This window comes from Allosphingosinicella sp. (genome assembly GCF_036570505.1).
In the GTDB taxonomy this organism is placed as follows: domain Bacteria; phylum Pseudomonadota; class Alphaproteobacteria; order Sphingomonadales; family Sphingomonadaceae; genus Allosphingosinicella.
Window position 1 is genome coordinate 1 of sequence record NZ_DATCYB010000057.1, and the last position, 53,491, is coordinate 53,491.

Below are 53,491 nucleotides of genomic sequence, written 5' to 3' on the forward strand. Positions count from 1 at the left end.
AAGCGCATCGCCGAAGCGGAGGCGGAGGCGGAGCGGCTCGCCGACGCTCCCCTGTCCCTCGCCGCCCAACTCGACGGACTGGAAGCGGATTCGACCGCGGCCGCCGAAGCCGCCCGAGCCGCCGCCGCTCATGAACGCGCCGCCGAGGAGACGCTTCGCGAGACCGAAAAGCGGCTAGCCGACGTCGGCGAGGCGCTTTCGATCGCTCGCGAGGCCCGCGCCGGCGCGGTTGCACGCCACGAGAACCAGGAAATGCGCCGCATCGAGATGGGCCGCATCTCCGGCGAGCGCTTCGAATGCCCGCCACCCGTCCTGCCGCAAAAGCTCGGCTTCGAGGAAAGCGGCATCGAGGAAGCTCAGGCGGAATCGGCGCGTCTCGACCGCCTCACCGCCGACCGCGAGCGCATCGGGCCGGTCAACCTCGTCGCCGAGCGCGAGCTCGCCGAGCTGGAGGAAGGTCACACCTCCTCCCAGGCCGAGCGCGAGGAGCTGGGCCTCGCCATCCACCGCCTGCGCGGTTCGATCGGCAGCCTCAACCGCGAGGGCCGCGCCCGCCTCCTCGCCGCCTTCGAGGCGGTCGACCGCCACTTCCAGAGCCTGTTCAGCACCTTGTTCAACGGTGGCCAGGCCCATCTCGCCCTCATTGAATCCGACGACCCGCTGGAGGCGGGCCTCGAAATCATGGCCCAGCCGCCCGGCAAGCGCCTCTCCGCCCTCACCCTCCTCTCCGGCGGCGAACAGGCGCTGACGGCGATCGCCCTCATCTTCGCCCTTTTCCTCACCAACCCCGCCCCCATCTGCGTCCTGGACGAGGTCGACGCCCCCCTCGACGACGCGAACATCGAGCGCTTCTGCGACCTCCTCGACCGCATGACCGCCGAGACCGACACCCGCTACCTCATCGTCACCCACAACGCCGTGACGATGAGCCGCATGCACCGCCTGTTCGGCGTCACCATGATCGAAAAAGGCATCAGCCGCCTCGTCAGCGTCGATCTGGGCGGCGCCGAACGACTGCTCGCCGCCGAATAACGTCATCCCGGCGGAAGCCGGGACCCAAGAATTCGAGTGCCGGGCCACTCGCGCGGCTTTTTCACTGCCTTTAATGTTCTTGGGTTCCGGCTTTCGCCGGAATGACTAGAGTCACCCCATGACGACCCGCTTCGTCCCGCCCCACCCTCCGCGCGGCCCCGCACCCGTCCCCGTCTGGCGCGGTTTCTTCGGGGAGCGGGCGCGCAACGCCGTCTATGGCTGGTCGGCGCCGATGTTCGAGAACTGGCATATCCGCCGTAACATCCTCGGCATCGTCGTCCATGTCGTGACGCACCCCGACGCAGTGCAGCGGGTGCTCCAGACCAACGCCGCCAATTACGCCAAGCCCGACATCGTCAAGCGGGTCATCGCGCCGATGATTGGTAGAGGGCTGCTCAGCTCCGACGAGGATCTCTGGCGCGAGCAGCGGAGAATTGTCGCCGCGAGCTTCGCACCCCCGGCCGTCGATGCGCTCATCCCCGACTTCGCCCGCGCGGCCGCCTCGAGGACGGAAGGCTGGGAGGGCGCGAGCGTTCGGGACATGGCCGCGGAGTCCACCGCGACCACCATGGGCGTTATCGCCGACACGCTGTTCGGTGGTGATCCGCGCCTCAAGACCGAAGCGGCAATGGCGCACATCGCGGCGGCGCTGAAGGCGGCGGCGGAGGCGCGGCTATCGGCAGTGCTACGCCTGCCACCGATCGGCTGGAACCGGACCGTGCGGGCGGGTCAGCGCGGCCAGGTCTTTCTTCGTTCCACCCTGGCAGAGTTGGTGGGAGAACGACCAGGCCGAGCGGACGGCGACTTTCTCGACCGCCTCGTCCACGCTCTCAAGGATCGTTTTTCGGAGGAAGAAGCGGCCGCGCTGGCTCTCGACAACGCCGCCACCTTCTACCTCGCCGGCCACGAAACCACGGCCAACGCGCTTACCTGGACGGTCTACCTGCTCTCCGAGCAGCCGGAGTTGCAGAGTGAGGCGGCCGAGGAAGCGCACGAGGCTTTGACGTCGGGCAGCGACGATCCGGCGCTGCCCGACCGCTTGCCCCTGCTCCGCCGCATCCTCGAGGAATCGATGCGCCTCTATCCACCGGTGCCGCGCTTCGACCGCCAGGCGCTGGGCTCGGACACGCTCGCCGACGCCGCCATCGCGCCCGGCGACATCGTCTCCATATGGCCGTGGATCATCCACCGCCACAAGAAGCTGTGGGACGATGCCGATGCCTTCGACGCCGACCGCTTTTTGCCCGAACGCAAGATCGGCCTCCATCGCTTCCAATACGTCCCCTTCGGCGGCGGTCCCCGCGTCTGCGTCGGCGCCCGCTTCGCCAGCGCCGAGGCGCTCACCATTCTCGCCCATTGGCTCGCCGGCTGGCGCTTCGAGAGGGCGCGCGCCCGGCCCGTCCGCGTCGTGGGAACGGTCACGCTCCGCCCCGAAAACGGCCTCCCGCTTCGCCTCGTGAAACGCAGCTAGCGTGTCGTCATTCCGCGGCCTGCGCCGCCGGCCGACCCTGCGCACGGCGCTTCCGAGCGGCCTCGGCGCGCCGGCCGCGTGCTCTCAGCCACATCATCACGCCGGTGGCGGCGAGCAGCGCCGGCACGATGCCGCCGATGAAAATCACCACCTGCCAGACCGCGCCATGCCGGTTCCGTCGTGCCAGCGCCGCATCGTCCTTGCGAGAGTCTCCGGCCGCGGCGGCCCGGGCGGGGTCACCTTGGCCGATGCGTCGTTCACCTGAACCTCGGCCGCACCGCCCTCGCGGGCGAAGCCGATCTTCCACTCCGGTGCCTGATCGGTCGGCCAGACGATGCTGAGAAGACGGCCCGTCGCATGGCGCTCGGCCGCGGCCACCGCCGCGTTGACGCCGAGGGTGGTCCGCTCCAGCGGCTGCGCCCGTCTCGCCATGGCCCGGTCCGGGCCTCCCCTCGGCGCCTCGCCCGACAGGGGGCCGAAGAAACCGGGGAAGGAAATCCAGGCGCCGGTGAAGGACAGCATCGCCAGTGGAATGAGTATCCAGAAACCCGCCTGGTGATGCAGGTTGGCGCTCGTCGCATTCTGCCGTCGCCAGCGGATGCCGCGCCGGACGCTGCCGGTGACCGGCCACCACAGCCAAAGTCCGGTGAGGCTCGAAACGAACATGAAGACGCCCACCCAGCCGACGATCTGGCGGCCGACGCCGGACACCATCAGGCTGCCGTGAAGGACGTGGAGGACGCGAACCGCGCCTTCGTTGCTGGCGGCGCGGTCCAGCAGGCGTCCCTCGGCCGGATCGAGCCAGATATTCGTCCGAATGGGGCGAGATGCCCCCGGTTCCGGCGGCCGCGCCGCGCTGATAAGCACAGGTCCCTCGCCCTCGGCAAAGCGGATCGACATGACCCGTTCCCCTGGCCCCAGCACACGTTCCGCGGCGGCGGTATAGGCCGAGTGGGGCAGTACGGGCTCGCCGCTCACGGCGCGGGCGGGATTGAGCGTCTCCAGCCAGTCGTGCCAGACGAGCGCCGATCCCGTCAGCGAAATGGGCACGATCAGCACCGCCAGCAGCAGGCCGATCCACTTGTGGACCTGGAACCAGAGCGCCCTCAGCCGCAGTTTCCTCGATCGTTGCACGCCTTCTCCCCTCCTAGGTGTCCGCCCAGCGGCGCAGCAGATTGTGATAGAGGCCGGTCAGGCGCACGACCTCGCGATCGCCATGGCCGCGGTCCGCGGCGATGGCCTGGATCGACTGGTCGAGGTCGAAGAGCAGGGTGCGCGCGCCGTCGTCACGGACCATCGACTGTATCCAGAAAAAGCTCGCCACCCGCGTGCCACGCATCACCGGTTCGACGCGGTGCAGGCTGGAGGCCGGATAGAGGAGCAGGTGCCCGGCCGGCAGCTTGGCCGAATGGACGCCGAGATTGTCCTCGACGACCAGCTCACCGCCCTCGTAGGCATCCGGATCCTCCAGGAAGAGCGTCGCCGAGAGGTCACTGCGGACACGAAACTCGCTGCCCTGGTGGATGCGGACGGCATTGTCGATATGAGTCCCGAACGCCTCCCCACTTTCATAGCGGTTGAAAAGCGGCGGAAAGATCTTGAGCGGCAACGCCGCGGCGATGAACAGCGGCGAGCGCCCGAGCGCGTCCAGCACCAGCCGCCTCGCCTCCCGCGCCGCCGCGCTGTTTTCGGGCAGCTGCCGGTTGCTCTTGGCGAGCGCCGACTGGTGGCCGGAGGTCGCATTGCCGTCCACCCAATCGGCCGCGTCGATGATCGCGCGGATGCGCCCCACCCCTCCCTTGCCGAGCAGATCGGGGATGGCGAGCATCATCGCGTCGGCCTTCGCTTCAGAAGCTGTAGAACAGGCTCAGCACCGCCGAGCGGTCCTCGCCCGGCGTCGCCCAGCCGCCAGTGATGGCGCCGGTCGTCCGGCTGACATTGTTGCGGATGCCGGTGAAATAGCGCTCGTTGGTGATGTTCTGGACGTTGAGCTGCGCCGTCATGCCGTTCCCGAACGGGTAGGACAGGAAGGCGCGGTGGACGAGGTAGTCGTCGGCGAAATATTGCGTCCTCTGCAGCAAGCTGCGCTGATGGGTCGCGAAGCTCCCCTGATAGGTGAAGCCATAGCCGATCTCGAGGCCGAAGGGGAGCCGATAGCTGGTGAACAGGCTGCCCGAGTGCCTCGGCGTCTGCATGAGGCGATCGCCCGCCTGCGGATCGGGAAGGGCGGCGCTGTTTACGCAGCCTGCCTCGCCCGGATTGGCGGCGCAGAAATCGGAGACACTCTGGAGCACTTCGCTGTCGAGATATGTGTAGTTGGCGAAGATAGACCAGCGCGGCGTGATATAGCCGCTGATGCCCAGCGCCAGCCCATCGACGCGGGAGCGTCCGTCCAGCACCTGGAGAGAGTCGGGGAGTGTAGGATCGTTCGAGGCTACGGTGAAATTGCTGCGCTCGTTGCGGAACAGCGCGGCGGTGAGCTGTAGCCGGTCGAACAGGTCCGCCTTCACTCCAATCTCGTAGCTGCGGGCGGTCTCTGGTGCGGTAGCGCAGGGGTCGGCGGCTCCGGGCGCCGGCCTGATCCCGCAACCGAGGCGCACCGTCGCCGAGGAGGGCGTCTTGGCGTTGGCGAAGGCGGCATAAAGGCTGATATTGGGCCTCGGCTTGAGCACCGCCCCGGCGCGGTAGGAGAAGAGCGTCTCCTCGCTTCGCTGCGGCGCCAGCTCTTCGGGCGTGAGCGGGTCCGTCCCCGGCGGATAGACGGCGAGCGAAAGGGTGCGGAAGGTCGCTTCCGCCCGCTCCAGACGAACCCCGCCGTTAAGCTCCACGAACTCGCCGATCTCCAGCGTGTCGAACGCGTAGATCGCCTTGTTGCTGGAATCGCCCCGCTCGCGCTCCCTCACCGTATAGTTGATGGGACCGGTGTAGATGGCCGTCGGATCGGCAATGCTGTCGATCGGCAAGGGCGTGAAGGCCGAGCCATCGGCGTTACGTGCCAGCTCCGCCGTCTCGATTCCATAATCCTCCCACGTGAGGGAGCCGCCCACGACGAGGATGTTGCGCAATTCGCCCGCATGCCCGGATTCGATCCTGAGATCAGTTTGCGTATGCACAAGTTCGTTCACCTGGTCGCGGACTCGGCCGTGCGGGCCTGAGGGTCGGAAGAAGCCGGGCGCCAGATCGTCGGGGCATGGCAGGCCGATCGTGCCGGTTGCATTGGCGGCGACGGGCTGGCGGCCTGTGGTGGACAGGCAATAGGTGCCTTGCGGCGCGCTCGCCTGCGTCAGCGCATCGACCCGCTGCCAACGCGTGAGATTGCGGACGGAGACCGCGGAGCTGAAATCATGGTCGAGGGTCGCGGTCAGGCGATCGACGTCGATGTCCTGCCTGTCGAGGTTGCGATAGCCGAAATAGTCGCTGTCGTCGGCTTCCTCGAGCGGGCCGTCGTTAATCTGGCTCTTGTAATAGGGGACGCCGTAAATGGGCGTGTTCCTGTCCTCCTGATGCAGATAGGCGAGTGTCAGGCTGGTCGGGCCGTCGATGCCGAAGGTGATCGCCGGAGCGGCGCCCCACCGCTCATATTCCTCGAAATCGCGACCGGGCACGTCATTACGATGGGCGACGGCGTTGAGGCGCACGGCGATCAGGTCACTGAGGCGCTGGTTCGTGTCGATCGTACCTCGGAGATAATCGTCGGTGCCGATCGAGCCTTGCAGGATCGTGAGGTCCTCGCGCTGCGGCACCTTGGAGACGAGGTTGATCGTCCCGCCGACCGAGCCGGACCCGTTGAATACCGAATTGGCGCCGTTGTAGATTTCAATCTGCTGGAGGTTGAACGGGTCGGTGCGGCTATATTGGGCGCTGTCGCGCACGCCGTCCTGGGTGATGTCGTTGCTGGCCGAATAGCCGCGCAGGTTGATCGAGTCGCCATAGCCGCCGCCGCCTTCGCCGGCGCCGAAGGTGATGCCGGGGATGGTGGCGAGCGCGTCGCGCAAGGTGAGGAGATTCTGTTTCTTCAGCGTCTGATCGCTGATCACGGTGACGGTCTGCGGCGTGTCGAGCAACGGCTGCGTCGCCTTGGGCGATTCGAGCACCGGCTCGTGGAGCCGCTCACCCGTGACGATTATGTCCCGGCCCCGCTCGACGTTCGACTGGGCGTCTTCCGCCAAGGCGGGCGCCGAAGCAATAAAACCAACACAGCTGAGACCCAGAAAGGCCGGGCCGACGGCCCTCGCCCCGCTCGCAAGATTGAGCACGCGCAATTCCCCTTGTCTTCACCCGTATTGGGTGTCGGGAGCTATTGCGACTTATTCTCATTAAAGTCAACGTTTCTGCGAATGACTCGCAGTTACTTGAATTCAGGTCGTTTCCTGAAAAGTATCGCACTGGGCCGGGTCGCCCGTCCTGAGCCCGCGCTGCAGCCATTCCATCCGCTGGTCCGAGGTGCCGTGGGTGAAGCTCTCCGGAACTACGAAACCCTGCGAGGCGCGCTGGAGCGTGTCGTCGCCGATCGCCGATGCGGCCGTCATGCCTTCCTGGATGTCGCCCGGCTCGATCGCCGCCCGCTCGCTCGCCGCCCACACGCCCGCATAGCAATCGGCCTGCAGTTCGACCTGCACCTGAACCGCATTGCCCTCCACCACTGACAGCCGACTCTGCGCGGCGCGCGCCTCATCGAGGGTGCCGGTGAGGTTTTGGATGTGATGGCCCACTTCATGTGCCACTACATAGGCCTGCGCGAAATCGCCGGCCGCTCCGTAGCGCTGGGCGAGCTCGTCGAAGAAGCTGGTATCGAGATAGATGCGCTGGTCGGTCGGGCAATAGAAGGGGCCCATCGCCGCCTGCGCCGCGCCGCAGCCACTATTGCCGGACTGATCGTAGATATGAAGCACCGTCGGCTGGTACGTCTGCCCCGAGGCTGCGAACAGCCGGCCCCACTGGTCCTCGGTCGAGGCGAGAACCTGGCATGTGAAATGCGTCTCGGCGTCCGTCGCGCAAACCTCGGCCGCGCTCTTCGCTTCCGGCGCCTGCTGGTTCGGCCCGACCAGCGAACTTCCCCCGCCTCCGAACGGATTGAAGCCGAGCAGCATGGCGCCGATCACCAGCACGATGATCCCGCCGATGCCGAAACGGCTCGCGACCAGGTTCATGAGCAGGCCAATACCCCTGCCGCCGCCGATGCCGCTGCCGCGGCCGCCGCTTTCGACATTGCTGCTCGTCCTGCGGCCGCCAAAGCGCATATCAATTCTCCTGAATGCCGATGGCATAATGTTTCGCGGCCGCACCGGTTGCATCGCTCGTGGGAACCGATAAGCAGCCCACACATTGATGGTGCACCGCAATATGGCAGATGCAAATCCCCGAAGGCGCCGCGGCAACAGCCCGCTGCCGCTCCCCGACCAGGTCGCGCTCGTCCTCCAGGGCGGCGGCGCGCTGGGCGCCTATCAGGCTGGCGTCTATGAGGCGCTGGCGGAAACCGACATAGAGATAGACTGGATCGCCGGCATCTCGATCGGCGCGGTCAACGCCGCGATCATCGCCGGCAACGCGCCGGGGGAGCGGGTCGCGAAGCTTCGCTCGTTTTGGGAGAGGGTCACCGCCACCCTGCCCAGCCTGCCGATGATGGGCGGGGACGAATGGCGGGAATGGATGCACATCCTCTCCGCCGGCTTCGTCGCCGGCACGGGCGTGCCCGGCTTCTTCCGACCCCGGGCCATCCCGCCAATTCTGGCGCAGGCGGGGAGCGAGGGCGCGCTCAGCTTCTACGACAGTGCGCCGCTCGCCGGGACGCTCGACGCCCATGTCGACTGGGATCGCCTGAACGATGGCCCGATGCGGCTTTCCGTCGGCGCCGTGAATGTCGAAAGCGGCAACTTCCACTATTTCGACACCCGCGACGAGCGGCTCGACGCCCGCCACATCATGGCTTCCGGCGCGCTGCCGCCGGGCCTGCCGCCGATCGAGATAGACGGCTGCTGGTGGTGGGACGGCGGCATCGTCTCCAACACGCCGCTCTCCCACGTGCTCGACCGGCAGAGCGAGGACATGCTCGTCTTTCAGGTCGACCTCTTTCCCGCGAAGGGCGACATGCCGCACACCCTCATGGACGTTTATGCGCGCGAAAAGGACATTCGCTATTCCAGCCGCACCCGCCAGGTCACCGATCAGCTGATGCGCCTCCGCAAGGAACGCGAGACGATCCGCAAGGTGCTGAAGAAGCTGCCCGAGGCGCTGAAGGATGATCCCGACGTGGCCAAGCTGCGGGCGCTCGCCGCCGAGCGCGCCGTCAATGTCGTCCATCTGATCTACCGCGCCCATGGCTGGGAAGGCGGCGCCCGCGATTTCGAATTCTCCCGCGGCAGCATGGAGCATCATTGGGCCGAGGGGTGCGCCGCCATCGCCGAGACGATGAAGAAGGGCGCCCTCCTCACCCGCAACATCATCGACGGCAAGACCGCTGCCTTCGACCTCGCGAAATAGAAAGGACCCGCATGTTCCTCAAAGGCAAGACCGCCCTCGTCACCGGCTCGACTTCCGGCATCGGCCTCGCGGTGGCGACCGCCTTCGCCGCCGAGGGCGCCAACGTGATGCTGAACGGTTTCGGCGACGCCGCCGAGATCGAGAAGACCCGTCGGGGCATCGAGGACGCGCACAAGGTCCGCGTCGGCTATAATGGCGCCGACCTGACGAAGCCGGACCAGATCGAAAGCCTGATGAAGGAATGCGTCGACGAATTCGGCGCCGTCGACATCCTCGTCAACAATGCCGGCGTGCAGCATGTCGCGCCGGTCGACGAGTTCCCGGTCGAGAAATGGGACCTCATCATCGCCCTCAATTTGACCGCCGCCTTCCACACCACCCGCCTCGCCCTGCCGGACATGAAGAAGAAGGGCTGGGGTCGCGTCATCAACACGGCGTCGGCGCACAGCCTCGTCGCCAGCCCCAACAAATCCGCCTATGTCGCCGCCAAGCACGGCATCGCCGGCTTCACCAAGACGGTCGCGCTCGAGACGGCGACCAGCGGCATCACCGTCAACTGCATCAGCCCCGGCTATGTCTGGACGCCCTTGGCCGAAAACCAGATCCCCGACACGATGAAGGCGAGGAACCTGACGCGCGAGCATGTGATGAACGACGTCCTCCTCGCCGCCCAGCCGACCAAGAAGTTCGTCACCGTCGATCAGGTCGCCGCGTTGGCGGTGTTCCTCTGCAAGGACGAAGCCTCATCGATTACCGGCGCCAACCTCTCGATGGACGGTGGCTGGACGGCGCAATGACAAGGCGCGAGTGCTAGCTGCCGCCCTTTGAACATCTATCTGCGCGAAGGACACGGCGCTGATACAGACGCTTGTAAACCCGCCCGATGGGAGGAACGAAGCCCAGCGATCCAATCGCCATAACCAAAAGGCCGAATTCGCCCAGAAGTAGCATCAGCATGTAAAATGCGTACGAAGCTGGCGATTCATCGAATGAATAGACGGCGCTTCCGCGACCTTCAATTGTCCCCGTGCGCAGGCCCTCGACAAGGAAAACGGCGCACAGGATAGCGAAGAGCCAAGCGACGAAGACAAGGAAGGTTTTGAACATCCAGTCCGGGATAAAATAGTCCTTCTTTGATGAGCGCATCCTCATTCCGGGGAGGCTATTGGCGATCAGTTAACAGCGGACTACTGTCCCATTGCGGGCCGGTGTCGCCCATCGACGACCGCCTTCTTCCTCGCTAAGCTCCTCTCCCGAGTGGGGATTCGCTGGGTCGCGAGGTGGTGCATGAGGCTGGCTTATCTTCCCCTGTGCGCGGCGGCCGCGCTGGCGGGGTGTAGCTCGGGCAGCGGCGGACAAAGGGTCGCCCAGGCCCCCGCGCCGCCGGACTGGCGCTCCATCGCCACCGACAGCGACCGTCATCGCCTGCGCGAATGGCGGACCGCCTGGGTGCGGGGACTGGAGAAGGCGCGGGCTTCGGGCCACGGCGCAGCGCTCGCTCACGAAGGGGCTTTACTGCAGCCCGACGCCGCCATCAGCTGGGAAGATCCTCCGCCCGGCCTCTATCTCTGCCGCACATTGAAGGTCGGCGGCCAGTCGGAGGCGCTGCTCGATTACGTCGCCTATCCATGGTTCGATTGCCGCATCCGCAACGAGAACGGCCTGATGAGCTTCACCAAGCTTTCGGGCTCGCAGCGCCCGATAGGGCTTCTCCTCCCCTATGTCGGTCAACGGATGGTGTTCCTGGGCACGCTCCAGCTCGGCGACGAGAGCCGCGCCCTCCAATATGGCCGCGACAGGGAGCGCGACATGGCCGGCGTTATCGAACGGATCGGCGAGGAGAAATGGCGACTGGTCTTTCCATACCCGCATTTCGAGTCCACAATCGATATATTGGAGCTCGTTCCAAAGAGCGCCGCCAGCTAATCATAAGAGGGGATTTTCGTCACATGAGAAGCCATTTGCTGGCCGCCGCGTTGCTGTGCCTTATGACCACCACCACGCCCGCCCACGCCGATGCCTTGAGTGACGCCGTCCAAAAGGACATGCCGTCGCTTATCACCCTCTACAAGGATCTCCACGCGCATCCCGAGCTCTCGATGCACGAGACGCGCACTGCCGCGAAACTCGCTGCAGAGGCGAAGAAGCTGGGCTTCAAGGTCACCGAAGGCGTCGGCAAGACCGGGGTCGTCGCGGTGATGGAGAACGGACCAGGCCCGATCGTCATGCTTCGCGCCGACATGGACGCGCTCCCGGTCGAGGAGCAGACCGGCCTCCCTTATGCCAGCAAGCTGCGCGGCACGAGCCGCGCCGGGGTGGAGACCGGCATCATGCACGCCTGCGGCCATGACACGCACATGACCGCCTGGGTCGGCGCCGCCCGCCGTCTCGCCGCGACCAAGGACCAATGGTCCGGCACGCTCGTCATGATCCTGCAGCCGGGCGAGGAGACCAGCGAAGGCGCGAAGGCCATGCTGGAAGACGGCCTCTACACCCGCTTTCCGAAGCCCAGCCACGTCATCGCCTTCCACGACGCCGCGGCCCTTCCCGCCGGCATTGTCGGCTATTCCAACGGCTATGCCCTGGCGAATGTGGACAGTGTCGACATCACCGTGAAGGGCGTCGGCGGCCACGGCGCCTATCCGCACACGACCAAGGATCCGATCGTGCTCGCCAGCCGCATCGTCGGCGCGCTCCAGACCCTGGTCAGCCGCGAGAACGACCCGCAGAGCCCGGCCGTCGTCACCGTCGGCAGCTTCCATTCCGGCGCCAAGCACAACATCATCTCCGACGAGGCCAAGCTGCTGCTCACCGTGCGCAGCTATAGCGACGACACTCGTCGGCTGCTGCTCGACGGCATCGAGCGCATCGTGCGCGGCGAGGCGATCGCGGCCGGCATGCCGGAGGACCGGATGCCCGTGGTGACGATTCGAGAGAAAGAGTACACGCCCGCCGTCTTCAACACCGATGCGCTGACGACGAACACCGCCCAATTGTTCACCGAGCGCTTCGGCCCCGAGCGGGTGATCGCCACTCCGGCGGTGATGGGCGGTGAGGACTTCAGCCGGTACTACCTCGCCGACAAATCGATCCAGAGTCTGATCTTCTGGGTAGGCGGAGTGCCGGAGGAGAAGTGGAAGGCTGCCGGCGGCGATGCCTCCAAGCTGCCCTCGCTGCACAGCCCCTTCTGGGCGCCCGATCCCGAACCCACCATCTCGACGGCCACCGAAGCCATGGTGACGGCCGCGATGGGCGTGTTCGATAGGGCGTCCTGACACGCGACGCTTCTTCGTCGTCGGCCCCGCAGGCTTCGTCGCCTCCGCGCATCTCGGTCGCGCGGTGAGCGATGGTCATCGCTACGCCCATGTCGCTCCACGCCGACGAGACTAGGTCCCTCCGATCCAAGGGAGGACCACCCATGAACAAGCTGCTGATCGCCGCCGCCCTGGCGCTGGCGCCCGCCACGGCCAATGCCGCCGATGAACCCGGCCTCGATGCCGTCCGCGCCGCCGTTGAGCGATTCCGCGACGTCGAGGTCGCGCTGGCCGAAGGCTATGTGCGCGATCCGATGAACATGTGCATCGCCGCCGAACAGATGGGGTTGCCAGGCTCCGAGGGCGCCATGGGCATCCACTATTTCCGCCCAGACCTTCTCGGCATTTCAGGCCCGCCCAATCCGCGCGTGGATGGCACCGGTACGCACACCGATTTTCTCAAGCCGTCGATCCTCATCTACGAACCGCAGGCTGACGGTTCGCTGGAGCTGGTGGCGGTCGAGAATCTGGTTTTCGCCCGCGCCTGGGGAGCGGCGGGACACAAGGCGCCGCCCACGTTCCATGGCGTCTCCTTCGAGCATATGGTCGACGATCCGGCGACGGCGCTCGACGAAGCGCATATGTTCGAGCCGCATTACGACCGTCATGTCTGGCTGTTTCGCGACAATCCCAGCGGCGTCTTCGCGCCCTTCAACCCGAACGTCACCTGCGCCCATCACAAGCATGAGGAGCACGCGCACCGCTGACGACCGTCAGCCGCCCCAAAGCTCCTTCAGCCGCGCGTCGCGCCCGCATCGGGTGCGGTAGAAGCGGTATTTGAGGCTGTTCTTCTTGTAATAATCCTGGTGATAGGCCTCGGCCTCATAGAAGGATGCGGCCGGGAGGATGGGTGTTACGACGTCGTCGGACAGCGCCGCGTCCGCCTCCGCCTTCTCGGCCTCCGCGACCTGCCGCTGCCCGGCGCCATCGACGAAGATCGCGGTGCGATAGCTGTCGCCCCGGTCGCAGAACTGGCCGCCCGCATCAGTCGGATCGACCGTGCGGAAGAAATAGTCGGCAAGCTGCTCGTAGCTCACCCGTGCCGGATCGTAAGTGACCTTGACCGCCTCGTAATGGCCGGTCCCGCCGGACGAGACCTGCTCGTAGCTGGGGCTCTTGATCGTCCCGCCCGTATAGCCGGACACCGCCGAAATTACTCCCGCCACCTTCTCGAAATCCGCCTCGGTGCACCAGAAGCAACCGCCGGCGAACACCGCGCTCGCCGTCTCGCCGGACGGCGCAACGGCCGCGCCTTGCGTCGATCGGCTCTCCACCTTGGGCTGATAATCGGGCGCGCAGGCGGCGACGAGAAGGGCGCCGGCCACGGCGCCAACCGGAAACAGGAGCCTCGTGGGGGTCATGGAGTCCATCTGGTTCCCGAGCAGCACGATTCAAGGCTATCGCGCCGCGTCCGACAAGCGAGCCAGCTGCTCCTGGCTCAACTCCAACGTCATCGCGCCGAGCAGCTCGTCGAGCTGGTCGAGGTGATTGGCACTGGCGATGGGGGCGGTGATGCCGGGCTGCGCGGCGATCCAGGCAAGTGCGATCTGGGCCTGGGTGGCGCCGGTCTCGGCCGCGACGGCATCGAGCGCGGCGAGCACCTTTCGGCCTCGCTCGTTCAGATATTGCCCCATGCGCCCACCCCGCGGGCTCTTCCCGAAATCGGCCTCGGATTGATATTTGCCGGTGAGGAATCCGGAGGCGAGCCCGAAATAGGGCAGCACGCCTAGGCCTTCCTCGATGCACAGCTTTTGGAGATCGCCCTCGAAGCGATCGCGGACCATCAGATTATACTCCGGCTGCAACACCGTGTAGCGCGCCAGCCCTTCGGCCTCGGAGATCGCGAGCGCCTTCGCCAGTCGCTCCGCCGAATAATTGGACGCGCCGATCGTCCGCGCCTTGCCGTCCCGCACCAGCCTGTCGAAGGCGGCGAGGCTCTCCGCCATGGGTGTCCCCTCATCATCCTGATGAGCGTAGTAGAGGTCGATATAGTCGGTCCCGAGTCGCTTCAGCGACGCCTCTGCCGCGGCCGCGATACGCGAAGGCTCCAGCTTCTCGCCGCCCTCGCCGGCCAGCATCCCGACCTTGGTCGCGATCAGCACGTCGTCTCGACGCCCGCGCCGCTTCAGCCACTCGCCGAGCAACGTCTCGGACTCTCCGCCCTTATGCCCCGGCACCCAGGCCGAATAGACGTCGGCCGTGTCGACCATCGTCCCGCCTGCCTCGACGAACCGGTCCAGCACGGCGAAAGCTTCCTCGCCCCGCGTGGTATTGCCGAACACGTTGCCGCCCAGCACGAGGCGCGGCGTATCGAGCCCGCTCGTCCCCAGCTTCCGTTTCTCGGGCATGTCGCATCTCCTTCGCCACCGGCTTCATCCGTCATAGGTCGGCGGGCACGACCATTCCAGCGGCCCCGGCCGGCGGCGGCACGTGTTTCCGCTATGTACTTGGTAATACTCACTATGCGGGATTGCCATCGGGCGGGCGAGCGCCGATCCTGTTTATCCACAGACTCGCTAACTCGTTGAGGGGGAAGCAAATGTCACAGGAGGACCTGCGCTGGCGGCAGCCCCGGCTGCTGATCGTCCACGGGCCGCACGGCGTGGACGTCTCGGCAATCCTGGCGCGGAACGGGATCCGGCTGAATAGCGAAGATTTGCTCATCATCGCCGAACATGACGACGCGCCGGCGCCATGGCTGGAACAAGAAAGGGTCACCGTGCGGGCCGCCTGACCTCAGCCGCCTAACCTCCCGCCGCGATCGCCACACGGCTTCCCCAGCCGCGTTCGCCGGTTTCCCCGCGACCCAACCGCTCCCCGGCAACAGCGAAGTTGCTGAGATAGTCGCCGAACGATTCTCTGATGTCGCCGGCGTCGAGCCCGAAGCTCGCCAGCCGATAACTGTGCGACCGAAAGCGCCGGTCCCGTTCGGAACGCGTCATATAGGCCGCCATACCGGCCTCCGCGGGTACGATGTCGAGATCGAGAAAGCGGTAAATTCGTCGCATCACGGCATGCCAATCGCGGTCCATCTCGTCGAAATGGACGTCGATCATGCGACCCGCTGGGAGACCCTGCCGCGCCCCCGACATCCGGCTGATCTTGAGCTCCGTCTTGCGCAGCCATTCGCGGCCGATCCACCGCGGGTCGACATAGTCGCTCTGCAGGCACATCTGGTTCCAGGCGAGCGAGCAGCTGCTGCCGACCACTGCCGCCGGATCGCGGTGCGTGAAGATGATCCGCGCATCGGGAAAGACACGGAGCAGCGCCGGCAGATCGAGCATATGCTGCGGCGTCTTCAGCAACCAGGGCTTGGCGGGGTCCTCGCCCCTCAGCCATCCCGTCAGCCTCAACAGGTCCGCCATATGGGCATAGGCCGGCGTCGCATCCTGCTCTTCGCACCAGCGCGCATAGGCCGGCACTCGCCACTGCGCCTCATGCTTCATCCCCCAGGCCGAAGCGACGAGCAGCCCCAGTTCCTCCTCCGGCGCCATCGGGCCGGTCGGATGCACGATCGCGGTCGCCGGATTGGCGCGGTGGAGCAGGCCCAAGCTCAGCGCCGCCACCCAAGGCCGCCGGTCGTGGCCGTTCACCCGGGTCGGCCGGGGCACCGGACACATCGTCTCGAACATCCGCAAATGCGCGAACCGCTCGTCGGCGGCGAGCAGGCGGTGCAGCCGCGTCGTCCCCGACCGCATCGGCCCCACGACCACGACCGGCCGCGCGATCGACCGGCGCCTGATCGCCGGATTCTCGTCGAACCATTGCTGCGCCCAAAGCCGTTCCCTGAGCAGCTTCAGCACATAGGTGCGGGTGACGACTCGCCCCACCGGATTGAGCCGCGCCTCCTCGTTCAGTGAGCGGAGGAGCCGGCGTAGCGGCCGGCGAAACCACGGATCGCCGAAATCACCGAGGCCTGTCTGCCGGGCCGCCTGTCGCTCCAGCGTTTCATCGTCCAGATCGGGCGGAGACGAAAGATTCGCATGCCACACAGAGCCGAGCAGGCAGTTGGCAAGGCGAAGCGGCACGGGCCGAGGCAAGGCGGGGCAGGAAGAGGGCATTCCGGTTCAAGCCCGGCGGACGTTACTTGTTCCGGATCAGGTCCAAAATAGCGCGGACGCCGCGGAGACGGGTCCTAGGCGACCGCGGGTTCGAGGATACGGATCGTGCCCGCCGCCGCGTCTATCTCCGCGGGAATCCCGACGGGGATGCTGAACTGGTTCGCGACGTGGCCGATGAGCGCGCCCTGGAAGGCCGGGATGCCGAGCGGCTCCAGATGCTGCTTCAACACCTGCGTCAGGGTGAAGCCGCCATAAGAAGGGCCGGAGGCGCGGCAGTCGGTGCACTGGCCGAACACGACCCCGCTGACGCGGCGAAGCACACCCGCCAGCGCCAGCTGCGTCAGCATGCGGTCGATGCGGTATGGCGCCTCGTCGGTATCTTCCAGGAACAGGATCGCCCCGTCGAAGTCGGGCAGATAGGGCGTACCCACCAGCCCGGCGAGGACGGTCAGATTACCTCCCAGCAACCGCCCCTGGGCCTTGCCGGGCCGGATCGTCCACGTCCGCCAGCGTGTCTGCACCAGCCGGTCGTCGGTCGCCTGCGGGTTGCGATAGGTCGGCATCCCGCCCTCGAAAGCGAGGGTTCGAAATCCATTCCAGGACAATTCACCCCATGAGCTGGCCGCGTTCGGGCCGTGGATGGTGGTAAACCCGGCATGGGCCGAGAAGGCGAGATGCAGGGCCGTGATGTCGCTGAATCCTATCAGCAGCTTCGGATGGGCCGCGATCGCCTTGAAATCCAGGTAAGGCAGAATACGCGCGCACCCCCAGCCGCCGCGCACGGCGAACACGGCCCGCACGCCATCGTCCGCATACATTGCATTGACGTCGGCCGCGCGCGCCTCGTCCCGTCCGGCGAGATAGCCGTAGCGTTGCAGCAGGTGCGGCGCCGCCTTGGGCACGAGGCCCATCGCCCGCACCGTCTCTTCGACGAGCGCCAGGTCGAACTCGTCGTCCGTGAACCCCGCCGGCTCGATCAGCCCGACCGTATCCCCCCGCCGAAGCCGTGGCGGCTTGCGCGTGGGCGGCTGTGCCGACGCGACCATCGAAGGGAGCGCCAGCATCGCGGTTCCCGCGGCGAAGGCCTGAATTGCTGTTCGTCTATTGAGCATCGGCCGTGCATAGCAGCACATTGCGGGCGCCCAAACCGCCGGTTGCCGCGCCCTTCAGGAAATATTTGTCAATTTGAGCGACAGTCCGCGGCGTGTCGGAAACTCTTACACACGGGCCATCGGCGGGCGGGGCGGCGGAGCAGTGATCAGGCTGTTCAAACATTACGTGCCGCATACCGTGCTGCTCCTGGGCTTCATCGACTTCACGCTGCTGATGCTGGCGGCCGAGGGCGGATGGCTGCTGCGCGAATGGCAGATCGGCGGCGGCGTCGATCCCGAAGCGTCGCGGCTGCCCAACATGCTGGTCTTCGCCGCAACGCTCGAGCTCGCCATGATCGGAGTCGGCGTCTACGCCCTCGACGCGCTGCGATCGATGCGCTTCGCCGTGGCGCGGCTGGTCGTCGCCATATCCCTGGGCGCCCTCCTCCTCGCTCTCGTCTTCTTCCTCGCGCCCTCGATCACCTTCTGGCGGTCCAATCTCCTCTACGCGATGCTGATCGCGCTGCTACTGCTTACCGGCGCGCGCGTCCTCCTCGGCCGGACCCTCGACGGCGCGGCGTTCAAGCGGCGCATCCTCGTGCTGGGCGCCGGGCCTCGCGCGGCCAGGCTGGAGGCGCTCGCTGGCCGCGAGGGGGCGGGCTTCGCCATCGCCGGCTATATCGGGATGAATGATGGCCCCATCGCCGTCGCCGATGCTGTCAACCGTTCCGACATCGTGAACCTCCCGGCCCATGTCGTCCGGCTCGGTGCCAGCGAGGTCGTTCTGGCACTGGAGGAGCGCCGCAATGCCCTTCCCCTCGCCGACCTGCTCCGGATCAAGACCACCGGCGTCCACGTCAACGACCTCTCCTCCTTCCTCGAGCGGGAGACGGGTCGGGTCGACCTGGATAGTCTCAATCCCAGCTGGCTCATCTTCTCTGACGGTTTTTCGGCCGGGCGCCGCCTGTCGGGCCTGGGCAAGCGCCTGTTCGATATCGCGGTAAGCGCCGCCATCCTGCTGCTCACCCTTCCTATCGTTCTTCTGACCGCCTTGGCGGTGAAGCTGGAGAGCGAGGGGCCGGCCTTCTTTCGTCAGCGTCGGATCGGCCTCTACGGTCAGGGCTTCGAGATATTGAAGCTGCGATCGATGCGGCAGGACGCGGAGGTGGGAGGCGTCGCCGTCTGGGCGGAAGAGGATGATCCCCGTGTCACCCGCGTCGGCCAGGTCATCCGCAAGCTCCGCATCGACGAGCTGCCCCAGGCCTGGAGCGTGCTGAACGGCGAGATGAGCTTCGTCGGCCCCCGGCCGGAGCGGCCGCAATTCGTCTCCGACCTCGAGGCGCGCCTCCCTTATTACGCCGAGCGCCACATGGTGAAGCCCGGCATCACGGGTTGGGCGCAGATCAACTACCCCTATGGCGCCTCGATCGAAGACGCCCGCCAGAAGCTCGAATACGACCTCTATTACGCGAAAAACTACACACCCTTCCTCGACTTGCTGATCCTGCTTCAAACGATGCGGGTTATCCTCTGGCCGAAGGGGGCGCGCTGATGCTGCCCGTCATCGGCCTGTGGAGTCACGCGCTCGCCGCTTTGCTGTTCGGCGCATTGGCCGCCTGGCAGCTCCGGCACTGGAACGGCGACCATCGCAACCGGCCGCTGGTCGCCGCCTTCGCCGTGACCTCACTCTGGGCGATCTTCGCCGCTCTGCTGGGGCCCGGGCATCTGCTCGCCGGTCTCGCGGAAAGCGCGCGCAACTTCGCCTTCCTCGCCTTCATGTACGGCATCATCAGGAGCGCCGGGGACGACGAGCGGCAGCGGGCGGTAAAGCTCGTCTATTTCACCGTGGCGGGAGTGATCGGACTTCAGATCGTTGTGGCCGGCGTCCTGCCGCGCTTCGAGGGCGAGGCCGTCGTCCACCAGGCTTTGGTCTCGACCGCCCACGTCATCGGCCTCACCATCGCCGCGGGCTCGCTGGTGCTGGTCCACAATCTCTACGGCCAGGCCGCCCCGGATTCCCGGTGGGGCATCCGCTTGCCGATGATCGCGCTCGCGGGCCTCTGGGCCTACGACCTCCACCTCTATACCGTCGCCTATCTGACCCGCGGTCCGGTCGACGATCTGTTCGCGATGCGCGGCGCCATAGCCGCCATGCTCGTGCCGCTGTTTGCGCTGGCGAGCCGGCGCAACGCCCAGTGGAAGATGCAGATGTCGCGCGCGGCAACCTTCCAGTCGCTCTCCGTCCTGATGATCCTCGCCTATCTGATCCTGATGATGTCGGCGACCCAGGCGATCGAGGTGATAGGCGGCGAGTGGGTCAGAATCGGCCAGATCGGCCTCATCTTCGCGATGAGCGTCGTCGCCCTCGTGCTTCTCCCTTCCGGCAAGGCGCGGGCGTGGCTGAGGGTGATGCTCGCCAAGCATTTCTTCGAGCACCGCTACGACTATCGTGCCGAATGGCTCCGCTTCACCCGCACCGTCGGCCGGGGCGGCATCGACGCCGCGCCGCTGGGCGACCGGGTGGTCAAGGCGCTGGCCGACATCTCCGGCTCTCCGGGCGGCCTCCTTCTGGTCGTCGACGAGCAATATCGTCTGGCGCCGGCCGCTCGCTGGAACTGGCATGGAGACGTTGGCCAGGGCGACACGCGCGATCACGATTTCGTGCGCTTCCTGCAGGCGACCGCCCATGTCGTCGATTTCGAGGCGGCGCGGCGCGAAGCGCTTGCCGTCGGCGAGGAGCGGATCGCCTTGCCGGCCTGGATGAGCGACGCGGACGCCGCCTGGGCCGGTATCCCCCTTCTCCACAGCGATCGCCTCGTCGGGCTCGTCATCCTCGAGCACCCCCTGGTTCGCCGTCCCCTCGACTGGGAGGATTTCGACCTGTTCCGCGCCGCCGGCATTCAGGCCGCGAGCTATCTCGCCGAGGCGCGGAGCCAGGAGGCGCTCGCCGACGCCCAGCGCTTCGACGAGTTCAACCGCCGCTTCGCCTTCATCCTCCACGACATCAAGAATCTGGTGAGCCAGCTCTCCCTCGTCGCGCGCAACGCCGAGCGGCACGCCGACAATCCCGAATTCCGGGCCGACATGATCGCGACGCTGCAAAGCTCGGTGAAGAAGATGAACGACCTCCTCGCCCGCCTCACCCGCGGCAACGGCGGCGCACCCTCGCCCGTCCGCGACACCTGCCTGCACCCTATCCTGTCGGCGATCGCCGGCGCGAAGCAGCGCGCCCATCCCGTCCATCTTTTCGGCGATCCCGCCCTGTCGGCGAAGGCCGATCCCGCGCGGCTCGAACAAGCGCTCGCTCATCTCGTCCAGAATGCGATCGACGCCAGCGCACCGGGCGATCCGGTGCGGATCTGCTTCGAGTGCCGCGGCTCCGAGGTCGCGATCGAGATCATCGACAGCGGCATCGGCATGTCCGCCGAATTCGTCGCCGGCCGCCTCTTCCAGCCCTTCGCCTCCACTAAGGATGGCGGTTTCGGCATCGGCGCCTTCGAGGCGCGAACGCTGATCGCCGCGATGGGCGGGCGCATCGAGGTCGAAAGCCGCGAGAGCGAGGGCAGCCGCTTCACCATCTTTCTGCCAACCGGAGAGGCGGATGCCGCTCCTCACACTGAACGCCAATTTGAACGGAAACGCGCATGAGTGCCGAGACCAGGGCGAAACTGCTTATCGTCGAGGATGACGAGGGCCTGCAGCGCCAGCTCCGCTGGGCCTATGACGACTATGAGGTTCTGGTGGCGTCAGACCGGGGCGCCGCCGTCGACCTGCTGCGGTCCCAGGAGCCGCCCGTCGTCACGCTCGACCTCGGCCTCCCGCCCGATCCCGACGGCGTGAGCGAGGGGTTCGCGACGCTCGAGACCATTCTCTCGCTGAAGCCCGATACCAAGGTGATCGTCGCCTCGGGTCACGGCGCCCGCGAGAGCGCGCTCCGGGCCATCTCGTCCGGTGCCTATGACTTCTACCAGAAGCCGGTCGACATCGATCAACTCGGCCTCATCGTACGCCGCGCCTTCCAGCTCCACGGCATCGAGAGCGAGAACCGACGCCTTGAGAGCCAGGTCGGTGACGACCGCACGGTGCTCGGCACGATGATCACCGCCGCGCCCGAAATGCTGAAGGTCGCCCGCACGATCGAACGCGTCGCCAATGCCGCCGTGTCGGTAATGCTGCTGGGCGCCAGCGGCACCGGCAAGGAGCTTCTCGCCCGCGGCCTCCATCAATCGAGCAACCGGCGGGGCGGCGCCTTCGTCGCGATCAACTGTGCCGCCATCCCCGAAAGCCTGCTCGAAGCCGAACTGTTCGGCTATGAAAAGGGCGCCTTTACCGGCGCGATCAAGACCACGGAGGGCAAGATCGAGCTTGCTGAGGGCGGCACGCTTTTCCTCGACGAGGTCGGCGACATCCCGCTTCCGCTCCAGGTGAAGCTGCTGCGCTTCCTCCAGGAGCGGGTGATCGAGCGGATCGGCGGGCGGAAACCGATCGCGGTCGACACCCGGATCGTCTGCGCTACCCATCAGGATCTGCCCGAGATGATCAAGGCGGGCAGCTTCCGCGAAGATCTCTACTACCGCCTAGCCGAGATCGTCGTCACCATCCCGACGCTGGCCGAGCGCCATGGCGACGCCACCCTGCTTGCCAAGCATTTCCTCCACCGCTTCTCGCGCGAGATGAACCCGTCGGTGAAGGGTTTCGCGCCGAGCGCGCTCGCGGCGATCAACGACTGGCCCTGGCCGGGCAATGTCCGCGAGCTCGAGAACCGGATGAAGCGGGCGGTCATCATGGCCGACGGCAAGCTCGTCACCGCCGAGGACCTCGATCTCAGCATCGGCGAGGAGGGTGGCCTTCCCGTCAACCTCAAGACGGCCCGCGAGGAGGCCGACCGCAAGGCCATTCGCCAGGCCCTCGCCCGCACCGAGAACAACATCTCCGGCGCCGCCAAGCTGCTCGGGATCAGCCGCCCGACGCTTTACGACCTCTTCAAGCAATACGGACTCCAGCCATGACCAAGGCTCAGCACATCGTAACGGCGCTTCTGCTGGCAACCACGGCCTGCTCCAACGCGTCGGACATTTCCGGGGCTTATGAGCGCGGCATCGCGGCGCTCGAGGCGGGACAGCCCCGCACCGCCCGCGTCGAGTTCATGAATGCGATCAAGGCCGATCCCGACAATGGCGCCGCTCGGGTCATGCAGGCCAGAACCTATCTGGCCTTGGGCGACGGCATCGCCGCCGCCGCCGAGATCGAGCGCGCCCGGCAGCTGTCCATCCCGGCGAGCGAGACCAGCCACCTGATGGCGCATGCGCTGCTCCTTCAGGACGAGCCCGATCGGGCGCTGGCAGAGCTGGAGACCGTTTCGCCGGCCCACGCCGCCTATGCCGCGCGGATGCGCGGCCAGGCTTTCGCCAGGCTCGGCGACGAGGACGCGGCGGCGGCTGAGTTCGCCAACGCGATCGAGGCGGCGCCCAGGGACAAGGACGTCTGGACCGACGTCGCCCGCTTCCGCCGCGCCAACGGCGACCTCGCCGGCGCGATCGTGGCCGCCGACAAGGCCGTGAGCTTCGATGCCAAGGATGTCGCGGCGCTCACCCTTCGCGGCGAGCTCACGCGCAGCCAATACGGCCTTCGCGCCGCCCTGCCCTGGTTCGACCGCGCGCTCGAGATCGATCCCGACAATGTCACCGCGCATCTCGAACGGGCCGCGACGCTCGGCGATCTCGGCGAGATGCGGGCGATGCTTGCGGAGACGCGTAAGGTCCTGAAGCTGTCCGAGGGCAATCCGGTCGCCTACTATCTCCAGGCGATGCTTGCCGCGCGGGCCCACAAGTTCGAGCTCGCCCGCTCGCTCTACAAACGCACCGGCGGCGCGATGGACGACCAGCCCGCGGCGATGCTGCTCGCCAGCGCGATCGACTACCAGACCGGCAATGCCGAGCAGGCGGTAAACACGCTTCAGCAGCTGGTCGCACTTCAGCCCAACAACCGCAAGGCGCGGCGCCTGCTCGCCGCCACGCAGTGGAAGCTGGGCGACGCGCGCGGCACAGCCGAGACGCTGGCCACCATCGTCGATCGGCCCGATGCCGACAGCTATTCGCTGACCCTCGCCGGCCAGGCCCTGCAGAAGCTTGGCAAGAGCGACGAAGCCGCCATCCTTCTCGCCCGCGCGGCCCAGCCGCGGAACCGCTCGGCGACGGCGCTCTGGTCGAACCCGGTGAGCGACGAGGAGCTTGCCGCCGTCCGGCAGCAGGCGGCCGACAAGCCCGACCATGCTCCGGCACAGGTCGCCCTCATCGGCGCGCTCCTGTCCAGGGGCCTCGGCGAGGAAGCGCTGGAACGAGCGCTTCGGCTCCAAACCGGCAATCCCGGCGCGCCCGACGCCCATATCCTCGTCGGCGACGCGCGCGGCATGCGGGGCGACTTCGCCGGCGCGGCGCGGGAGTATCGCAAGGCGGCCAACATCGCCTTCACCGAGCCGGCGGCGATGCGCCTCATCGAGGCGCTGGAGCGCTCCGGCCAGCCCACGGCGGCGACCGACGTGCTGAACCTCTACCTGGAGCAGAACCCCCGCAGCGTGCCGGCGCAGCTGATGGCCGCCAGCCGGATGATGGAAGAAGGCCGGTGGGCCCGAGCGATCGGCCTCTATGAAGGCCTCCGCCGGCGCCTCGGCGACCGCGACGCCGTCATGCTCAACAACCTCGCCTGGGCCTATTCGGAGCGGGGCGATTACGAGAAAGCCCTGCCGATCGCCGAGAAGGCCTGGACCCTCGACAAGGACAATCCCGCCACCGCCGACACCTATGGCTGGCTCCTCTTCAAGAGCGGCCGCGACAAGGCGAAAGGCCTCTCCCTCCTGGAGCAGGCCTCCGGCGGCGCCCCGGCCGACGACCAGATCCGCGCCCATCTGGACGAGGCGCGGCGGGGCTGATCAGCTCGCCAGCGCCTCTACCTGCTCGGCCAGTTCCAGCCAGCGCTCCTCCGCGGCGGCGCGCTCGGCCCTCGCCTTGTCGATCGCGGCGGTGAGGGCGGCGAAGCGGTCGGGATCGCGGGTGTAGAGGTCGGGATCGGCGAGGATGTCCTCGTCGCGGGCTATTTCGGCTTCCAGTTGGTCGATCCGCTCGGGCAGCAATTCGTAGTCGCGCTGGTCCTTGTAGGTCAGCTTGGTCTGCCGGCGTGGTGGCGCGGGCGTCGCCTTGGAGGGTGCGGGCACCTTCACATTGTGGACATGCGGCCGGCGCTTCCTCTCCCAATCCTCATAGCCGCCGGCGACGATATCGACCTTGCCGGAGCCGTCGAGGCCGAGCGTGATGGTCACGGTACGGTCGAGGAAATCGCGGTCGTGGCTGACGATGAGGACGGTGCCGTCATAGTCGGCGATCACCTCCTGGAGGAGATCGAGCGTCTCCAGGTCGAGATCGTTGGTCGGCTCGTCGAGGACCAGCAGGTTCGACCGACGGGCGAATTCGCGTGCGAGCAGCAGGCGCGATCGCTCGCCGCCGGACAGCGTCCCGATCTTCGCGTCGATCAGCTCCGGTGCGAACAGGAACTCCTTCAAATAGCCCTGGACGTGCTTGCGGTGTCCCCGCACCTCGATCCAGTCGCCGCCGTCGGCGAGCACGTCGCGGACGCGCTTGTCGGGATCGAGCAGCCTTCGCTGCTGGTCGATCATGATGCCCTCCAGCGTCTTCGCCCGCCGGATCGTGCCTTCGTCGGGTTCGATCTCTCCGGTCAGCAGCTTGAGCAAGGTGGTCTTGCCCGCGCCGTTGGCTCCGACCACGCCGATGCGGTCGCCGCGCTGGATGCGCAAAGTGAAGTCCTTGACGATCGCACGCTCACCATAACGCTTGGTGACGCGATCGGCGTCGATCACCATCTTCGTCTTCACGTCGTCATTTTCGAGGCCGAGCTTGGCTGTCCCCGCCGGCCCCAGCATCGCCGCGCGCGTCGCGCGCATCTCGTGCAGCTTGGCGAGCCGGCCCTGGTTGCGCTTGCGCCGGGCTGTGACGCCGCGCTGGAGCCAGTGCAGCTCCAGCTTCAGCTTCGCGTCGAGCTTCTCGGCCGCGCGCGCTTCCTCGGCGTAAACCTGTTCGGTCCAGACATCGAAGCCGCCGAAGCCGATCTCCGCGCGGCGAAGCTCGCCCCGGTCGAGCCACAGGCTGGAGCGCGTGAGGCGCTTGAGGAACGTCCGGTCGTGGCTGATCGCGATGAAGGCGCCGGTATAGCGGCCGAGCCAGTCCTCCAGCCATTCGATCGCGGCGAGATCGAGATGGTTGGTCGGCTCGTCGAGCAGCAGCACCTGCGGGTCCCGCGCCAGCGCCCGCGCGATCGCCGCCCGTCGCCGCTCCCCGCCCGAGGCGGTGGCGGCCGGGCGGTCGAGGTCGATGCCGATCTGGTCGGCGATAGTGTCCACCTGATGCGCCGCCGGGGCGTCGGAGCCGGACAGCGCATAGTCGCGCAGCGTCTCGAACCGGGTGACATCCGGGTCCTGCTCCAGCAGCACGACCTTCACCCCCGGCTGGATCGTCCGCCGCCCCTCATCCGTCTCGATCATGTCCGCGAGGCATTTGAGCAGGGTCGTCTTCCCCGCCCCGTTCCGCCCGATTAGCGCCAGCCGATCGCGCGCACCGACGAACAGGTCCAGGCCCCGGAACAACCATCCGGCGCCCTGGACCAGGCCGAGATTTTCATAGGCAAGAACGGGTGCGGGCATCGGTGAGGAGATAGTCGCTTCAAGGCGCGGCGCAAAAGGCCGGAACGCGGAAGGTTAGGAAAGTGAGGGAATTTGAAAATTCCATTCGATCAATTGCGTCCTTTCAATCGATTTCATCAATGCGGCACAGTTCGGAGACTTATGCCCCGTGCCCATGGCATGACCCAGCCGTGTAGGAAAATGGTTTTGCGCTCGGCGCCGATACTCCATGCCGACGGAGTGAGCGAGACCGGCGTCTCCGAGTGTCCGATGTGGGGTCGAGGCGAGATATTCGACCAGCGCTCGCGCGCCGGTGCCGTTCAGGCTTGACTGGCGGCTTTCAAAGCCCGCTCCGCCGCCTTCTCGGCCGCCAGCTTCGCGCGCATTTTCTCGCCACGTTCGCTGCGAGCGGCCATCTCGGTCCAGGTCGCTTCCGATCGAAGCCAGCGATCCCGCACATTGTCGAGCGTCGCGGCACCGGCAACGGCGCGAGCTTCCGCGGCGCGTTCCAGATAGAATTCGCGTTGTGCCGACATGACTTGATCTCCGATCGCAAAAAAAGAGGCGGGTGCACATGGCACCCGCCCGTCGTTTTCCTCCGCCGAAGCGAAGGTTACAGCTTAGGCAGCCTGCAGATTCACGGCGCTGGACTTGCCGCGCTTGTCGTTCTCAAGCTCGTAGGACAGGCGCTGCTCCTTTTCGAGCGTGCGCATCCCGGCGGCTTCGACGGCGGTAATGTGGACGAAGGCATCGTTGCCCCCGGCTTCGTTGGTGATGAAGCCATAGCCCTTGGCGTTGTCGAAAAATTTCACGGTGCCGATTGGCATATTCAGTTCCTTCTTTGATGAAGAGACCGAAAAGCGGTCCCTTTTGCGCTAAGAGAAGCGATAGAAGGAAGAAGGAGCCGCAAAGCGCCGAAGTCCGTCAATTTGCGACTGTAGCAAGCCCCTATATAGGCGCTCGAACGCGGAATATTAGTGGCAATGCCGATCCCCTCGACGACGATTTCGCATATTCTAGGAAAAAGCGTCCGGAATCGAGGCCGTGTCGGCAAAGGAAAACGACAGTTCCAGCAAGCGCACCACGGCCACGGGACGAGCCTCACCCCTTCCCAGCGTACCGATCCGTCGCACGGATGAGCTGGTCAAGGATGCCGGGTTCGGAATAAGCGTGGCCGGCGCCTTCGACGAGGCGGAGGTCGGCTTCGGGCCAGGCCTGGTGGAGCTGCCAGGCGTAGCGCGCGGGGCAGGGCATGTCGTAGCGGCCGTGGACGATGGTGCCGGGGATGCCCTGAAGGCGGCCGGCGTCGCGAAGGAGCTGGTTCGGCTCCAACCAGCAGCCGTTCATGAAATAATGGGTTTCGATCCGCGCGAAGGCGAGGGCGAAATGGGGGTCGTCATGCTGCTCGGCGAGCTTGGCATCGGGGAGCAGGGTGATCGTCTCGCCCTCATAGAGGCTCCAGGCGCGGGCGGCCGCGATCTGAGTATCGGGATCGCCGCCGGTCAGGCGTCGGTGATAGGCTGCCAGCAAGTCGCCGCGCTCCGCTTCGGGAATGAGCGCGACGAACTTCTCCCATTTGTCGGGGAACATCTCCGACACGCCGAACTGGTAGAACCATTCGAGTTCCGGTCGGGTGCAGGTGTAGATGCCGCGCACCACGAGCTCGCTGACGCGCTCGGGATGAGTCTCGGCATAAGCGAGCGCGAGGGTCGAGCCCCATGAGCCGCCGAACACCAGCCATTTGTCGACGCCGATATGGGCCCGCAACCGCTCTATATCCGCGACCAGGTGCCAGGTCGTGTTCGCCTCCAGGCTCGCATAAGGGGTCGATTTGCCGCAACCACGCTGATCGAAGAGCAAGAGGTCGTATCGCTCCGGATCGAACTGGCGCCGATGCTCGGGCGCGATGCCGCCGCCCGGTCCGCCATGCAGGAACAGGGCCGGCTTCGCTCCCTTCGTTCCGCATCGCTCGAAATAGACCTGATGGCCGTCACCGACGTCGAGCATACCGGTCTCATAGGGGTCGATGGGAGGATAGAGAGTGCGCTGCATCGTTGTCCTTCCTTTCCGCCGCCCTGCCATGGCACGAACGGCTTGCCGTCGGAAAGACCCACGACGCAGGCAGAATAATCGGCTGTCAGGTCAACCGGCCGGCCCGGGCCGTCTCACATCTGATAGGCGCGGATGCGGCTGAGCAGGCCCTCGCGGTTCTTCACGGCGAGCTTGGCATATAGATTCCTGATGTGTGTGCGCACGGTTTCCGTGGAGACGCACAGCTGTTCGGCCGCTTGCGCCGCCGAAAGTCCGTCTGCCAGCTGAAGCAGGACCCTGATTTCCCCGCGGGTGAGCTGGAAGGCCGATCCCAGATCCGCGTAGCTGGGCCTGAACTCGCCGCCGCTGCGACGGAGGACGAGGCCGAACCTGCCTGTGGGCAGCGGTTGCACCGACACCAGAAGATGGCCGTCCTGATCCTCGGATCGAAGGCACAAGGTCGCGGCTTCATTTCCGCACCTCGCGAGCAGGGCTATCAATTCGACCTGGTGGGCGGGATTGCACGTCATGAGGAGATCGCCGCGCCTCAGGACGTCGCGTCGCCGTTGCAATTCGCGCTCGGCGCGAACGTTCAGCCATTTTATGGTCAAGGCGGGATCGACGATCAGCCGCGGGACGTCCTCGATATCGAACCAGTGAAGGACAAGCTCGTCCACACTCGCCTCGATAAATCCGGGTCTTGGCATATGCCGTTCAGCGGCCTCGACTTCGCGGCGCCTCAGGGCCTGCCCGTGGATCATCTCAGGCTCCAGAACGCGTGAGAAGGGCGATCCAGGCGTGCGGACTTCTTGCGACGTACTTCCCCCCGGATCGCCCTCGCCAATGTGGGCCGCCCTCCCCGCTGTTCCCCCTCCGCGAAGCGGGCGGCCGCCTCAACAAGGTCCTGTCAAACAGAGACATAGCAGGACCAGGGGGGCGGCTGGATGTCCCAGCGTCCCAAATCTGGGACGAGACGGTGAGAACCCGCCGCTAGCGGAGCGTCCCCATCCAGCCTTGCCAGCGGCGGTAGCCCTTGAGGGCGTCGTCGTCCGCTAGCCCCTGCACCATCCGGCGATAGGCGCCGGGCGGACAACCGAAGGCTTCGTGGAACTGGCGGCTCATATGGCTTTCGCTCGCGAAGCCGCAGGCATGGGCCAGCTCGGCCAGGGTCGCCTCCGTGCCATTGTCGATCGCGGACCGAACGGCTTGGAGTCGCCGCGTCCGGATCAGGCGCGCGACTCCGCCCCGGTCCTGCAGGAGCCGGTAGAGCCCGGATCGAGACAGGCCGGCCGCGGCCGCGATCGTCTCGGCAGACAGCCTCCTGTCCCCGAGGCTGGAGGCGATGCAGCGTTCAACCGCGTCGAGCCTGGCGGCGTGGAGCCGGCGTGCGGCGGACCCGCTGGCCGCATCCCCAAACAAGACGGCCGAGATCAGCTCGGCCAGCACGCGCGAATAGACCGGGCTGCCATCATCCGGAAGCATCGGCGCGCGATGGGCGAGCGACACCAGGAAATCGGTCAGCAGCAAGGTCGCCGGCGGAGAGACAAGCCGGCCGTGGAGCGGCCCCACCGGCCCGGTCGCCGGTTCCACCAGGTGCCGCCCGATGCTGACGGTGAGGAGGTGCGCTTCGCGGGGCATGGTTCGCGAGGGCTGCGTCGTATCCATGAACAGGATGTCGCCCGCGCGGGCGGTTTTTCCACCGTCCGGCTCGCTCCAGTCGAGCTCGCCTTCCAGCATCGCATGGGCGACCAGATGGGCGTATCCGTCTGTTGTCACACGAGCATCGCGCGAATGGACCAGCCCGGTCATGAAACGATCGAAAAGGATGAAGCCGTGGTGGCGCCAGGCGCGGACCCTGGCATGGAACGGCCCATCGCCCCGGGTGACGTCCGAGCCATGGGAATAGAGATGGGCATATTCCTCGAAAGCCTGGCCTTCCGGCCGGCCTTCGCTGGAATAGGCGAAATGATCCCGCATGCGCCTATCCCCCGGGGGCCAGCGGGGACGCGCCCGCCGCGGGCAAGGGCGAACGGCGCCCGACGATCGAGGCCAGCGCCGCCGCCGCGAACGCAGCTGCCGTCACCAGGGCGAGCGAGACAGCAAGCTCATGATGGCCCAGGCTGTCGCTGAGGATGCCCGTCAGCCATGGGCCGATGCCGTAGCCGGCCAGGGTCACGGCCCCGATGAAGAGAGTGTTGGCGACAAAGCGCTGCTCAGCGGGGATCACTGGCTGGAGCCCGATCAGCGCGGCGGCCGCGGCAAAGCCCCCGCCGGCGCTGAAACCCGCCAGCGCCAGCATCGCGACGACGAGATGCGACGCCCGCAGGAGGATCAGGGCCGACGCCAGGGCAACGGCCAGCCCCAGCAATATCAGCCCGTGCGGCCAGGCGGTCCTGTGGCGCAAGGCGGCGACGACCCGCCCGGCGCCCAGGTGTCCGAGCGGCGCCGCGAAAAGCACGATGAGGCCCACCGCCATGGCGCTGTCGGCAACGCTCAGCCCATAATCGCGGTGGAGAAGGGTCGGCGCCCAGGCGCCCTCGGCCTGCACCACGATGATGGCGGCGGCGGCGGTGAGGAAATAGCTGGCATGAAACAGGCGGGCACGGCTCATGCCGCGCAAGGTCGGGCCCAGTCCCGCCGCCGGCGACGCGGCATACGGAGCGCGCACGTCCGACTTCGCAAGCAGCGCCAATGCGAGCAGGAGATTGGGGGCGACCATGGCAAGACTGGCCAGCCTCCACGGCTCAAGGTCCGCGACGTTGAGCTGCGTCGCCATCAGCAGCAGCGCGCCCCCGAGCAGCAGGCCGCCGCTCCGCCCGGTGGCCGAGCCCGTCGTCAGGGCCGAGATGGCGACCGACGGCGGTGGATGGCTGGCAACCGACAAGATGGAAAGGGCGGCCGGCATGAAGGCGGCCTGCGTGAAGCCGAGCATCATCCGGGCCGCGAACAGACCGGCCTGGCTGGTGGCGAGCGCGAAGGCGGCGGCGGCGAGCGTCCAGCCGATCACGGACAAAGCCATCAGCAGGAAGGGCCGCTCGGCCTTCAGCCACAGGCTCGCGGCGACCATGCCGACGGCGTAGGGGATAATGACGGCCGTTCCGTGCAGCATGCCCAGCTGGGCATCGGTGAGGGCGAATTGCGCCTGGAGGTCCGACGCGAAGGCTGCGGTCAAAGCGCGGTCGGCATAGCCACCGAATTGCGCCGCGCTGACGATCAGCACCGGCGCCCAGCCAAGACACACACCCCTACCTTCTACGGCCTCTCCCCCCATGGAGACATGATCGGCAATTCAAAAGGTTAGTCAACCATTGACCAGGTGACGATGCGCCAGGGGTTACAGGCAGCCTTCGACATACTGGATGCTCGGGCCGCCGGCGTGGATCGTGGCGACGGTGCCGCTTTGATCGATCTCGTAGCGAATGCCTCGCGCTTCGGGCGAGCGGATATAGGGCTCGTCTCCGGCGCCGGTCGTCCACACCGTCAGATATTCGGCGGGCGCCGCTTCATATTCGTGGGGGCTCGCCGCCACGTCCTCGCCATAGGCCGCCTTTATCGCGGCGGCGGTGTCGCCCGGGCCGAAACCGCGATCGGTCTTCACCTCGGTCGGGTTCGAGAGTGAGACACGTGTAAGCCGCCCGTCCTCCACCATGACCCGCAAGCCCTCCGGCGCGCGCGCCGGGTGGAATATGTCGCATGACTCCGGCTCGGGCCCGCCGACCGCATCGGGATCGGAATCGGGTCCAGCCGCGGCCATAATCTCGACCAGCATCATGCCGACGTGCAGCGGCCCCCAGCCCTCGGCGGTGAGCGGCGCGATTTCAGCCGCGGTCTGCGAATCTGGCGAGACCCCTTTGTCAGCCGTTGTTTCGGCAGGTGCCCTGGCAGGTCGCGCTTCATTTGTCGCGGAACCTGAAGCCGCGTCCTGCTCAGGCGCACAGGACGCAAGAGCCACGGCCCCGGCCAGAAGCCAGCTCCGCAGCGGACATCGCCATTCCACGTTCATTCGAAACTGCCATCGCTTCTCGCAGCCAACGGCCGAACATGGTCGAGCAACGCCTTGAACACGCGGCCGGGCTCCTCGATCATCGGCAGGTGCGCCGAATGCTCGAACCAGATCGTGGTTTTCTTGGGCGCCTCCAGCCGCCGCATCCAGTCGGCGGCGATCGGCGAGGGCGTCGTATAATCGTGCCGGCCGAGGAGCATGACGACCGGAACCTCCAGGCGCTTGAGGTCCATGAACGAGAGGTCCGCCATACGCGGCCACAGCGTCGTGACGGTGTAGAGGCTGCCGTCGTTCCACGCCTTGCGGTCGGCCGCCGTATATTCCGGCGAGAGGCGCGGCGCTCGGAGATAGAAGTTGGCGTCCGCCCGATAGGCCGCGAGAGCGCCGTAGCGGATCGAATATTTGCGCCAGCCGTCCGCCTTTTCGATCGTGAAAGGACCGCTGTCGGGATAAGGGCGTAGCGCCTCGATAGCGCGGATGGCCTCGGCGTCGCCCTTCTCGCGGGCGCGCTTCAGCGTCCAGGCCATGCCGACGCGCTCATTCTCGCGGATGTCTATGATCTGGCCCATACCGATATAGGCGTGAAGCAGGTCCGGACGCTTGGCCGCGACCGAAAGCCCGACCATCGAACCCCAGCTATGGCCCAGGAGGAACACCTTGCGCTTGCCATATTTGGCTCGGAGCAGCTCGATAAGCTCGATGGCGTCGTCGCGATAGCCCTCCAGCGTGAGCGTCGGCGCCAACGCCTTCGGATCATTCAGCGGAAAGGACTTGCCGGCGCCGCGCTGATCCCACTGGACGACGGTAAAGAAATCCTCCCATGGGCGCTGGAACGCCCAGGCCATCGGCATTTCGACCGAGCCCGGTCCGCCGTGAACGAAGAGGAGGATCGGATTGGCGCGATCCGACCCACGCACGCTCACCGCCTGCCGCGTCCCGCCCAGCTCCGCGACGAAGCTTTCCTGGATTCCGTTCGGCGTGACGATGCGGTGGATATCGGCGACAATCGCGCGCCCGGCGGCGTAGCTTTCGTCGCCGGCGGGGGACTCCGCCAGGGCCGGCGTCGCCAGCGCCAGAAACAGAATCGCTATCGCCGAACGGATCATCAAGGGCCTCTTTTTGATTGTTTGGAAGGGCACCCCTAGAGGTTTCGACCGCCAGGACAACAGCGGGGCGGAACGAGCTCCGGCTCGGACGAGTCAGCCCATGGCGCCGAATACAACGGCCAGCAGAGCCATCAGCAAGGCAATCACACCCAAAGCGATCAGGAGCAGCACGACCAGGAGGAACACCGAGCCCGTGTCGTTATCAAATCGCCAGGCCAGCCAGAGAATGGAAGCGACCGCAATAAAGGCCACGCCCCTGCCCCCAACAGGCTCGCCGCGATTGCCGCGACCGGCAGGATGATCGATCTCGCAAGACCCGGCGTCGTAAGCCGCAGCGTCCTTACTCCGTCATGGCGCCGGGGATGAGGCGTTGGTTCCCTTCTGCACCTCCACCATCGCCGCCACGTCGGCGAGCAGCTCGTGGGCGTCGTAGACGATGCCGTCCTTGATGGTCCAGCGGACGCCGCCGACGCGCTCGACCTTGCCGTTCTCGTCCAGCCGCTCGAAGCCAGTGCCGTAGAGCGTCTTGAAATTGTGGAGGGGGTTTTCGGGGACGATCACGAGGTCCGCCAGCATGCCTTCCTTGACCATGCCGATGGGGGCCTCGATGCCTTTGGGGCGGTAGAGTTCATAGGCGCCGTTCTTGGTCGCCGCGACGATCGCCTCCAGCGGGGTGAAGCCCGCTTCCTGCAGCATCTCCAGCTCCTGGATGTAGGGGAAGCCCCAGCTTTGGTAGATGTAGCCGGGATCGGAGCCGACGGTGACGATGCCGCCCATATTCTTATAGTCGTTCATGAGCCGCATGTAGGGGCCGTAGAAGCGACGCCAGGCAATCTCCTTTTCCGTCGTCCAGTCGTACCAATAGCTGCCGTGGTTGACGCGGCTCGGCTGGAAGAACTGGTAGAGCGACGGCAGGGTATATTTCTCGTGCCAGTCGGCGTTGCGCGCCCGCATCAGGTCGCGTCCGGCGGAGTAGATGTTCAAGGTGGGGTTGAAGACGACGCCGTTTTCGAGCTGCGCCTCCAGATAGGCCTGCCATTCCGGGCTGCCGGGTTCGACGACCTGGTCGGCGAGGTTGGCGATCTCGTAGAACCGGTCCTGCTCGTTGAACATGTTGTAGTCGGACGGATATTTGGGCAGGCGGCCATCCTTCAGCAGGCTTTCGAAATGGCCGTAGAAATGGGTGACGGTATCGAGGCCCATGTCGCCGGCGATGCGGGCGTTGACCTCGGCGACGCCGCCCTGGCCCAGGTGGGCGATGGTGCCAAGCCCCTGCTTTTCCGCCTCGTCGATCGCGGCCGCCATAACGGCGCGGGAATTGGAGTTGAAGAATTTGACGCCGTCATAGCCCTGGCTGGCGGCCCGACGCACCCAGGCGCGGACCTTCTCCGGCGTGTCGACGGCGCCACCGTTCCATTCGGAGCCGGGCACCAGATAGGCGAAGATACGCGGCGCGACGATGCTGTTTTCCGCGCTCCGTCTCTTGTCGGCCAGCGCGACGGGACCGTCCTGGATCGGCACGCCGCGCACGGTCGTCACGCCATGGGCCAGCCAGAGCTTGTAGCCGTAGCTCGGCTGCGGCGCCTTGTCGGGGTCGCCATTATGGGCATGGGTGTCGATGAAGCCCGGCAACACATACATGCCGGTGGCGTCGATCTCGTGGTCGAAGTCGCGCGGCTCGCGGTCCGATTCGATCGGAAGGCCCGGCGTTCCCGCCCCGCGGATCTCGGCGATGCGGTTGCCCTCGACGACGATGTCGTCCGGTCCCATAGGCGGCGCGCCGCTGCCGTCGATCAGGGTCGCGCCGCGGATGACGAGCGTGCCGAACGGCCCCATGCCCTCGTCGGCGCCGCGCGCCGGCACCGGCTGCATTTGGGCCTCCGGCTCGGCGGCGGCCGCGGGAAGAGGCGTCAGCAACAAAGCCGCCAGAGCGGCGGCCGCGACCTTCAATTCACGCATCACATTCCCCCTCGGCGTCCCGCCAAAGCTTAAGTTTTGCCTTCTGTCACATTCATGGCCTATTCAACGCGCCTTGGCTATTCCGCTTCAAGAACAAGCAATAAGTGTAGAGAAAGATGGTCAAGCGTATCCCCCTCCTCCTCCTTGCAGCCGCCGCGATCGGCCTGACGTCGCTCGCGCCGGCCGTCGACGCGCGTCCGCGCCACGATCGGGAGCAGGACGCCGCCTACAAGGCGCGCCAGCAGGGCAGGATCATGTCGCTACGCAGCATCGAATCACGCGTCATGCCGCGCATGCGGGGAGCCGAATATCTGGGCCCTGAACTCGATGCCGGCTCGGGCACCTATCGCCTGAAATTCATGCGCAGCGGGCGCGTCATCTGGGTCGATGTCGACGCGAGGACCGGCCAGGTGATCGGCCGCTCGGGCAATTAAGCCTTCTGTTTGGAAGGCGGCACCAGCCCGCTTCCGCGAAAACGAGCCCTACTAACCGTTCCCCCGATGAAACCATTGGCATTCGCGCCGGTTGGGCGGATAGACTGACCGGCACGAACAGCCATAGGGGACAATGATGCGGGTTCTCATCGTCGAGGACGAACCGAATCTGGGGCGCCAGCTCCGCGCGACGCTCGAAGGGGCGGGATACGCCGTCGACCTCGCCACCGACGGCGAGGACGGCCACTTCCTGGGCGCCACCGAAAGCTATGACGCGATCATCCTCGATCTGGGGCTTCCCGAGATAGACGGCCTCACAGTGCTCGACCGCTGGAGAAAGGAAGGGATCAAGATCCCCGTCCTAGTGCTGACCGCGCGCGACAGCTGGTCGGACAAGGTCGCCGGCCTCGACGCCGGCGCCGACGACTATCTCGCCAAGCCTTTCCAGACCGAGGAGCTGATCGCGCGCCTGAGGGCCCTCATCCGCCGCGCTTCCGGCAATGTCAGCTCGGAGCTTATCGCCGGCGACGTCCGCCTCGACACCCGTTCGGGCAAGGTGACGCTCGCCGGCGAGCCGGTGAAGCTCACCGCGCAGGAGTACAAGCTGCTCTCCTACCTCATGCACCACAAGGGCAAGGTGGTCAGCCGCACCGAGCTGATCGAGCACATCTACGACCAGGATTTCGACCGGGATTCCAACACGATCGAGGTGTTCGTCACCCGCATCCGCAAGAAGCTCGGCCCCGACGTCATCACCACCATCCGCGGCCTCGGCTATTCGCTGGAAGACCCCAACGCGTAGGGCCGCGTATATGCCCCCGCGATGAACTGGCGCCTCCTCCTTTCCCGATCCCAGCGCGGCACCGGATCGCTCACCCGGCGGATGATCGTCGTGGCGGCGATCTGGATCGCCGTCCTTTTGAGCGTCGGCGGCTTCGCGCTCGACCGCGTGCTGGCAAGCGCGATCACGCGTAATTTCGACGCTCAGCTCGAATATGTTCTGACCGCCCTCATCGCTTCGGCGGAGATCGGCCCGGACGGGGAGGTATTCCTCAACCGCGCGCCGGCCGACCAGCGTTTCCTCGAGCCCTATTCCGGCCTCTATTTCCAGATCAGCGGCGAGGCGGCCGACCCCGAGACCTGGTTCCGATCCCGCTCGCTCTGGGACCGGCGGTTCGAAATGGGCCAGCCCCACAGCGATTTTGAAATCCACACCTATGACAGCGATCAGTTCACGACCGAATCGCTGCGCGTCGTGGAGCGCGACGTGCGGCTGCCCGGATCGCCGGTGCGCTGGCGATTCCAGGTGGCGCAAAGCCGCGCCGGGCTCGACGAGCAGATCGGTGTCCTCCGCAGGACGATGGTGCGCTCCTTCGGCCTCCTCGGCCTCGGCCTCATCGCGCTGGCCGCGATCCAGGCCTTCTACGGCCTGTGGCCGCTCCGCCGCGTGCGCAAGGCCATCGCGGCGATCCGCTCGGGCCAGGAATCCCGGATCGAGGAACGATTCCCCCAGGAGATCGAGCCGATGACGGAGGAGCTGAACGAGCTTCTCGCCCATAATGAGGTGCAGGCCGAGGAGGCGCGGCGCCACGCCGGCAACCTCGCCCATGCGCTCAAGACCCCGCTCACCGTCGTCACCAACGCCGCCACCGCGCACAGCCCCGACCTCGCCGATACCGTCATCCGCGAGGCGCGCACGATGCGCCGGCAGGTCGATCACCATCTCGCCCGCGCCCGCGCCATCGGCCGCCGCTCCAGCACCCAGGCGCGGGCCGAGGTCTGGCCGTCGCTGCAAGCCGTCGAGCGGGCGGTGACGCGCCTCTATGAAGACGTCACCGTCGATCTCGCCGGCGACAAGAGCGCCGCCGTCCGCGTGGAACGTCAGGACCTGGACGAGATGCTCGGCAACCTCATCGAGAACGCGGCCAAATATGGCGGCGGCCGCGTCTTCGTGACGGTCAAGCGCTCGCCGGACTGCGTCGAGATCGAGGTGGAGGATGACGGCCCCGGCATCCCCGAGGCGGAACGCGCCAACAGTTTCGATCGCGGCGCTCGCCTCGACCTCGAGAAGCCCGGCACCGGCCTCGGCCTCGCCATCGTCCGCGACGTCGCCACCATCTACGGCGGCTCGATCACGCTCGAGGAAAGCGAGGATCTGGGCGGCCTCATGGCGCGGCTGAAGCTGCCGATCCGCGGCTGAATCGCTTGCCTTTACGACCTCCAGCGCGCAGAGGCGGCGCGAGATGACCGCAACAATCCACCATCTCGGCGACACGCAGCGCACGCCCTCGCTCGACGCAATGTTCCTGCTCGTCGCGGCCGACCTCAATCATGTGAACAGCGTCATCCTGGAACGGATGCAGAGCGAGGTCGCGCTGATCCCGGAGCTCGCGGGCCACCTCATCGCCGGCGGTGGCAAGCGGATGCGGCCGATGCTGACGCTCGCCTGCGCGCGGCTGCTCGACTATGGCGGCACCCGTCACCACAAGCTCGCCGCCGCCGTCGAATTCATCCACACCGCGACCCTCCTCCACGACGACGTCGTCGACAGCTCGGGCCTGCGCCGCGGCCGCCGCACCGCCAACATCATCTGGGGCAATCCGGCGAGCGTGCTGGTCGGCGACTTCCTCTTTTCCCGCTCCTTCGAGCTGATGGTCGAGGACGGCAGCCTCAAGGCGCTGCGCGTCCTGTCCCGCGCCTCCGCCATCATCGCCGAAGGCGAGGTCAACCAATTGACCGCCCAGCGCCGGATCGAGACCAGCGAGGACCAGTATCTCGACATCATCACCGCCAAGACCGCGGCACTCTTCGCCGCCGCTTGCCAGATCGCGGCGGTGGTCGCCGAGCGCGACGAGGGCGTGGAGGCCGCGCTCGACGCCTATGGCCGCAACCTCGGCATCGCCTTCCAGCTGATCGACGACGCCATCGACTATGCCTCCGACGCCGAGACGATGGGCAAGGGGGTCGGCGACGATTTCCGCGACGGCAAGGTCACGTTACCGGTAATCCTCGCCGTCGCGCGCGGCAGCGAGGAGGAACGCCGCTTCTGGCGCGACGCCATGGAAGGCCGCCGCGCGTCCGACGACGATCTCGCCCACGCCACCCGCCTGCTCCACGCCCACAACGCCCTCGACGACACGATCGCCCGCGCCCGCCACTACGGCCAGCGCGCCATCGACGCGCTCGGCCCGTTCCCCTCCGGCAAGGCCAAGGCGGCGCTTGTAGAGGCGGTCGAATTCGCCATTTCGCGAGCCTATTAAGGCCAAGTGCGGAACAAAAAATCCGTTCGTCCCGAGCGAAGTCGAGGGGGCGTATATGATGAGTCCGTGCCAGCGCTAGACACACTCCCTATTCAATCCGTCCTGCCTGAACTCGTCAGGGCGCTCGAGAGCCGTTCCAATGCCGTGCTCGTCGCGCCGCCCGGCGCTGGGAAGACCACCGCCGTCGCGCCCGCGCTACTGGACGAGCCTTGGTGCACGGGCGAAATCCTGCTCCTCTCTCCGCGCCGCTTGGCCGCACGAGCCGCCGCCGAGCGGATGGCGGAGCTGGCTGGGGAGAGGCCCGGCGAGACTATCGGCTACGCCACGCGGCTCGACAGCAAGCGCTCGGCGAAAACCCGCATCCTGGTCCTCACCGAAGGCATTTTCCGCAATCGCATCCAGGCCGATCCGGAGCTGGCGGGCGTTTGCGCCGTGCTGTTCGACGAAGTGCATGAGCGCAGCCTCGACAGCGATTTCGGGCTGGCGCTGGCCCTCGACGCGCAGGCGGCGCTGCGGCCGGACCTTCGCCTCGTCGCCATGTCGGCGACTTTGGATGGTGCCCGCTTCGCCGCGCTCATGGGCGACGCGCCAGTGATTGAAAGCGAGGGGCGCAGCCATCCGATCGACCTTCGATACATCGGCCGGTCGACCGAGAAGCGGATCGAGGATGAAATGGCGGGCACGATCCGACGAGCACTGGCCGAAGGCGATGGCAGCCTGCTCGCCTTTCTGCCCGGCGTTGCCGAGATCGAGCGGACGGCCGAGCGGCTGGACCGGCTACCGGCCGACATCGACCTCCATCGCCTGCACGGGTCGCTCGACCCCCGCGATCAGCGCGCCGCCATCGTCGCTGCGCCGGCTGGCCGCCGCAAGGTCGTGCTCGCCACCTCCATCGCCGAGACCAGCCTGACCCTCGACGGCGTCCGCATCGTCGTCGACAGCGGCCTCGCCCGCCGCCCCCGCTACGACCGCGGTGCCGGCATCACCCGCCTCGTCACCGAGCGCGCCAGCCAGGCCGCCGTCACCCAGCGCGCCGGCCGCGCCGGCCGGCAGGGGCCGGGCACCGTCTATCGCCTGTGGGAAGAAGCCGCGACCGCAGCCCTCCCCCGTTTCGACCCGCCCGAAATCCTGGAAGCGGACCTCTCCGCCCTGTTGCTCGACTGCGCGCTCTGGGGCGTCTCCGATCCACGCGAGCTCAAATGGATAGACCCCCCGCCCGCCGCCGCGATCGACGAAGCCCGTAGGCGCCTTCTTTCCCTTGGAGCGCTCGACGAAAGCGGCCGTCCCATCGCTCATGGCAAGGCGATCGCCGCTCTGCCGTTGCCGCCACGCCTCGCCCATATGATGCTGGAGGCTGACGCACGAGGCTGGGGCGAGACGGCGGCCGAGGTGGCGGTGCTTCTGTCCGAACGCGGCCTCGGCGGCAACGATACGGACCTGGAGCTCAGGCTGAGACGCTGGCGCGACGAAGGCGGTAGAAGAGCCGAGGCGGCGCGAGGTTTGGCAAGGCGTTGGCTCCAGCTGACTCGTTCGTCCCGAGCGAAGTCTAGGGGCGCTGGCACTGAGTCCGGGAAACGCCCCTCGACTTCGCTCGGGACGAACGAGGTGGGGGCGTGCATCGCTTTGGCCTTTCCCGACCGCCTCTCCAAACGCCGGAGTGGCGAAGGCACCGATTGGCTTTCCGCCGGCGGGCGCGGCTTTCGGCTCGATCCCGCCTCTCCTCTGGCGCGCGAAGACTGGCTCGCGGTTGCCGAAGTCGGCGGCGCGGCTTCGGGCGCCCGTATCCTTTGCGCCGCTCCGATCGACGAGACGGCCATCGAGACGTTGTTCGCCCATCGCATCGAAAGCGGCGCCCATGTCCGCTTCGACCCCGCCACCGGCGGCGTCAAGGCCACCCACGGCCGCCATATCGGCGCGATCCAGCTCTCGGGAGGCCAGGACAGTCGCGCCGACCCCGAAGCCATCGCCGCCGCATTGGTCGAAGGCGTTCGCGCGCATGGGCTCGATCGCCTGCCGTGGAGCGAATCCGCCCGATCGCTCCGCCGACGCGCAGCCTTCGCGGCGGCGCACGATCCGAGCCTCCCCGACCTCTCCGATACCGCCCTCATCGCCTCGCTCGACGAATGGTTGCCGCTGCTGGTGGCGGGCAAGCGGAGACTGAGCGAGGCCGATCCGGCTGCGCTTTCCGGCGTCCTCGACGCGCAGCTCGGCTGGGGAGGCCGAAAGGCGGTGGACCGGCTGGCGCCCCACGCGTTCACGACGCCGGCGGGGAGTAGCCACGCGATCGATTATGAGGCGGAGGCCGGGCCGACCGTCACGACCCGGGTCCAAGCTCTGTTCGGCCTCTCCGAGCACCCCGCCATCGCCGACGGCAAGGTCCCCCTCATCCTCAGCCTCACCTCGCCCGCCGGCCGTCCAATCCAGACAACCCACGATCTGCCCGGCTTCTGGAAAGGGAGTTGGGCCGCCGTCGCCAAGGAGATGCGCGGCCGCTATCCCAAGCATCCCTGGCCCGACGACCCCGCCACCGCCGACCCGACGCTCCGCACCAAGAAAGCGGCGGCCCGATCGGGCTAAGTACAAACCACATTCGACAGGCCCGCTACCGCCGGTATAGGACGCTGGAACAAGGTTCAGATTCAGGGATTGAAAGGCACATGGCGGCGCGCATTTTCCGGCGATCCAAGAACGCGATGCAATCGGGCCGCGCCCGCGAAGGCGAATGGGTGCTGGAATTCGAAAGCCACGCCCCGCGCCGCGCCGATCCGCTGATGGGCTGGTCCGGCGGCACCGATACCCAGTCCCAGGTCATCCTCACCTTCGACAGCTTCGAGGCGGCCAAAGGCTATGCCGACCGCTACGGCATCGCCTACCACCTCGTCCCGCCGACCGAGCGCAAGCTGAGGCTCCAGTCCTACGCGGATAATTTTCGGTAGGAAGACTCGATCTTAATGACTTCCGATTTTGTCGGGTTTCGAAAGGAGCTTGCGTCAGTCAGCGCGACTTTGACGGGTGAAGCAACACTTTCCAGCCTTGAGCCGGAGCTAAAGATCACCTCAAAGTGGAGCGGCTGGGCCAGATAGAGGGTGAGGTAGAACTCACTCCCGACTACCTCAACCAGCACCACCGATTTACGCTCGATTTGGACCAGTCCTATTTGCCTGTCCTTATCGCTTCCTGCGGGGCCGTTCTGGAGCGTTTTCCAGTCGCCGGAACGCCCTGACAGATACGTCCGCAATAGGACCCCTTGTGAGTGAGTTCGGGACCAAGAAGCTTCAGCGGCCGTTCACCGGCAAGCGTCGAAAAAACACGCCATGATCCACACCCTCCTTCCCCTCCTCGCTCTAGCGTCGGCTGAGCCCGTCGAGTTCAAACCAAGCGCCGAGCGCTTCGCCGATGCGGCGACGTGTCGCGTGCATCTGGAGGAATTGGTCGGCGAGGCCCGGGGGCAGGATTATGTCGCCGTCGAAGGGCCCTATGCCATCGCCGAGGGCGACGTCCGCATCCACATGGTTCGCGCCGAGGGAAGCGGGCATCGCATCCGCGAGCATCGCTGCCTCGGCGCCGAGCTCGGTGCCCGCGATTGGCCGCACGGCATGGGCACCGGCGACGCCGAGGAGCCCTTCACGATCGAATCAGTCGCCCGCAAGGCCGAATGGCTCAAGCAGGACGGCGGGGAGCGGTAGCTCACGCTGGGCCGTCATCTCGGCAGAAGCCCGGGCCCAATAATCCCGACGTTGTAAATGAAGCATAATCCCGACGTTGTAAATGAAGCGATCCTAGAGCGGTTTGTGATCATACGGCAGCGTATCCGGCGTGGTGGATGTAGTTTTGGCATTCGATGGGCGGGAAGAGGTCGATCAGCGCGCCGATTTTGTCCCAAAGGGCGTCGCGGGTTCTCTCTCGCGCCTTGCGGAGCAGGTGCTTGAGCTTGGCGAAGGCCATCTCGATAGGGTTGAGGTCGGGGCTGTAGGGCGGCAGGAAGAGGAGCGTAGCCCCGCGCTCCGCGATGAGCGCGGCGGCTTCATCGCCTTTGTGGCTGGAGAGATTGTCGAGGATCACGATGTCGCCCGGCTTGAGCTGTGGAGCGAGATACTGTCGGACATATTGGGTGAAGATCGCGCGGTTCATCGGCTGGTCGACGACGAAGGGAGCGATGATCCCGTCCGGCGCGAGCCCGGCGATGAAGGTGGTGATCTTCCAGTGTCCGGCCGGCGCATAGCCTCGGACCCGCTGGCCGCGTGGCGCCCGCCCGTAGCGCCGGATCATGTGGGTGGTGACGCCGGTCTCGTCGAGGAAGATCAGCCGCTTGTTCGCCAGCAGCGGCTGCATCGCCTGCCAGGCTTCGCGAGCGGCGGCGACATCAGGCCGGAGCTGCTCGGAGGCGAACACGCTTTTTTTTGAAGCTGATGCCCTGACCGGTGAAGAACCGGCTCAGCATCCCGGCGTCGGCCTTGACGCCATGCTCGGCCAGCAGCCGCTCGGCCACCGCCGCCAGCGTCAGATCGGGCTCGGCCTCGATCAGCGCCAGCAGCCAGGCCCCATGCGCCGGCAGCCGCGAGCGGCGGTCCCCGCCCTGCGCCAGCGGACCGCGCCGGCCCTCCCGCCACGCCTGCAACCAACGCACCGCCGCCGCATCGCTGATCCGATACCGCCGCGCCGCCTCGCGCCGCGATAGACCATCCTCAACCGCCGCGATCACCCGATCACGCAAATCCTGCGAATAAGCTCTCGTCATCCATGCCGGCCTCCTCCCCAGACCGCAGGTCGAATCAGAACTCACGACGCTTGGGAATCCCCAATCGACTCCGTCAGATCGCAAACCGCTCTAGGTCCGTTCGTCCCGAGCGTAGTCGAGGGGCGCGGGCACAGATCATCACACACGCCCCTCCACTTCGCTCGGGACGAACGAAATCAGGCCTATTCGAGTCAGCATTTCGGTGAGAGCAAGAACGACGCGAGGAGCAGCAGCATCTTCACGTCCATCGCAACGCCCTCGGCGCGTTTCGCTTCCACGAAAGCGGGCACGTCCTCCAGCCTGACGCGGTGGACGATGATATTCTCGTGCTCGGTTCCGCCGCCTTCGCCCGTTTTCGTCAGCCCCTCCGCGCGGAGCAGGGTGAAACCCTCGGACGACATGCCGGGTGACGCATGGAATCGCCCGAGATCGACCATGCGGTCGGCGCGATAGCCTGTTTCCTCTTCCAGCTCGCGGATCGCGGCGACGTCTGCCGCCTCGCCTTCCTCCTCGTCGCCGACAAGGCCGGCCGGCAGCTCCAGGCAATTGCGGTCCAGCGGCACGCGAAACTGTTCGACGAGCAGGACATGCCTGTCCTGAGCTTCGCCGAAGGGGCCCTCGTCCACTGCGAGGATCACGGCGGCGCTGACACCCCGCGTGCGCGAGACGAACTCCCATTTGCCTTGGCGCTTGGCGGCGATGAACTTGCCTTGCCAGACCGTCTCTACGGGATCGGCCGCGTCCTGAGCTCGTCGAAGGGTCATAGTTCGATCAGGCGATCCGGAAGCTCGTTCGTATCCTCGCTGCTCCTCGGCAGGCACTCGGCCAGCACCGCCCCGACCTTTTCCACCGCCGAAGCCATGCCTTCGCCGGGCCGGCCCGCCTTCACGCCTTCGACCAGCGTCGCCATCGCATCGCCCCACACTTCGGGCTCGACGCGGCCGTGGATCGCCTCGTCGGCGACGATCTCGGCGCGGTGCTCGAACAGCGAGAGGTAGATGAGGACGCCCGTGCGCCCGACCGTGCGGCGCTCGGCCCCGATCTTGAACAGCAGGAGGGCGCGGCGGCGGACGCGGCGCGACTTGGTCGAACCCGGCGTCAGCGCCATGCGTAGCGGCATCCACGCCAGCGCGAAACGCACGACCAGGAACGCCGCCGCCAACTTCACGAACAGGAAGACCATCAGCGCGCCCTGGCTCAGGCCCGCATTCCAGCCGAGGAAGGGCTGCAGTGCCCATTCGATGCAGCTGCGCGGCACGAAGGCGAACACGGCCGGCACCAGCAGCATCGCCAGCACCGCATAATGGAGGCCGACATCGTGATAGCTGTCGGACTTGTCGGCGACGATGGTGACGATCTCGCCGTCGCTCGCCAGCTCGGCCCTGGCGACCGCGGCCGTGACCAGGGCGTGGTCGGCCTGGGTGAATTTCGTCATCACCATCCCCCCGACGCTCCGCCGCCGCCGAACGATCCACCGCCGCCGGAAAAGCCGCCGAAGCCGCCGCCTCCGCCGCTGGAGCCGCCGCCCCAGCCGCCCATGCCCGGACCCCAGATCATGATCGGCAGACCGCCCCGGCGGTACCGGCGCCCCCGGCGGCCGCCCCTGAACATCGGAATGACCATGAAAACCAACACCGCACCCCAGAAGATGAGCGGGAAGATGGAACCACCCTCCTCGCTCTCCCGCTGCTGGGCGCCCGCTTCCATCGCCCGCTGCTCGGCGACCTCCGGCGGCGCCTGAAGCTGGGCGATGATCGCATCCGTGCCGGCATTGATGCCGCCGGGATAATCCCCATCCCGAAAATGGGGCAGTATCTGCGTCTGGATGATCACGCTCGACAAGGCATCGGTCAGGATCGGCTCCAGGCCATAGCCGACCTCGATCCTCACCTTCCGCTCGTTCGGCGCGACGATCAGGATCGCGCCGTTATTCGCCTCCGCCTGACCAAGGCCCCAGGCCCGGCCGAGGCGATAGCCATATTCCTCGATCGGATAGTCCTGCAGGTCCGGGATCGTCGCCACGACCAGCTGCCGCGTCGACGCCTGCTCCAGCGCCGCCAGCTTCTGCATCAGCGCGGCCTCGTCGGCCGGGGACAGCAGATTGGCGGCATCGACGACGCGGCCGCTGAGCTTGGGAAATTCCTGTGCCTGCGCCGGGAAGGCCAAAAACAGGCCTAGAAGGCAGAGAAAGAGCGTCCAAACCCGTTCGGGCTGAGCGCGTCGAAGCCCGTCCCTTTCTTTCCCGGGGGAGGAAATGCCCTTCGACAGGCTGAGGGCGAGCGGTGGGTTGAAAATCACCTTACTGCGAATTGCCGAAGTCCACCGTCGGGGCCACCTGGGCATCCGGGGTTGTCGCTTCGAACGTCGCCTTGGGCTCCGCGCCGTAGAAGATGTTGGCGCCGATCACGGCGGGGAAAGTGCGGATGAGGGTATTATATTCCTGAACCGCCTGGTTGTAGTCCCGCCGCGCGATAGAGATGCGGTTCTCCGTGCCTTCCAGCTGCGATTGGAGCGCCAGGAAATTCTGGTTCGACGTGAGCTGCGGATAGGCTTCGACGGTCACCAACAGGCGGCTCAGCGCCGAATCCAGCTCCCCCTGCGCGGCGCCGAACTGCTGAAGGGCCTGCGGATTGTCGAGATCGTCGGGATCGACCTGGATCGAGGAGGCGCGGGAGCGAGCCTCGGTCACCTGCGTGAGGACCTCGCTTTCCTGGTTGGCGAATCCCTTCACCGTCGAAACCAGGTTCGGGATGAGGTCGGCGCGGCGCTGATACTGGTTCTCGACGTCGGCCCAGCGCCCCTTCACTTCCTCCTCGGCGGTCGGGATGGAGTTGATGCCGCAGGCGGTAAGCGAGAGCGCCGCCAAAGGCGCCAGCATCACGGTGGCAAGTTGTCTGCGGGCCATGGACGTCAACTCCCTTGTTCAAGTCGCGCCTGCTTAGTTAGAAGGTAACGGGAGCGCATTCAATCAGGGGAGCCCCGAACATGCTCAACGAATTTCGCGATTTCATTGCCCGCGGCAATGTGCTGGACCTCGCCGTCGCTGTCATCATTGGCGCCGCCTTCGCCACCATCACCGCCTCGCTCACCGACGACATCATCATGCCGGTTGTCGGCGCGATCTTCGGCGGCCTCGATTTCTCCAGCTATTTCATGCTGCTGGGTCCAGTGCCCGAAGGCTATGCGGGTTCCCTCGCCAATTATACGGCCCTGAAGGAAGCGGGCGCTCCGGTGCTCGGCTATGGCCAGTTCGTGACAGTGTTGATCAACTTCCTGATCCTCGCCTTCATCATCTTCATGATCATCCGCGCCGCCAACCGCGTGATGACGAAGAAGGAAGAGGCGGTGGCCGACCCCGCGGAAGTCCAGCTTCTGCGCGAGATCCGCGACGAGCTGAGGAAGCGTTAGGCCAAGCGGTTCCGCCTGCCGCGGCCGGCGACGAGGCCCCCGGCGGCGAGGGCGAAGAGGGCGAGGCTCGCAGGCGCCGGAACCGGGGTTCCGCCGGTGCTGCCGCCCGTCGACGTGCTGGGGGTGCCCCGGCCGATCGCCGATCCGCCATTCATGCCGGGGCCGTCGATCGACTGATAGCGCACGAAGAAGTCGCTGAGCGTCAGCTCGCTCAGCGCGTCGGCGAAGTCGAGGGTCAGCGTGCCGGAGGTGCTGTCGCCGAGCTCGACGCCGGCACTGCCGCCGCCCGAGCAATTGGGGCCGCCGGCGCCCTTGAAGCAGACCTCCACCTGACCAAAGCCGCTCGGCACGTTCCCGCTGGCGGCGCGGTCGAACTCGCCCGTCGAGCTCGCTCCCGCGATATCGGGATCGGTATTGAAGCCGAAGACGGAGATGCGCGACGCGTCGATCGGGTCGGCCGACGTGTTGGCGACCGTATAGTCGAAGCTGTAGCTTGTCCCGGTGGCGCCGGTGAGAGTGAAGGTCGTCTGGCCGGTGAGGCCGCCTATCACCTGTCCTTCCGTGAAACCGTCATAGTCGACCGTATAGGAGTTGCCGATATCGGCCGCCGAGACGGTGATGATGTTGGCGTTCGCGGCCGTCGCGGACGCCAGCAGGGCCGTCACGACGAGGGAAATTTTGGCAATCGACATGGCAGCCCCCAAAGAAAGATGGTTCATCGGGGGTGAAGCAATCGCCATGCCAAGTGCGGTTACCCGGGCGAGTCGATGCTTAACGCGAGCCGTCTTGTAAAGAATAACGACACATTAACTGAACGCCTGCCCGATTCGCGCCGCGCCGATGACCCATCTTTAAATCCGCGGTGGCAACCTCTATATGGGGAGCTGCCGGGCTTGCCCGGCTATGGCGATAAACTGCGGCGTGCAATAGACGCAGCGGACCCGGGGGCAGTACCCGGCGGCTCCACCATATGCCCCAGCGAAAGCTGAGGTTTCTGATGGGGCCGAACTAGGATCGACGTGTGTTCAAAAGCGCTGTTTTTGCCCGGCCTGAATGCGCCGTAAAACCGTTCAAAACCATAAGTGCCAACGATAACGAGGCTCTTGCGATTGCTGCGTAACCCGGTCCTCACGGACTGAGTTATATCAGACAAAAGCGCGGTTCGGACCCTGCCGGGCAACAGAAAGGGAAACCAGCGGCCCCGGGGGCGCCGGGCAACAGAAGCCCCCGACTTTTTTTAACGGTGCTGAGCGCCGGGCAAAAGAAGCTCCCCACTTCTTCCTTTCACGATTGCAGAGATCGCAGGCACCTTCGCTCGCGGAAGCGCCGTACTTTCAGGCGCTTACACTCGTTTCGTCGACGCAAGCGGGCATTTCGCCGTTCGGTTCGTCGCATTATTTCGGAACCATAGCGTCCACTCGGTGATTTAAGCACCCTCTGACTGAGGGGAGTGACTATGAAATTCGTGTCCAAAGCCATCGCTCTTTCCGCCTTCGCCGCGCTCGCGGCCTGCGGCGGTGGGGGTGACGACGCCGCCGAGAATATCGAGGCGTCGGCCGACAACCAGGCCGACATGCTCGAAATGGAGGCGGAAAATCTGATGGATCAGGCGGACAACGCCACCGGCGCCGCCGAAATGACGCTCGAAAATCAGGCCGACGCCCTGGAGAACCAGGCAGACGCCGTCGAGGACGCTGGCGAGAATCAGGCGGAAGCCGTCGACGACGCCGAATAAGGCGCTTTGGACCAGACGATAAAGGGGCCGCCGGCACGCCACCGGCAGCCTCTTTTTTCGTCCCGGCACCGCGCTACGAGCCACCCCGTCATCCCATCCACTCGTCTCGCGGGCCGTCCGATCATTCTGTCCCGCCCCTTCGCGTCCTTCGCGTGAGGCTCATTTTTCCCTATTCCGCGCCACCTGACTCACGCCGGAGGGACCATTCCCGCCGGTCCCGCGACTTCTCCGCCTCGGTGACGCCTCGCCCGCTCTTGATCGCCTCGACCTTCCTCAGGATGCTTCGCGATAATATTCGACGGGCTTCGGCGGAGGGTTCAGCCCCGGCCGCCTCCCGATCCCGCGCACCTGATGCTTATGCATGTGGAGGACCTAAAGGGCCTGCTCCGCCGTCATCGCCGGGATCGGGACCGGGGCCGGCAGCTCCATCGAGGAGAAGAGATTGGACCCGCTCTCGACCAGCGCGAGCTCGATCCGCGCCTAGCCTTCCTCCACCGCCTCGTCCCAGCGCCTGGCGAAGGCCGGCCAGCGATGGCGATGCGTATAGATAGCGCCCTTGCTGACGCCCGCTTTCCATATAGGCCGCCTTCACATTGCAGGTCGCCGCCAGGGTGCGAAGAAACCGCTCCTCACCCGAGGTGTGATCTGCCGGAGCCGCGCCCGCGCGATCCGCACCCGCCGCCGCCCAGTGCCCGCCGTGCCCTTCACCACCAGCTCGGCCCCATCCAGATGTCCCCGTCCCGAAGGCGGCCACGGGCTCTCGGCGGTGGAACGCCGCGCTTTGGCCTCCGCCACCGCTTCCTCGACCTGGCGTTTGAACTCGGGATCGGTCGAGCGGTGCAACTGCACCCATGAACCCGAAACCTTCGCCTGCTTCGCAGCCAGCGTTTGGTTGCCTGTCTCCTGCAGCGCCTTCAGAAAGGCTCGGCGGCGGGCTTCGCTGAACTTTACCGACATGAATCGCCTCGCGTGAAGTGGAGGTAGTTGAAATATGTCGCTCGGGGGCTTGTAGGAAAGCGTTAGCTTTGCCCCGCCGAGCAGATTGCCCGCGCAAACACGTCCCCGACGTGCTAAGGGTCGCGCATCACCTGAAAACCGCTTCCGCAAGCAACCCTGTGACTGAGAGACGTATGTGCTCCCGCTTGGTGCAGGAAAGGCGATCTCATGGAACATGACTATTGGCTCCGACGAATGAGCGTCGCGTCGATGATGGCCCGCAAGGCCACAACGGCGGAGGCCCGCTTGATCCACTACGATCTCGCCGGGCGCTACAGCGTCAGGGCCGCCGGGATCTACGCCGGGGGTCCGCCTTGGCCGGGCCAGGTGAACCGAGCCGCCGTCGAACGCGCTCAGGGCTCGGGAGCAACCCGGCATGGTGGCTGAACTCCTCCACCGCTACTTCGGCAAGCACGTAGCCGATCCGCAGCAAAATCATTGGCAGCACGGCTATTTCGTGAGCCTGTGTAGCCGATGCGGCCGGGAAATGATCAAGCTTCCGGGTCTCCCGTGGCATTTACGCGGCGTCGGCGAAAGTCCTTAGCGGCGCGAATTTGCAGCGAGACCTGGCCGCTCCGGCCCCATCGCCTCGGAGATCGCGGCGCCGCGATTACGCGCATCCAGATACCGGTTCGCTGCTGTCGAATAGGCCGCCGACGCGGGGAACCCAAGCACTCAAAGGAAGGAACGACCATGGTCAACGGCACGGGAATATACCGCACGATGGGCGCGGGCGGGAAACCCAGCATCGCCTTCGTGACGGATCGCAGCATCTCGTTCCAGATATACGAGAGGCTTTATCGGGATCGTAAATACCTGCCCTCATTCGATGACCTGCCGTGGAGCGGAGGCGAACCCAAAGCGGAGATCGCGGCCGAAGGTTAGGAACACGGCGTCGGGCACCGAGCCGAGAAGGCGCCGAGCGGATACGCGTCGGCCCCTCGGGCAACTTCCTTGAATTCCGGATCGTTGGGTTATGATGGAAACACGACAGCTCGTCGCTTACGCCCTCATCGCGGGGCTGATTATCGCCGCCACGGTCATCTGGGCGTATTTCGCCAGGAAAAGGTGGGTAAAGGCGCAGCGTCGCTACATGTGGAACTCGAAAGAGCCGAAGCCCTGATGGGCACGCCCTTTGACCAACGGGCCGTCCCGCTGCCTCTCGGCTGCGTCGTGGACCTGCTGCTTCAAGCTTTCTAAGCGAAAACAAGGTCGCCGAGGCTTAAAGGCTTTGCCCTCTTTGTCTGGCTGCTTGAACGCTCGAGGCGCAGATGGAGGATGTGAGGGGCCATGCCGCGGCTGATCCTGTTCAACAAGCCCTATGGCGTGCTCTCGCAATTCACCGATCGCGGCACGGATACGGGCGGCACGACACGGCCGACCCTGTCGAACTTCATCGACGTGCCCAGCGTCTATCCCGCCGGACGGCTTGATCGCGACAGCGAGGGCCTGCTCCTGCTCACCGACGACGGCGGGCTGCAGGCGCGGATCGCCGATCCCCGATTCAAGCTGCCGAAAACCTATCTCGTCCAGGTCGAAGGCGACGTCGCCGAGGCCGGCCTCGCGTCCCTGCGGCGCGGCGTCCGCCTGAAGGACGGCCCGACCCGCCCGGCCGAAGCCGAACGCATTGACATTTGCCGTCTCTGGCCCGCCCTCTGGCCCCGCGACCCGCCGGTCCGCTTCCGCAAGACCGTGCCCGACTGCTGGCTCAGGCTGACCATCCGCGAAGGCCGAAACCGCCAGGTGCGCCGGATGACCGCGGCCATCGGCCATCCGACGCTGAGGCTGGTGCGGTGGAGTGTCGGAGACTGGGCGATCGAAGGGATGGAGCCAGGGGAGTGGCGGGAGGTGCCGGCCACTATGAGGTAATAGGCGTCGCGTCGTAAAAATGGGAACAGTGTCGGCCATAAGGCCACGAATGCACAGGTTCGGAGCGTCCCCATCGGACCTATGAACGGACTTCTTCGCCAGCCGCATAGCGGGGCATATCCGCAACAGCTTCTTCGAAGGCTTCTCGTATTCCCGTTTGGCTGAAGCCGTGATCCCAAAGCTCCGTCATCAGGTGGTTCATGGCTCGCGGCAGCAGTGGCAAGTCAGGCCAAGGGTTCGTCTGATTCAGCGTCTTGAGTGCCAGCCCGAACTGGTGGACGGCAGCCATATACTGCTCCTGCCATTGATCCACGGCGCTCGACTTGCTGTCGTCGCTCATTACTCGAATGTGCCGCCTCACGTGAATGTCTTCTGCAATGGTCGGAAGCAGACATAGAGGACCTTCTCGCCGCCTAGCGCTAATGCGAAGGAGTTCGCCAACATTGCGAGGCACCTGCTCTCACTCATCGAGCTCGAAAGCCACGCTGCCTTGATTGAGAAGGTTCGTGAGCAGTTCCATCGCTGAGTCCGATTTCACCTGCGCCTGATCGATCTTGATGGGCCCTTTCGCGCAAAGCTGTTCGGCCAATACGGCGGTTTCCTGAACGCATTCGAAGCATTGGCCATCGACGAACAGCAGCACCGAATTTTCGTTTCGCCGGATGAAGGAAAAGCGGCTGGCCGGATTGCGGAGCAGCGGCACATCGCCGGCAAGACGTTCGCGTAACGCCTGGACCTCCATGGGCTCTTCCGGCCGCCAATCCATGTCGGGATATTTGGGTGCGCTGGCATATTGGCCGAACCAGCGGGCAAAGGCATCGCGGTCGAGCATTTTATCGGTGACCATCGCGTGCAGCTTCGCGATGGCCTGGGCGGAGATTTCGCCCGGGTTATCCTGCGCCTGCAAATCCGGATCGGCATAGCGATCATCGTCCGGCATGCCCGCGACCAGATGCTCGCTCCAGTAGGCGATCAGCTCGCCGCGCGACGGGGCGCGAAAGCCCACTGAGTAGGTCATGCAGTCGTCGCCGACCGCGACCCCTTCATGGGCGAGGCCTGGCGGAACGTAGAGAATGTCGCCCGGCTCCAATATCCATTCCTCGCTGGCTTCGAAGGCGGCGAGCAGGCGCAGATCGTCGTGCGGCAATAGCTCGGTGGACTGATCGCAATGGGCGCCGATCCGCCAGCGGCGCTGGCCCAGGCCCTGGATCAGGAACACGTCATACTGGTCGAAATGCGGGCCCACGCCGCCCTGATCGGCGGCATAGCTCACCATCACGTCGTCGATGCGCCAGTTGGGCACGAAGCGGAACGGTTCGATGAGCGAGGCGACGTCCGGCACTTGGGTGTCGACGGCCTGCACGAGCAAGGTCCACGGCTTTTTGCCGAGCCGGCTGAAACGCGTTTCGGCAAGGGGCCCGTGCTCGACGTTCCACGTATCGCGCTCTTGCGTGATCAACCGCGATTCCACTTCGTCTTCGCACGCGAGACCCGCGAGTTCATCCGGTTCGAGCGGATTGCTCCAGGACTTCCAGGGATTTTTGATCAGCAGCGGCTTCTTCTGCCAGTAGTCGGACAGGAAACCGTCGATGTCGAAATGATCGAATTGCATACATACTCGCGACGAAATCGGCGGACGGGCAGCCAGTAGCCTATTAGTGAAAAGGCCCCGCATCGCTGCGGGGCCTTTCTTTATCGGCTCGGAGGTAAGAACCCCTCAGCCTTAGTCGTCGTCGCGGGTCAGGAACGCGGGGGCGAATTCGGGTTCGCCGCCTTCTTCCTTCTCCGGACGGTCGGAGCGTTCGCCGCGCTCG

The 53,491-nt window shown here is 66.2% G+C and carries 55 protein-coding genes, 1 other RNA gene and 1 pseudogene; 26 read left to right on the forward strand and 31 right to left on the reverse strand.

Translation table 11 applies throughout. The annotated features are described in order from the left end of the window. Positions 1-1,032: pseudogene (locus VIR62_RS06085) on the forward strand (chromosome segregation protein); the annotation flags it as partial. Between the two features lie 118 nt (positions 1,033-1,150). Beyond that, a complete protein-coding gene (locus tag VIR62_RS06090) occupies positions 1,151-2,503 on the forward strand; it encodes a cytochrome P450 (RefSeq protein ID WP_431869573.1) in 1,353 nt (450 codons plus the stop codon). Positions 2,504-2,510: 7 nt separating this feature from the next. Here the strand turns inward: VIR62_RS06090 and VIR62_RS06095 are convergent, their stop codons facing one another. The 5 genes from VIR62_RS06095 to ypfJ all read right to left on the reverse strand — a co-directional run bounded on the left by VIR62_RS06095 (position 2,511) and on the right by ypfJ (position 7,743). Further along, on the reverse strand, positions 2,511-2,654 hold the full coding sequence (locus VIR62_RS06095) for a hypothetical protein (RefSeq protein ID WP_431869575.1): 144 nt from the start codon (positions 2,652-2,654) through the stop codon (positions 2,511-2,513). Next, positions 2,648-3,637, reverse strand: a complete 990-nt coding sequence (locus VIR62_RS06100) for a PepSY-associated TM helix domain-containing protein (protein WP_431869577.1) — start codon at positions 3,635-3,637, stop codon at positions 2,648-2,650. Before VIR62_RS06100 ends, VIR62_RS06095 begins: the two co-directional genes overlap by 7 nt. 13 nt (positions 3,638-3,650) lie before the next feature. Beyond that, positions 3,651-4,334, reverse strand: coding sequence for a Fe2+-dependent dioxygenase (locus VIR62_RS06105; RefSeq protein ID WP_431869579.1), 684 nt, complete (start codon positions 4,332-4,334; stop codon positions 3,651-3,653). Between the two features lie 16 nt (positions 4,335-4,350). Beyond that, positions 4,351-6,672, reverse strand: coding sequence for a TonB-dependent receptor (locus VIR62_RS06110; RefSeq protein WP_431869581.1), 2,322 nt, complete (start codon positions 6,670-6,672; stop codon positions 4,351-4,353). A gap of 189 nt (positions 6,673-6,861) precedes the next feature. After that, positions 6,862-7,743: a KPN_02809 family neutral zinc metallopeptidase gene (ypfJ, locus tag VIR62_RS06115; protein WP_431869583.1), complete on the reverse strand. Its 882-nt coding sequence runs from the start codon at positions 7,741-7,743 to the stop codon at positions 6,862-6,864. A 103-nt stretch (positions 7,744-7,846) separates the two neighbouring features. Here ypfJ and VIR62_RS06120 point away from each other — a divergent pair, with 103 nt between their 5' ends. Together VIR62_RS06120 and VIR62_RS06125 are read left to right on the forward strand one after the other, a co-directional pair. Further along, complete coding sequence (locus tag VIR62_RS06120) at positions 7,847-8,983, forward strand: DUF3734 domain-containing protein (RefSeq protein WP_431869584.1); 1,137 nt, start codon at positions 7,847-7,849, stop codon at positions 8,981-8,983. Between the two features lie 11 nt (positions 8,984-8,994). Further along, positions 8,995-9,780: a 3-hydroxybutyrate dehydrogenase gene (locus tag VIR62_RS06125; protein ID WP_431869586.1), complete on the forward strand. Its 786-nt coding sequence runs from the start codon at positions 8,995-8,997 to the stop codon at positions 9,778-9,780. 13 nt (positions 9,781-9,793) lie between these two features. Here the strand turns inward: VIR62_RS06125 and VIR62_RS06130 are convergent, their stop codons facing one another. Next, complete coding sequence (locus tag VIR62_RS06130) at positions 9,794-10,129, reverse strand: hypothetical protein (RefSeq protein WP_431869587.1); 336 nt, start codon at positions 10,127-10,129, stop codon at positions 9,794-9,796. Between the two features lie 141 nt (positions 10,130-10,270). Here VIR62_RS06130 and VIR62_RS06135 point away from each other — a divergent pair, with 141 nt between their 5' ends. The 3 genes from VIR62_RS06135 to VIR62_RS06145 all read left to right on the forward strand — a co-directional run bounded on the left by VIR62_RS06135 (position 10,271) and on the right by VIR62_RS06145 (position 13,004). Further along, entirely contained in the window at positions 10,271-10,909 is a 639-nt protein-coding gene (locus VIR62_RS06135) for a DUF4893 domain-containing protein (protein WP_431869589.1), read from the forward strand. A gap of 23 nt (positions 10,910-10,932) precedes the next feature. Then, on the forward strand, positions 10,933-12,258 hold the full coding sequence (locus VIR62_RS06140; RefSeq protein WP_431869591.1) for an amidohydrolase: 1,326 nt from the start codon (positions 10,933-10,935) through the stop codon (positions 12,256-12,258). A gap of 143 nt (positions 12,259-12,401) precedes the next feature. Beyond that, entirely contained in the window at positions 12,402-13,004 is a 603-nt protein-coding gene (locus tag VIR62_RS06145; protein WP_431869593.1) for a hypothetical protein, read from the forward strand. A gap of 6 nt (positions 13,005-13,010) precedes the next feature. Here VIR62_RS06145 and msrA read toward each other — a convergent pair whose 3' ends face one another. Both msrA and VIR62_RS06155 read right to left on the reverse strand, forming a co-directional pair. Continuing rightward, complete coding sequence (msrA, locus tag VIR62_RS06150; protein ID WP_431869595.1) at positions 13,011-13,658, reverse strand: peptide-methionine (S)-S-oxide reductase MsrA; 648 nt, start codon at positions 13,656-13,658, stop codon at positions 13,011-13,013. Positions 13,659-13,694: 36 nt separating this feature from the next. Then, positions 13,695-14,645 (reverse strand): aldo/keto reductase, encoded by a 951-nt coding sequence (locus tag VIR62_RS06155; protein WP_431869597.1) that lies wholly within the window; start codon positions 14,643-14,645, stop codon positions 13,695-13,697. 191 nt (positions 14,646-14,836) lie between these two features. Between VIR62_RS06155 and VIR62_RS06160 the strand changes: the two genes are divergently transcribed. Further along, positions 14,837-15,031 (forward strand): hypothetical protein, encoded by a 195-nt coding sequence (locus VIR62_RS06160; protein ID WP_431869599.1) that lies wholly within the window; start codon positions 14,837-14,839, stop codon positions 15,029-15,031. A 10-nt stretch (positions 15,032-15,041) separates the two neighbouring features. Here VIR62_RS06160 and VIR62_RS06165 read toward each other — a convergent pair whose 3' ends face one another. Both VIR62_RS06165 and VIR62_RS06170 read right to left on the reverse strand, forming a co-directional pair. Continuing rightward, positions 15,042-16,358 (reverse strand): sulfotransferase family protein, encoded by a 1,317-nt coding sequence (locus tag VIR62_RS06165; RefSeq protein WP_431869601.1) that lies wholly within the window; start codon positions 16,356-16,358, stop codon positions 15,042-15,044. Between the two features lie 74 nt (positions 16,359-16,432). After that, entirely contained in the window at positions 16,433-17,422 is a 990-nt protein-coding gene (locus VIR62_RS06170; RefSeq protein ID WP_431869603.1) for a S66 peptidase family protein, read from the reverse strand. A 190-nt stretch (positions 17,423-17,612) separates the two neighbouring features. Between VIR62_RS06170 and VIR62_RS06175 the strand changes: the two genes are divergently transcribed. From VIR62_RS06175 to VIR62_RS06190, 4 genes are read left to right on the forward strand one after another with little or no spacing between them, the layout of a single operon-like run. After that, positions 17,613-19,001 carry a TIGR03013 family XrtA/PEP-CTERM system glycosyltransferase gene (locus tag VIR62_RS06175; RefSeq protein ID WP_431869604.1) on the forward strand — a complete coding sequence of 463 codons (1,389 nt, stop codon included), beginning with the start codon at positions 17,613-17,615 and terminating at the stop codon, positions 18,999-19,001. Beyond that, a complete protein-coding gene (prsK, locus tag VIR62_RS06180) occupies positions 19,001-21,097 on the forward strand; it encodes an XrtA/PEP-CTERM system histidine kinase PrsK (protein WP_431869606.1) in 2,097 nt (698 codons plus the stop codon). The genes VIR62_RS06175 and prsK overlap by 1 nt, the downstream gene beginning before the upstream one ends. Further along, on the forward strand, positions 21,094-22,458 hold the full coding sequence (gene prsR / locus VIR62_RS06185) for a PEP-CTERM-box response regulator transcription factor (protein WP_431869608.1): 1,365 nt from the start codon (positions 21,094-21,096) through the stop codon (positions 22,456-22,458). Before prsK ends, prsR begins: the two co-directional genes overlap by 4 nt. Further along, a complete protein-coding gene (locus tag VIR62_RS06190; RefSeq protein ID WP_431869610.1) occupies positions 22,455-24,377 on the forward strand; it encodes a tetratricopeptide repeat protein in 1,923 nt (640 codons plus the stop codon). The genes prsR and VIR62_RS06190 overlap by 4 nt, the downstream gene beginning before the upstream one ends. Here VIR62_RS06190 and VIR62_RS06195 read toward each other — a convergent pair whose 3' ends face one another. The 11 genes from VIR62_RS06195 to VIR62_RS06245 form a co-directional block, all read right to left on the reverse strand. Further along, positions 24,378-26,159: an ABC-F family ATP-binding cassette domain-containing protein gene (locus tag VIR62_RS06195; RefSeq protein ID WP_431869612.1), complete on the reverse strand. Its 1,782-nt coding sequence runs from the start codon at positions 26,157-26,159 to the stop codon at positions 24,378-24,380. It abuts the gene before it with no gap. 299 nt (positions 26,160-26,458) lie between these two features. Next, on the reverse strand, positions 26,459-26,674 hold the full coding sequence (locus VIR62_RS06200; RefSeq protein ID WP_431869614.1) for a hypothetical protein: 216 nt from the start codon (positions 26,672-26,674) through the stop codon (positions 26,459-26,461). Between the two features lie 84 nt (positions 26,675-26,758). Continuing rightward, the gene (locus VIR62_RS06205) at positions 26,759-26,965 is read right to left on the reverse strand and encodes a cold-shock protein (RefSeq protein WP_431869616.1); all 207 of its coding nucleotides are present in this window, start codon (positions 26,963-26,965) and stop codon (positions 26,759-26,761) included. Between the two features lie 274 nt (positions 26,966-27,239). Beyond that, positions 27,240-28,190, reverse strand: a complete 951-nt coding sequence (gene pip, locus VIR62_RS06210) for a prolyl aminopeptidase (RefSeq protein WP_431869618.1) — start codon at positions 28,188-28,190, stop codon at positions 27,240-27,242. Positions 28,191-28,303: 113 nt separating this feature from the next. Then, positions 28,304-28,930 carry a helix-turn-helix transcriptional regulator gene (locus VIR62_RS06215; protein ID WP_431869620.1) on the reverse strand — a complete coding sequence of 209 codons (627 nt, stop codon included), beginning with the start codon at positions 28,928-28,930 and terminating at the stop codon, positions 28,304-28,306. 229 nt (positions 28,931-29,159) lie between these two features. Further along, positions 29,160-30,146, reverse strand: a complete 987-nt coding sequence (locus VIR62_RS06220; RefSeq protein WP_431869621.1) for a helix-turn-helix domain-containing protein — start codon at positions 30,144-30,146, stop codon at positions 29,160-29,162. Between the two features lie 4 nt (positions 30,147-30,150). Beyond that, positions 30,151-31,410 carry an MFS transporter gene (locus tag VIR62_RS06225; protein WP_431869623.1) on the reverse strand — a complete coding sequence of 420 codons (1,260 nt, stop codon included), beginning with the start codon at positions 31,408-31,410 and terminating at the stop codon, positions 30,151-30,153. Positions 31,411-31,503: 93 nt separating this feature from the next. Continuing rightward, positions 31,504-31,938, reverse strand: coding sequence for a hypothetical protein (locus VIR62_RS06230; RefSeq protein WP_431869625.1), 435 nt, complete (start codon positions 31,936-31,938; stop codon positions 31,504-31,506). Between the two features lie 230 nt (positions 31,939-32,168). Continuing rightward, on the reverse strand, positions 32,169-33,278 hold the full coding sequence (locus VIR62_RS06235) for an alpha/beta fold hydrolase (RefSeq protein ID WP_431869626.1): 1,110 nt from the start codon (positions 33,276-33,278) through the stop codon (positions 32,169-32,171). 93 nt (positions 33,279-33,371) lie between these two features. Continuing rightward, positions 33,372-33,530: a hypothetical protein gene (locus tag VIR62_RS06240; protein ID WP_431869628.1), complete on the reverse strand. Its 159-nt coding sequence runs from the start codon at positions 33,528-33,530 to the stop codon at positions 33,372-33,374. Between the two features lie 96 nt (positions 33,531-33,626). Next, complete coding sequence (locus tag VIR62_RS06245) at positions 33,627-35,237, reverse strand: amidohydrolase family protein (protein ID WP_431869629.1); 1,611 nt, start codon at positions 35,235-35,237, stop codon at positions 33,627-33,629. 116 nt (positions 35,238-35,353) lie between these two features. Here VIR62_RS06245 and VIR62_RS06250 point away from each other — a divergent pair, with 116 nt between their 5' ends. The 6 genes from VIR62_RS06250 to VIR62_RS06275 all read left to right on the forward strand — a co-directional run bounded on the left by VIR62_RS06250 (position 35,354) and on the right by VIR62_RS06275 (position 41,867). Continuing rightward, a complete protein-coding gene (locus tag VIR62_RS06250) occupies positions 35,354-35,671 on the forward strand; it encodes a PepSY domain-containing protein (protein ID WP_431869631.1) in 318 nt (105 codons plus the stop codon). A gap of 136 nt (positions 35,672-35,807) precedes the next feature. Then, positions 35,808-36,473, forward strand: coding sequence for a response regulator transcription factor (locus VIR62_RS06255; RefSeq protein WP_431869633.1), 666 nt, complete (start codon positions 35,808-35,810; stop codon positions 36,471-36,473). A 21-nt stretch (positions 36,474-36,494) separates the two neighbouring features. Continuing rightward, positions 36,495-37,871 carry an ATP-binding protein gene (locus VIR62_RS06260; protein WP_431869635.1) on the forward strand — a complete coding sequence of 459 codons (1,377 nt, stop codon included), beginning with the start codon at positions 36,495-36,497 and terminating at the stop codon, positions 37,869-37,871. Between the two features lie 43 nt (positions 37,872-37,914). Continuing rightward, positions 37,915-38,931: a polyprenyl synthetase family protein gene (locus VIR62_RS06265; protein ID WP_431869637.1), complete on the forward strand. Its 1,017-nt coding sequence runs from the start codon at positions 37,915-37,917 to the stop codon at positions 38,929-38,931. A 66-nt stretch (positions 38,932-38,997) separates the two neighbouring features. Further along, a complete protein-coding gene (gene hrpB, locus VIR62_RS06270; RefSeq protein WP_431869638.1) occupies positions 38,998-41,508 on the forward strand; it encodes an ATP-dependent helicase HrpB in 2,511 nt (836 codons plus the stop codon). A gap of 80 nt (positions 41,509-41,588) precedes the next feature. Next, positions 41,589-41,867, forward strand: a complete 279-nt coding sequence (locus VIR62_RS06275) for an ETC complex I subunit (protein ID WP_431869639.1) — start codon at positions 41,589-41,591, stop codon at positions 41,865-41,867. Here VIR62_RS06275 and VIR62_RS06280 read toward each other — a convergent pair. Further along, the gene (locus VIR62_RS06280; RefSeq protein WP_431869641.1) at positions 41,846-42,169 is read right to left on the reverse strand and encodes a hypothetical protein; all 324 of its coding nucleotides are present in this window, start codon (positions 42,167-42,169) and stop codon (positions 41,846-41,848) included. The genes VIR62_RS06275 and VIR62_RS06280 overlap by 22 nt on opposite strands. Before the next feature lie 76 nt (positions 42,170-42,245). On the opposite strand from VIR62_RS06280, the gene VIR62_RS06285 reads away from it, so the two are divergent. Next, complete coding sequence (locus tag VIR62_RS06285) at positions 42,246-42,617, forward strand: hypothetical protein (RefSeq protein WP_431869643.1); 372 nt, start codon at positions 42,246-42,248, stop codon at positions 42,615-42,617. A 109-nt stretch (positions 42,618-42,726) separates the two neighbouring features. Here the strand turns inward: VIR62_RS06285 and VIR62_RS06290 are convergent. The 5 genes from VIR62_RS06290 to VIR62_RS06310 all read right to left on the reverse strand — a co-directional run bounded on the left by VIR62_RS06290 (position 42,727) and on the right by VIR62_RS06310 (position 46,574). Further along, positions 42,727-43,669 (reverse strand): IS630 family transposase gene (locus VIR62_RS06290; protein ID WP_431869645.1). Its coding sequence is split into 2 segments (ribosomal slippage): positions 42,727-43,332 and positions 43,334-43,669, totalling 942 coding nucleotides; the frame shifts between segments, so codons are not numbered across the junction. A gap of 191 nt (positions 43,670-43,860) precedes the next feature. Next, a complete protein-coding gene (locus VIR62_RS06295; RefSeq protein WP_431869647.1) occupies positions 43,861-44,433 on the reverse strand; it encodes an NUDIX hydrolase in 573 nt (190 codons plus the stop codon). Then, complete coding sequence (locus tag VIR62_RS06300) at positions 44,430-45,104, reverse strand: TPM domain-containing protein (RefSeq protein WP_431869649.1); 675 nt, start codon at positions 45,102-45,104, stop codon at positions 44,430-44,432. The genes VIR62_RS06295 and VIR62_RS06300 overlap by 4 nt, the downstream gene beginning before the upstream one ends. Next, positions 45,104-45,835, reverse strand: coding sequence for a TPM domain-containing protein (locus VIR62_RS06305; protein ID WP_431869650.1), 732 nt, complete (start codon positions 45,833-45,835; stop codon positions 45,104-45,106). Before VIR62_RS06305 ends, VIR62_RS06300 begins: the two co-directional genes overlap by 1 nt. A 133-nt stretch (positions 45,836-45,968) precedes the next feature. Continuing rightward, the gene (locus tag VIR62_RS06310) at positions 45,969-46,574 is read right to left on the reverse strand and encodes a LemA family protein (protein ID WP_431869652.1); all 606 of its coding nucleotides are present in this window, start codon (positions 46,572-46,574) and stop codon (positions 45,969-45,971) included. An 80-nt stretch (positions 46,575-46,654) separates the two neighbouring features. Between VIR62_RS06310 and mscL the strand changes: the two genes are divergently transcribed. Further along, positions 46,655-47,077 carry a large conductance mechanosensitive channel protein MscL gene (mscL, locus tag VIR62_RS06315; RefSeq protein ID WP_431869654.1) on the forward strand — a complete coding sequence of 141 codons (423 nt, stop codon included), beginning with the start codon at positions 46,655-46,657 and terminating at the stop codon, positions 47,075-47,077. Here mscL and VIR62_RS06320 read toward each other — a convergent pair. After that, the gene (locus VIR62_RS06320; RefSeq protein WP_431869655.1) at positions 47,074-47,769 is read right to left on the reverse strand and encodes a cistern family PEP-CTERM protein; all 696 of its coding nucleotides are present in this window, start codon (positions 47,767-47,769) and stop codon (positions 47,074-47,076) included. The two genes, mscL and VIR62_RS06320, sit on opposite strands and share 4 nt — an antisense overlap. A 154-nt stretch (positions 47,770-47,923) precedes the next feature. On the opposite strand from VIR62_RS06320, the gene ssrA reads away from it, so the two are divergent. Both ssrA and VIR62_RS06330 read left to right on the forward strand, forming a co-directional pair. Continuing rightward, positions 47,924-48,271, forward strand: a transfer-messenger RNA (tmRNA) gene (ssrA, locus tag VIR62_RS06325). A gap of 262 nt (positions 48,272-48,533) precedes the next feature. Then, positions 48,534-48,812, forward strand: a complete 279-nt coding sequence (locus VIR62_RS06330; protein WP_431869657.1) for a hypothetical protein — start codon at positions 48,534-48,536, stop codon at positions 48,810-48,812. A 588-nt stretch (positions 48,813-49,400) separates the two neighbouring features. On the opposite strand, the gene VIR62_RS06335 is transcribed toward VIR62_RS06330, so the two are convergent. Further along, on the reverse strand, positions 49,401-49,769 hold the full coding sequence (locus tag VIR62_RS06335) for a hypothetical protein (RefSeq protein WP_431869659.1): 369 nt from the start codon (positions 49,767-49,769) through the stop codon (positions 49,401-49,403). A 207-nt stretch (positions 49,770-49,976) separates the two neighbouring features. Here VIR62_RS06335 and VIR62_RS06340 point away from each other — a divergent pair, with 207 nt between their 5' ends. The 4 genes from VIR62_RS06340 (at position 49,977) to VIR62_RS06355 (ending at position 51,677) form a co-directional block, all read left to right on the forward strand. Then, entirely contained in the window at positions 49,977-50,195 is a 219-nt protein-coding gene (locus VIR62_RS06340; protein ID WP_431869661.1) for a hypothetical protein, read from the forward strand. 306 nt (positions 50,196-50,501) lie between these two features. Continuing rightward, complete coding sequence (locus VIR62_RS06345; protein ID WP_431869662.1) at positions 50,502-50,693, forward strand: hypothetical protein; 192 nt, start codon at positions 50,502-50,504, stop codon at positions 50,691-50,693. A 91-nt stretch (positions 50,694-50,784) separates the two neighbouring features. Beyond that, positions 50,785-50,931, forward strand: coding sequence for a hypothetical protein (locus VIR62_RS06350; RefSeq protein WP_431869664.1), 147 nt, complete (start codon positions 50,785-50,787; stop codon positions 50,929-50,931). Positions 50,932-51,098: 167 nt separating this feature from the next. Next, positions 51,099-51,677 carry a pseudouridine synthase gene (locus tag VIR62_RS06355; RefSeq protein WP_431869666.1) on the forward strand — a complete coding sequence of 193 codons (579 nt, stop codon included), beginning with the start codon at positions 51,099-51,101 and terminating at the stop codon, positions 51,675-51,677. A gap of 79 nt (positions 51,678-51,756) precedes the next feature. On the opposite strand, the gene VIR62_RS06360 is transcribed toward VIR62_RS06355, so the two are convergent. Beyond that, complete coding sequence (locus VIR62_RS06360; RefSeq protein WP_431869668.1) at positions 51,757-52,017, reverse strand: hypothetical protein; 261 nt, start codon at positions 52,015-52,017, stop codon at positions 51,757-51,759. 120 nt (positions 52,018-52,137) lie between these two features. Continuing rightward, positions 52,138-53,289, reverse strand: a complete 1,152-nt coding sequence (locus VIR62_RS06365; protein ID WP_431869670.1) for a JmjC domain-containing protein — start codon at positions 53,287-53,289, stop codon at positions 52,138-52,140. Between the last annotated feature and the right edge of the window lie 202 nt (positions 53,290-53,491).

What these genes read in the sequence shown, in the direction of transcription:
- VIR62_RS06090 (WP_431869573.1), top strand. Translation starts at nt 1,151, where the DNA reads ATGACGACCCGCTTCGTCCCGCCCCACCCTCCGCGCGGCCCCGCACCC.
- VIR62_RS06105 (WP_431869579.1), bottom strand. Translation starts at nt 4,334, where the DNA reads ATGATGCTCGCCATCCCCGATCTGCTCGGCAAGGGAGGGGTGGGGCGC.
- ypfJ (WP_431869583.1), bottom strand. Translation starts at nt 7,743, where the DNA reads ATGCGCTTTGGCGGCCGCAGGACGAGCAGCAATGTCGAAAGCGGCGGC.
- VIR62_RS06120 (WP_431869584.1), top strand. Translation starts at nt 7,847, where the DNA reads ATGGCAGATGCAAATCCCCGAAGGCGCCGCGGCAACAGCCCGCTGCCG.
- VIR62_RS06125 (WP_431869586.1), top strand. Translation starts at nt 8,995, where the DNA reads ATGTTCCTCAAAGGCAAGACCGCCCTCGTCACCGGCTCGACTTCCGGC.
- VIR62_RS06130 (WP_431869587.1), bottom strand. Translation starts at nt 10,129, where the DNA reads ATGCGCTCATCAAAGAAGGACTATTTTATCCCGGACTGGATGTTCAAA.
- VIR62_RS06135 (WP_431869589.1), top strand. Translation starts at nt 10,271, where the DNA reads ATGAGGCTGGCTTATCTTCCCCTGTGCGCGGCGGCCGCGCTGGCGGGG.
- VIR62_RS06140 (WP_431869591.1), top strand. Translation starts at nt 10,933, where the DNA reads ATGAGAAGCCATTTGCTGGCCGCCGCGTTGCTGTGCCTTATGACCACC.
- VIR62_RS06145 (WP_431869593.1), top strand. Translation starts at nt 12,402, where the DNA reads ATGAACAAGCTGCTGATCGCCGCCGCCCTGGCGCTGGCGCCCGCCACG.
- msrA (WP_431869595.1), bottom strand. Translation starts at nt 13,658, where the DNA reads ATGACCCCCACGAGGCTCCTGTTTCCGGTTGGCGCCGTGGCCGGCGCC.
- VIR62_RS06155 (WP_431869597.1), bottom strand. Translation starts at nt 14,645, where the DNA reads ATGCCCGAGAAACGGAAGCTGGGGACGAGCGGGCTCGATACGCCGCGC.
- VIR62_RS06160 (WP_431869599.1), top strand. Translation starts at nt 14,837, where the DNA reads ATGTCACAGGAGGACCTGCGCTGGCGGCAGCCCCGGCTGCTGATCGTC.
- VIR62_RS06165 (WP_431869601.1), bottom strand. Translation starts at nt 16,358, where the DNA reads ATGCCCTCTTCCTGCCCCGCCTTGCCTCGGCCCGTGCCGCTTCGCCTT.
- VIR62_RS06170 (WP_431869603.1), bottom strand. Translation starts at nt 17,422, where the DNA reads ATGCTGGCGCTCCCTTCGATGGTCGCGTCGGCACAGCCGCCCACGCGC.
- prsK (WP_431869606.1), top strand. Translation starts at nt 19,001, where the DNA reads ATGCTGCCCGTCATCGGCCTGTGGAGTCACGCGCTCGCCGCTTTGCTG.
- prsR (WP_431869608.1), top strand. Translation starts at nt 21,094, where the DNA reads ATGAGTGCCGAGACCAGGGCGAAACTGCTTATCGTCGAGGATGACGAG.
- VIR62_RS06190 (WP_431869610.1), top strand. Translation starts at nt 22,455, where the DNA reads ATGACCAAGGCTCAGCACATCGTAACGGCGCTTCTGCTGGCAACCACG.
- VIR62_RS06195 (WP_431869612.1), bottom strand. Translation starts at nt 26,159, where the DNA reads ATGCCCGCACCCGTTCTTGCCTATGAAAATCTCGGCCTGGTCCAGGGC.
- VIR62_RS06200 (WP_431869614.1), bottom strand. Translation starts at nt 26,674, where the DNA reads ATGTCGGCACAACGCGAATTCTATCTGGAACGCGCCGCGGAAGCTCGC.
- VIR62_RS06205 (WP_431869616.1), bottom strand. Translation starts at nt 26,965, where the DNA reads ATGCCAATCGGCACCGTGAAATTTTTCGACAACGCCAAGGGCTATGGC.
- pip (WP_431869618.1), bottom strand. Translation starts at nt 28,190, where the DNA reads ATGCAGCGCACTCTCTATCCTCCCATCGACCCCTATGAGACCGGTATG.
- VIR62_RS06215 (WP_431869620.1), bottom strand. Translation starts at nt 28,930, where the DNA reads ATGATCCACGGGCAGGCCCTGAGGCGCCGCGAAGTCGAGGCCGCTGAA.
- VIR62_RS06220 (WP_431869621.1), bottom strand. Translation starts at nt 30,146, where the DNA reads ATGCGGGATCATTTCGCCTATTCCAGCGAAGGCCGGCCGGAAGGCCAG.
- VIR62_RS06230 (WP_431869625.1), bottom strand. Translation starts at nt 31,938, where the DNA reads ATGCTGGTCGAGATTATGGCCGCGGCTGGACCCGATTCCGATCCCGAT.
- VIR62_RS06235 (WP_431869626.1), bottom strand. Translation starts at nt 33,278, where the DNA reads ATGATCCGTTCGGCGATAGCGATTCTGTTTCTGGCGCTGGCGACGCCG.
- VIR62_RS06245 (WP_431869629.1), bottom strand. Translation starts at nt 35,237, where the DNA reads ATGCGTGAATTGAAGGTCGCGGCCGCCGCTCTGGCGGCTTTGTTGCTG.
- VIR62_RS06250 (WP_431869631.1), top strand. Translation starts at nt 35,354, where the DNA reads ATGGTCAAGCGTATCCCCCTCCTCCTCCTTGCAGCCGCCGCGATCGGC.
- VIR62_RS06255 (WP_431869633.1), top strand. Translation starts at nt 35,808, where the DNA reads ATGCGGGTTCTCATCGTCGAGGACGAACCGAATCTGGGGCGCCAGCTC.
- VIR62_RS06260 (WP_431869635.1), top strand. Translation starts at nt 36,495, where the DNA reads ATGAACTGGCGCCTCCTCCTTTCCCGATCCCAGCGCGGCACCGGATCG.
- VIR62_RS06265 (WP_431869637.1), top strand. Translation starts at nt 37,915, where the DNA reads ATGACCGCAACAATCCACCATCTCGGCGACACGCAGCGCACGCCCTCG.
- VIR62_RS06275 (WP_431869639.1), top strand. Translation starts at nt 41,589, where the DNA reads ATGGCGGCGCGCATTTTCCGGCGATCCAAGAACGCGATGCAATCGGGC.
- VIR62_RS06285 (WP_431869643.1), top strand. Translation starts at nt 42,246, where the DNA reads ATGATCCACACCCTCCTTCCCCTCCTCGCTCTAGCGTCGGCTGAGCCC.
- VIR62_RS06295 (WP_431869647.1), bottom strand. Translation starts at nt 44,433, where the DNA reads ATGACCCTTCGACGAGCTCAGGACGCGGCCGATCCCGTAGAGACGGTC.
- VIR62_RS06300 (WP_431869649.1), bottom strand. Translation starts at nt 45,104, where the DNA reads ATGACGAAATTCACCCAGGCCGACCACGCCCTGGTCACGGCCGCGGTC.
- VIR62_RS06310 (WP_431869652.1), bottom strand. Translation starts at nt 46,574, where the DNA reads ATGGCCCGCAGACAACTTGCCACCGTGATGCTGGCGCCTTTGGCGGCG.
- mscL (WP_431869654.1), top strand. Translation starts at nt 46,655, where the DNA reads ATGCTCAACGAATTTCGCGATTTCATTGCCCGCGGCAATGTGCTGGAC.
- VIR62_RS06320 (WP_431869655.1), bottom strand. Translation starts at nt 47,769, where the DNA reads ATGTCGATTGCCAAAATTTCCCTCGTCGTGACGGCCCTGCTGGCGTCC.
- VIR62_RS06330 (WP_431869657.1), top strand. Translation starts at nt 48,534, where the DNA reads ATGAAATTCGTGTCCAAAGCCATCGCTCTTTCCGCCTTCGCCGCGCTC.
- VIR62_RS06335 (WP_431869659.1), bottom strand. Translation starts at nt 49,769, where the DNA reads ATGTCGGTAAAGTTCAGCGAAGCCCGCCGCCGAGCCTTTCTGAAGGCG.
- VIR62_RS06340 (WP_431869661.1), top strand. Translation starts at nt 49,977, where the DNA reads ATGGAACATGACTATTGGCTCCGACGAATGAGCGTCGCGTCGATGATG.
- VIR62_RS06345 (WP_431869662.1), top strand. Translation starts at nt 50,502, where the DNA reads ATGGTCAACGGCACGGGAATATACCGCACGATGGGCGCGGGCGGGAAA.
- VIR62_RS06350 (WP_431869664.1), top strand. Translation starts at nt 50,785, where the DNA reads ATGATGGAAACACGACAGCTCGTCGCTTACGCCCTCATCGCGGGGCTG.
- VIR62_RS06355 (WP_431869666.1), top strand. Translation starts at nt 51,099, where the DNA reads ATGCCGCGGCTGATCCTGTTCAACAAGCCCTATGGCGTGCTCTCGCAA.
- VIR62_RS06360 (WP_431869668.1), bottom strand. Translation starts at nt 52,017, where the DNA reads ATGAGCGACGACAGCAAGTCGAGCGCCGTGGATCAATGGCAGGAGCAG.
- VIR62_RS06365 (WP_431869670.1), bottom strand. Translation starts at nt 53,289, where the DNA reads ATGCAATTCGATCATTTCGACATCGACGGTTTCCTGTCCGACTACTGG.